The 57,671-nt window shown below is 38.7% G+C and carries 59 protein-coding genes and 1 pseudogene (1 of these 60 only partly in view); 56 read left to right on the top strand and 4 right to left on the bottom strand.

What is annotated here, in order from left to right:
* From gatA to rlmD, 4 genes are all read left to right on the top strand, one after another.
* Positions 1–1,160, top strand: partial view of an Asp-tRNA(Asn)/Glu-tRNA(Gln) amidotransferase subunit GatA gene (gene gatA / locus OMHG_RS14580; RefSeq protein WP_010651632.1) — the 3' portion only. It extends 304 nt beyond the left edge of the window; only the last 1,160 of its 1,464 coding nucleotides appear in the window; its start codon lies off the left edge, out of view; its stop codon occupies positions 1,158–1,160.
* Entirely contained in the window at positions 1,160–2,590 is a 1,431-nt protein-coding gene (gene gatB, locus OMHG_RS14575) for an Asp-tRNA(Asn)/Glu-tRNA(Gln) amidotransferase subunit GatB (RefSeq protein WP_010651631.1), read from the top strand. The genes gatA and gatB overlap by 1 nt, the downstream gene beginning before the upstream one ends.
* A gap of 161 nt (positions 2,591–2,751) precedes the next feature.
* Entirely contained in the window at positions 2,752–3,666 is a 915-nt protein-coding gene (locus tag OMHG_RS14570; RefSeq protein ID WP_010651630.1) for a diacylglycerol kinase, read from the top strand.
* 167 nt (positions 3,667–3,833) lie between these two features.
* Positions 3,834–5,204, top strand: a complete 1,371-nt coding sequence (gene rlmD, locus OMHG_RS14565; RefSeq protein WP_010651629.1) for a 23S rRNA (uracil(1939)-C(5))-methyltransferase RlmD — start codon at positions 3,834–3,836, stop codon at positions 5,202–5,204.
* 354 nt (positions 5,205–5,558) lie between these two features.
* Here the strand turns inward: rlmD and OMHG_RS17570 are convergent, their stop codons facing one another.
* The gene (locus OMHG_RS17570; protein ID WP_010651628.1) at positions 5,559–6,617 is read right to left on the bottom strand and encodes an HNH endonuclease signature motif containing protein; all 1,059 of its coding nucleotides are present in this window, start codon (positions 6,615–6,617) and stop codon (positions 5,559–5,561) included.
* A 202-nt stretch (positions 6,618–6,819) separates the two neighbouring features.
* Here OMHG_RS17570 and OMHG_RS14555 point away from each other — a divergent pair, with 202 nt between their 5' ends.
* The 6 genes from OMHG_RS14555 (at position 6,820) to OMHG_RS14530 (ending at position 13,278) form a co-directional block, all read left to right on the top strand.
* The gene (locus tag OMHG_RS14555; RefSeq protein WP_010651627.1) at positions 6,820–7,011 is read left to right on the top strand and encodes a helix-turn-helix domain-containing protein; all 192 of its coding nucleotides are present in this window, start codon (positions 6,820–6,822) and stop codon (positions 7,009–7,011) included.
* A 62-nt stretch (positions 7,012–7,073) separates the two neighbouring features.
* A complete protein-coding gene (locus OMHG_RS14550) occupies positions 7,074–8,132 on the top strand; it encodes a DNA cytosine methyltransferase (protein ID WP_010651626.1) in 1,059 nt (352 codons plus the stop codon).
* Positions 8,133–9,188, top strand: coding sequence for a DNA cytosine methyltransferase (locus OMHG_RS14545; protein ID WP_010651625.1), 1,056 nt, complete (start codon positions 8,133–8,135; stop codon positions 9,186–9,188). It begins immediately after the preceding gene.
* 13 nt (positions 9,189–9,201) lie between these two features.
* Positions 9,202–11,121 (top strand): 5-methylcytosine-specific restriction endonuclease subunit McrB, encoded by a 1,920-nt coding sequence (locus OMHG_RS17565; protein ID WP_010651624.1) that lies wholly within the window; start codon positions 9,202–9,204, stop codon positions 11,119–11,121.
* Positions 11,118–12,578, top strand: a complete 1,461-nt coding sequence (locus tag OMHG_RS14535; protein WP_010651623.1) for an LlaJI family restriction endonuclease — start codon at positions 11,118–11,120, stop codon at positions 12,576–12,578. Before OMHG_RS17565 ends, OMHG_RS14535 begins: the two co-directional genes overlap by 4 nt.
* A gap of 319 nt (positions 12,579–12,897) precedes the next feature.
* Complete coding sequence (locus OMHG_RS14530) at positions 12,898–13,278, top strand: hypothetical protein (protein WP_010651622.1); 381 nt, start codon at positions 12,898–12,900, stop codon at positions 13,276–13,278.
* 57 nt (positions 13,279–13,335) lie between these two features.
* Here the strand turns inward: OMHG_RS14530 and OMHG_RS14525 are convergent, their stop codons facing one another.
* Entirely contained in the window at positions 13,336–13,533 is a 198-nt protein-coding gene (locus OMHG_RS14525; protein WP_010651621.1) for a hypothetical protein, read from the bottom strand.
* A gap of 187 nt (positions 13,534–13,720) precedes the next feature.
* Here OMHG_RS14525 and OMHG_RS14520 point away from each other — a divergent pair, with 187 nt between their 5' ends.
* From OMHG_RS14520 to OMHG_RS14300, 46 genes are all read left to right on the top strand, one after another.
* Positions 13,721–14,446 carry a DUF5986 family protein gene (locus tag OMHG_RS14520; protein WP_010651620.1) on the top strand — a complete coding sequence of 242 codons (726 nt, stop codon included), beginning with the start codon at positions 13,721–13,723 and terminating at the stop codon, positions 14,444–14,446.
* Positions 14,447–14,473: 27 nt separating this feature from the next.
* Positions 14,474–15,685 carry a helix-turn-helix domain-containing protein gene (locus OMHG_RS14515; RefSeq protein ID WP_010651619.1) on the top strand — a complete coding sequence of 404 codons (1,212 nt, stop codon included), beginning with the start codon at positions 14,474–14,476 and terminating at the stop codon, positions 15,683–15,685.
* Between the two features lie 99 nt (positions 15,686–15,784).
* Complete coding sequence (locus tag OMHG_RS14510; RefSeq protein ID WP_010651618.1) at positions 15,785–17,686, top strand: helix-turn-helix domain-containing protein; 1,902 nt, start codon at positions 15,785–15,787, stop codon at positions 17,684–17,686.
* A gap of 298 nt (positions 17,687–17,984) precedes the next feature.
* Positions 17,985–18,317, top strand: a complete 333-nt coding sequence (locus OMHG_RS14505) for an HTH domain-containing protein (RefSeq protein WP_010651617.1) — start codon at positions 17,985–17,987, stop codon at positions 18,315–18,317.
* 28 nt (positions 18,318–18,345) lie between these two features.
* Positions 18,346–18,741: a DUF7768 domain-containing protein gene (locus tag OMHG_RS14500; RefSeq protein ID WP_010651616.1), complete on the top strand. Its 396-nt coding sequence runs from the start codon at positions 18,346–18,348 to the stop codon at positions 18,739–18,741.
* Between the two features lie 14 nt (positions 18,742–18,755).
* Positions 18,756–19,052, top strand: coding sequence for a hypothetical protein (locus OMHG_RS14495; RefSeq protein ID WP_010651615.1), 297 nt, complete (start codon positions 18,756–18,758; stop codon positions 19,050–19,052).
* Positions 19,052–20,185 carry a DUF2800 domain-containing protein gene (locus OMHG_RS14490; RefSeq protein ID WP_010651614.1) on the top strand — a complete coding sequence of 378 codons (1,134 nt, stop codon included), beginning with the start codon at positions 19,052–19,054 and terminating at the stop codon, positions 20,183–20,185. The genes OMHG_RS14495 and OMHG_RS14490 overlap by 1 nt, the downstream gene beginning before the upstream one ends.
* Positions 20,182–20,724: a DUF2815 family protein gene (locus tag OMHG_RS14485; protein WP_010651613.1), complete on the top strand. Its 543-nt coding sequence runs from the start codon at positions 20,182–20,184 to the stop codon at positions 20,722–20,724. The genes OMHG_RS14490 and OMHG_RS14485 overlap by 4 nt, the downstream gene beginning before the upstream one ends.
* A gap of 54 nt (positions 20,725–20,778) precedes the next feature.
* Positions 20,779–22,716, top strand: coding sequence for a DNA polymerase (locus OMHG_RS14480; RefSeq protein WP_044477002.1), 1,938 nt, complete (start codon positions 20,779–20,781; stop codon positions 22,714–22,716).
* Between the two features lie 12 nt (positions 22,717–22,728).
* Positions 22,729–23,511, top strand: a complete 783-nt coding sequence (locus tag OMHG_RS14475) for a phage antirepressor (protein WP_010651611.1) — start codon at positions 22,729–22,731, stop codon at positions 23,509–23,511.
* Positions 23,512–23,525: 14 nt separating this feature from the next.
* Complete coding sequence (locus OMHG_RS14470; RefSeq protein ID WP_010651610.1) at positions 23,526–23,936, top strand: hypothetical protein; 411 nt, start codon at positions 23,526–23,528, stop codon at positions 23,934–23,936.
* Positions 23,933–26,299: a virulence-associated E family protein gene (locus OMHG_RS14465; protein ID WP_010651609.1), complete on the top strand. Its 2,367-nt coding sequence runs from the start codon at positions 23,933–23,935 to the stop codon at positions 26,297–26,299. The genes OMHG_RS14470 and OMHG_RS14465 overlap by 4 nt, the downstream gene beginning before the upstream one ends.
* A gap of 266 nt (positions 26,300–26,565) precedes the next feature.
* The gene (locus OMHG_RS14460; protein ID WP_010651608.1) at positions 26,566–26,847 is read left to right on the top strand and encodes a VRR-NUC domain-containing protein; all 282 of its coding nucleotides are present in this window, start codon (positions 26,566–26,568) and stop codon (positions 26,845–26,847) included.
* On the top strand, positions 26,828–28,168 hold the full coding sequence (locus OMHG_RS14455; protein ID WP_010651607.1) for a DEAD/DEAH box helicase: 1,341 nt from the start codon (positions 26,828–26,830) through the stop codon (positions 28,166–28,168). Before OMHG_RS14460 ends, OMHG_RS14455 begins: the two co-directional genes overlap by 20 nt.
* Before the next feature lie 3 nt (positions 28,169–28,171).
* On the top strand, positions 28,172–28,663 hold the full coding sequence (locus tag OMHG_RS14450) for a hypothetical protein (protein WP_010651606.1): 492 nt from the start codon (positions 28,172–28,174) through the stop codon (positions 28,661–28,663).
* Positions 28,664–28,673: 10 nt separating this feature from the next.
* Positions 28,674–29,039, top strand: a complete 366-nt coding sequence (locus tag OMHG_RS14445; protein ID WP_044477001.1) for a type II toxin-antitoxin system PemK/MazF family toxin — start codon at positions 28,674–28,676, stop codon at positions 29,037–29,039.
* 232 nt (positions 29,040–29,271) lie between these two features.
* Entirely contained in the window at positions 29,272–29,631 is a 360-nt protein-coding gene (locus tag OMHG_RS14440; RefSeq protein WP_010651604.1) for an HNH endonuclease, read from the top strand.
* A 277-nt stretch (positions 29,632–29,908) separates the two neighbouring features.
* Positions 29,909–30,442, top strand: a complete 534-nt coding sequence (locus OMHG_RS14435; RefSeq protein WP_010651603.1) for a hypothetical protein — start codon at positions 29,909–29,911, stop codon at positions 30,440–30,442.
* A complete protein-coding gene (locus tag OMHG_RS14430; RefSeq protein WP_010651602.1) occupies positions 30,393–31,652 on the top strand; it encodes a site-specific DNA-methyltransferase in 1,260 nt (419 codons plus the stop codon). The genes OMHG_RS14435 and OMHG_RS14430 overlap by 50 nt, the downstream gene beginning before the upstream one ends.
* A 46-nt stretch (positions 31,653–31,698) precedes the next feature.
* Positions 31,699–33,069, top strand: a complete 1,371-nt coding sequence (locus OMHG_RS14425) for a DNA cytosine methyltransferase (RefSeq protein WP_010651601.1) — start codon at positions 31,699–31,701, stop codon at positions 33,067–33,069.
* 73 nt (positions 33,070–33,142) lie between these two features.
* On the top strand, positions 33,143–33,916 hold the full coding sequence (locus OMHG_RS14420) for a hypothetical protein (protein ID WP_010651600.1): 774 nt from the start codon (positions 33,143–33,145) through the stop codon (positions 33,914–33,916).
* A gap of 131 nt (positions 33,917–34,047) precedes the next feature.
* Positions 34,048–34,941 carry an amidoligase family protein gene (locus OMHG_RS14415; protein WP_010651599.1) on the top strand — a complete coding sequence of 298 codons (894 nt, stop codon included), beginning with the start codon at positions 34,048–34,050 and terminating at the stop codon, positions 34,939–34,941.
* 89 nt (positions 34,942–35,030) lie between these two features.
* Positions 35,031–35,486, top strand: coding sequence for a gamma-glutamylcyclotransferase family protein (locus tag OMHG_RS14410; RefSeq protein ID WP_010651598.1), 456 nt, complete (start codon positions 35,031–35,033; stop codon positions 35,484–35,486).
* Positions 35,452–35,700 carry a DUF4314 domain-containing protein gene (locus tag OMHG_RS19120; RefSeq protein ID WP_315969524.1) on the top strand — a complete coding sequence of 83 codons (249 nt, stop codon included), beginning with the start codon at positions 35,452–35,454 and terminating at the stop codon, positions 35,698–35,700. The genes OMHG_RS14410 and OMHG_RS19120 overlap by 35 nt, the downstream gene beginning before the upstream one ends.
* Positions 35,701–35,766: 66 nt before the next feature.
* A complete protein-coding gene (locus OMHG_RS14400; protein ID WP_010651596.1) occupies positions 35,767–36,240 on the top strand; it encodes a phage terminase small subunit P27 family in 474 nt (157 codons plus the stop codon).
* Positions 36,240–37,832: a terminase large subunit gene (locus tag OMHG_RS14395; RefSeq protein ID WP_010651595.1), complete on the top strand. Its 1,593-nt coding sequence runs from the start codon at positions 36,240–36,242 to the stop codon at positions 37,830–37,832. The genes OMHG_RS14400 and OMHG_RS14395 overlap by 1 nt, the downstream gene beginning before the upstream one ends.
* Positions 37,833–37,948: 116 nt before the next feature.
* Positions 37,949–38,308 (top strand): hypothetical protein, encoded by a 360-nt coding sequence (locus tag OMHG_RS14390; protein ID WP_010651594.1) that lies wholly within the window; start codon positions 37,949–37,951, stop codon positions 38,306–38,308.
* A 60-nt stretch (positions 38,309–38,368) separates the two neighbouring features.
* The gene (locus tag OMHG_RS14385) at positions 38,369–39,679 is read left to right on the top strand and encodes a phage portal protein (RefSeq protein ID WP_010651593.1); all 1,311 of its coding nucleotides are present in this window, start codon (positions 38,369–38,371) and stop codon (positions 39,677–39,679) included.
* The gene (locus tag OMHG_RS14380) at positions 39,676–40,365 is read left to right on the top strand and encodes a head maturation protease, ClpP-related (RefSeq protein WP_010651592.1); all 690 of its coding nucleotides are present in this window, start codon (positions 39,676–39,678) and stop codon (positions 40,363–40,365) included. Before OMHG_RS14385 ends, OMHG_RS14380 begins: the two co-directional genes overlap by 4 nt.
* An 18-nt stretch (positions 40,366–40,383) precedes the next feature.
* Positions 40,384–41,580: a phage major capsid protein gene (locus tag OMHG_RS14375; RefSeq protein WP_010651591.1), complete on the top strand. Its 1,197-nt coding sequence runs from the start codon at positions 40,384–40,386 to the stop codon at positions 41,578–41,580.
* A 65-nt stretch (positions 41,581–41,645) separates the two neighbouring features.
* Positions 41,646–41,921, top strand: coding sequence for a head-tail connector protein (locus OMHG_RS14370; RefSeq protein WP_010651590.1), 276 nt, complete (start codon positions 41,646–41,648; stop codon positions 41,919–41,921).
* 1 nt (position 41,922) lies between these two features.
* Positions 41,923–42,255, top strand: coding sequence for a phage head closure protein (locus tag OMHG_RS14365; protein ID WP_010651589.1), 333 nt, complete (start codon positions 41,923–41,925; stop codon positions 42,253–42,255).
* A gap of 47 nt (positions 42,256–42,302) precedes the next feature.
* Complete coding sequence (locus OMHG_RS14360; protein ID WP_237566203.1) at positions 42,303–42,641, top strand: HK97 gp10 family phage protein; 339 nt, start codon at positions 42,303–42,305, stop codon at positions 42,639–42,641.
* Positions 42,638–42,955 carry a hypothetical protein gene (locus OMHG_RS14355; RefSeq protein ID WP_010651587.1) on the top strand — a complete coding sequence of 106 codons (318 nt, stop codon included), beginning with the start codon at positions 42,638–42,640 and terminating at the stop codon, positions 42,953–42,955. The genes OMHG_RS14360 and OMHG_RS14355 overlap by 4 nt, the downstream gene beginning before the upstream one ends.
* 3 nt (positions 42,956–42,958) lie before the next feature.
* Positions 42,959–43,549: a major tail protein gene (locus OMHG_RS14350; RefSeq protein ID WP_010651586.1), complete on the top strand. Its 591-nt coding sequence runs from the start codon at positions 42,959–42,961 to the stop codon at positions 43,547–43,549.
* A 15-nt stretch (positions 43,550–43,564) separates the two neighbouring features.
* The gene (locus OMHG_RS14345; protein ID WP_010651585.1) at positions 43,565–43,942 is read left to right on the top strand and encodes a hypothetical protein; all 378 of its coding nucleotides are present in this window, start codon (positions 43,565–43,567) and stop codon (positions 43,940–43,942) included.
* Positions 43,939–44,103: a hypothetical protein gene (locus OMHG_RS19115; protein WP_187116591.1), complete on the top strand. Its 165-nt coding sequence runs from the start codon at positions 43,939–43,941 to the stop codon at positions 44,101–44,103. Before OMHG_RS14345 ends, OMHG_RS19115 begins: the two co-directional genes overlap by 4 nt.
* Before the next feature lie 56 nt (positions 44,104–44,159).
* On the top strand, positions 44,160–47,006 hold the full coding sequence (locus OMHG_RS14340; RefSeq protein ID WP_010651583.1) for a phage tail tape measure protein: 2,847 nt from the start codon (positions 44,160–44,162) through the stop codon (positions 47,004–47,006).
* 1 nt (position 47,007) lies between these two features.
* Positions 47,008–47,370: a hypothetical protein gene (locus OMHG_RS14335; RefSeq protein ID WP_010651582.1), complete on the top strand. Its 363-nt coding sequence runs from the start codon at positions 47,008–47,010 to the stop codon at positions 47,368–47,370.
* A 12-nt stretch (positions 47,371–47,382) separates the two neighbouring features.
* Positions 47,383–49,410, top strand: a complete 2,028-nt coding sequence (locus tag OMHG_RS14330) for a hypothetical protein (RefSeq protein ID WP_010651581.1) — start codon at positions 47,383–47,385, stop codon at positions 49,408–49,410.
* Positions 49,403–50,521 (top strand): hypothetical protein, encoded by a 1,119-nt coding sequence (locus OMHG_RS14325; protein ID WP_010651580.1) that lies wholly within the window; start codon positions 49,403–49,405, stop codon positions 50,519–50,521. Before OMHG_RS14330 ends, OMHG_RS14325 begins: the two co-directional genes overlap by 8 nt.
* A 12-nt stretch (positions 50,522–50,533) precedes the next feature.
* A complete protein-coding gene (locus OMHG_RS14320; protein WP_010651579.1) occupies positions 50,534–51,931 on the top strand; it encodes a hypothetical protein in 1,398 nt (465 codons plus the stop codon).
* A gap of 70 nt (positions 51,932–52,001) precedes the next feature.
* Positions 52,002–52,412 (top strand): phage holin family protein, encoded by a 411-nt coding sequence (locus tag OMHG_RS14315; protein ID WP_010651578.1) that lies wholly within the window; start codon positions 52,002–52,004, stop codon positions 52,410–52,412.
* A gap of 1 nt (position 52,413) precedes the next feature.
* Complete coding sequence (locus OMHG_RS14310; protein ID WP_010651577.1) at positions 52,414–53,247, top strand: N-acetylmuramoyl-L-alanine amidase; 834 nt, start codon at positions 52,414–52,416, stop codon at positions 53,245–53,247.
* A gap of 159 nt (positions 53,248–53,406) precedes the next feature.
* Positions 53,407–54,690 (top strand): recombinase family protein, encoded by a 1,284-nt coding sequence (locus OMHG_RS19110; protein ID WP_010651576.1) that lies wholly within the window; start codon positions 53,407–53,409, stop codon positions 54,688–54,690.
* Positions 54,635–55,960, top strand: a complete 1,326-nt coding sequence (locus OMHG_RS14300) for a recombinase family protein (protein ID WP_044476999.1) — start codon at positions 54,635–54,637, stop codon at positions 55,958–55,960. Before OMHG_RS19110 ends, OMHG_RS14300 begins: the two co-directional genes overlap by 56 nt.
* Before the next feature lie 232 nt (positions 55,961–56,192).
* On the opposite strand, the gene OMHG_RS14295 is transcribed toward OMHG_RS14300, so the two are convergent.
* Positions 56,193–57,374, bottom strand: a complete 1,182-nt coding sequence (locus OMHG_RS14295) for an ATP-dependent nuclease (protein ID WP_390621687.1) — start codon at positions 57,372–57,374, stop codon at positions 56,193–56,195.
* Positions 57,375–57,391: 17 nt separating this feature from the next.
* Positions 57,392–57,671: pseudogene (locus OMHG_RS18605) on the bottom strand (OLD family endonuclease); the annotation flags it as partial.

Genomic DNA, 57,671 nt, shown 5'->3' with positions numbered 1-57,671 from the left:
CAACGGTTGTACAGAAATTGAATCAGCAACAAATCGTTACTATCGGAAAGCTCAACATGGATGAATTCGCAATGGGTTCTTCTAATGAAAATTCCAGTTACAATCCAACAAGAAATCCTTGGAATACAGATTATGTCCCAGGAGGATCCAGTGGTGGCTCTGCGGCGGCAGTAGCGGCAGGGGAAGTATTATTTTCCTTAGGCTCTGATACAGGTGGTTCGATTCGCCAGCCTGCAGCATTCTGTGGTGTTGTCGGAATGAAGCCTACCTATGGTCGTGTTTCCCGTTTCGGCCTTGTGGCATTCGCCTCATCCCTTGACCAGATTGGACCGATTACCCGTACAGTTGAAGATAATGCCCGCGTGCTGGAAGTAATTGCAGGACATGACGAAATGGATTCAACTAGTGCCAATGTCGATGTTCCAGCATATACAGAAGCTTTAACAGGTGATGTGAAAGGTCTAAAGATTGCCGTTCCAAAAGAATATCTTGCTGAAGGGGTAGCCCCGGAAGTACGGGAATCTGTCCTGGAAGCATTGAAGGTATATGAATCAATGGGTGCAACATGGGAAGAGGTATCGCTTCCGCATTCCAAATATGCTGTAGCAACCTATTATCTGCTTTCCTCATCTGAGGCCTCTGCTAACCTGGCCCGTTTTGACGGTGTCCGTTACGGTGTGCGCAGTGAAAATGCCGATAATATGATTGATATGTTCAAGAAATCCCGCAGTGAAGGATTTGGACAAGAAGTAAAACGCCGAATCATGCTTGGAACGTTTGCGTTAAGCTCCGGCTATTATGATGCTTATTATAAGAAGGCGCAAAAAGTACGTACATTGATTAAAAATGATTTTGATAAAATCTTTGAAGAATATGATGTCATTATTGGACCAACCACTCCGACACCAGCCTTTAAAGTTGGAGAAAAAACGGACGATCCATTAACGATGTATGCCAATGACATCCTGACAATCCCAGTTAACCTTGCAGGTGTTCCGGGAATCTCCATTCCGTGCGGTTTTTCTGCAGAAGGTCTTCCAATCGGATTGCAGATTATCGGAAAATACTTTGATGAAAGTACCGTATTCCGTACAGCACATGCATTTGAACAGGCAACAGAACATCATAAACAACGACCTCAGCTTGGAGGTGCCAACTAATGAATTTTGAAACAATAATTGGACTAGAGGTACACGTAGAATTAAAAACTGACTCAAAAATATTCAGCCCGAGTGTAAATGAATTCGGATCCCATCCGAATACGAATGTAAACCCAATTGACCTTGGATACCCGGGCACATTGCCGGTCTTAAACGAAGAAGCGGTAAACTTTGCAATGAAGGCGGCAATGGCACTTAATTGTGAGATTGCAACCGACACAAAATTTGACCGTAAAAACTATTTCTATCCGGATAACCCAAAAGCCTATCAGATTTCGCAATTTGATCAGCCGATTGGAGAACATGGCTGGATCGAGATTGAAGTCAATGGCAAGAAAAAGCGCATCGGCATAACGCGGCTTCATCTGGAAGAGGATGCCGGTAAACTGACACATGGTGAAGATGGCTATTCGTATGTTGACTTTAACCGACAAGGTACACCATTAATCGAAATCGTGTCAGAACCCGATATGCGCTCCCCGGAAGAGGCATATGCATATTTGGAAAAACTGAAAAATATCATTCAATATACAGGTGTATCCGATGTGAAAATGCAGGAAGGTTCCCTGCGATGTGATGCCAACATCTCTCTAAGACCAATCGGCCAGGAGAAGTTTGGTACAAAAGCAGAGCTGAAGAACCTCAATTCCTTCTCCTATGTACAAAAGGGACTTGAGTTTGAGGAGAAACGTCAGGAAAAGGTATTGCTTACAGGCGGAGAAATCCTTCAGGAAACACGCCGCTATGATGAAAAGACAAAAGAAACCATTCTAATGCGTGTCAAGGAAGGTTCAGATGACTATCGTTACTTCCCTGAACCAGACCTCGTTCCATTATATATTGATGAAGAATGGAAAGAACGCGTCCGCAGCGAAATTCCAGAGCTTCCGGATGCACGCAGATTACGCTATATCTCAGATCTTGGATTATCTGAGTACGATGCAGATGTGCTGACAGCATCCAAGCAAATGTCCGATTTCTTTGAAGCGGCAGTGAATCAGGGAGCAGATATCAAACAGGTATCCAATTGGCTGATGGGTGAAGTATCTGCCTACATGAACAAGCATTACAAAGAGCTTCAGGAATTAGCTCTTACGCCTGAAGCATTGGCGAAAATGATTAAGCTCATAGAAGATGGAACCATCTCTTCCAAGATTGCGAAGAAGGTATTCGCTGAACTAGTTGAAAAAGGCGGGGACCCAGATAAAATTGTTAAGGATCAGGGACTCGTCCAGATATCTGACCCTGAACAACTGAAAGAAATCGTCAATAAGATTCTAGATAATAATGAGCAATCGATTATTGATTTTAAAAATGGAAAAGGGAAGGCCAAAGGTTTCCTTGTTGGACAAATCATGAAGGAAACCAAGGGACAGGCTAACCCGCCGCTCGTTAATAAGATTCTTGCAGAAGAACTGAATAATAGATAAAATCCACCTTGCAGGCTGTCATTTTCAGAAATGGCAGCCTCCATATATGTATATATAAACCTTTTCAAAAACGGCAAAAAGGTCTATGATATTGATTAGGTGTTAATAAAACTTAAAAATTGAGAAACCCTTTATAGTGACGTATTGGGGGAGGAACTGAAATGGAAAAGGCCCGAATAATATATAATCCAACTTCTGGGCGTGAAGCAATAAAGAAAGCACTGCCAGCTATTTTAGAGAAATTTGAAGTGGCAGGTTATGAAGCATCCGCACATGCAACCACCTGTGAGGGTGATGCAACTGAAGCCGCAAAACAGGCTGTGGAGCGCGGGCATGATCTTGTGGTAGCTGCTGGCGGCGACGGCACGATTAATGAAGTGATCAACGGTCTTGCAGGATATGAGCGACGCCCTAAGCTTGGTATAATCCCGGCAGGAACAACCAATGACTTCGCCAGAGCATTGCATATTCCAAGGGATATCCATAAAGCTGTGGATGTCATCTTATCAGGAAAATCCATGATGCTGGATATCGGTAAAGTAAATGATCATTATTTCATGAATATCTCTGGTGGCGGGAAATTGACAGAACTATCCTATGATGTACCAAGTAAGCTAAAAACGGTACTTGGGCAATTGGCTTATTATATGAAGGGGATTGAGATGCTTCCATCCTTGAAGCCATCGCGGGTCAAAATCGAATACGATGGACAAGTACTGGAAGAAGATATCATGCTTTTCCTTGTATCCAATACGAATTCAGTTGGCGGCTTTGAAAAACTTGCACCAGAAGCTAAAATGGATGATGGATTTTTTGACTTGCTTATTCTGAAGAAGACGAATCTTGCAGAATTCATTCAGATTGCAACCTTGGCAGTAAGGGGAGAACATCTGAAAAGCAAGAACATCATGTACACGCAGGCAAGGCATATAAAAGTCCATACCGACGATAAGATGCAATTGAATATTGATGGAGAATATGGTGGACTGCTTCCAGGGGAATTCACTAACCTGCAGCAGCATATCGAGTTTTGCGTACCAGAAGAATTCATCCAAAGACAGGAAGACTTGGACTAAGTCTTCCTTTTTAGGTGCCTGTCACTCCCCGAAATTTGTCGAATTGGCTAAATTACAATTCAACTGCATAAAATACTAACCACATCAAATAGGGGTATGGATATATACCATCCCATAAATATGGTAAGATAGGAACCATAATATTTGTATATAAAAGGAAGATATAAATGGCGAAACATACAGCTCCAGTGAAGAAAAACGATACGATTACGCTGACATTTGAGGATCTGACACATGAAGGAAATGGTGTCGGAAAAATCAATGGCTATCCATTGTTTGTCCCTAATGCATTACCTGGTGAGGAAGCTATAGTCAAGGTGGTGAAAGCCAACAAGAATTTTGGATTCGGTAAAATGCTCGAACTCAAGACTAAGAGCCCTGAACGAGTGGAAGCGTCCTGCCACATCCATTGCGGCGGCTGCCAGCTTCAACACATGAGCTACAAGCTTCAACTGGAAATGAAACAGAATCAAGTGAAAAATGTGATGAAAAAGATTGCGCATTTAGATCATGTTCCGGTACATCCGATTATTGGCATGGATAATCCATTTCATTATCGGAACAAAGTTCAAATCCCAGTCGGAGAAAAGAATGGTGAGCTGATTGCTGGTTTCTATCAAAAACGGAGTCATCGAATCCTTGAAAACACGGAAACTTGCAGCATCCAGGATGAAACCATAAATGAAATGGTGAAGGCAACAAGGGAAATCGCAAACCGGATTGGCATCAAGGCCTATAATGAGGAAAACCATAGCGGCGAATTACGGCATATTATGGTCCGGACCGGCTTTGCCACTAATGAGGCAATGGTTGTACTGGTAACACGCTCGAATAAGCTTCCCGGCAAGGAACTGATCATCCAGGAGTTGACCGAACGATTCCCTCAAATAAAATCGATTGTGCAAAACATCAATACGCAGCGCACGAGCGTTATCTTAGGTGAAAAGACGAAAGTACTTTGGGGCGAGGAATATATATATGACAAAATTGGTGACATCACGTTTGCTATCTCAGCAAAATCTTTCTTTCAAGTAAACCCAGTACAAACAAAAGCACTGTACGACAAGGCTTTGGAGTACGCTAAAATCGGAAAAGACGATACGGTTATCGATGCCTATTGCGGAATCGGAACCATTTCACTATTCCTGGCCCAAAAGGCCAAAAAAGTTTACGGCATAGAAGTTGTCCCAGAAGCAATTAATGATGCCAAGAACAATGCGAAGCTAAATGGCATCACGAATGCTGAATTCTCTGTGGGTGAGGCAGAGAAAGTAATGCCAGACTGGAAGGAAAAAGGAATCAATCCAGACGTTATCGTTGTAGACCCGCCTCGTAAAGGCTGCGATGTGGATTTCCTTCAAGCAATGCTTGATATGCAGCCAAAGCGCATCGTATATGTTTCCTGCAACCCATCCACACTTGCCCGCGATCTGCGTATTCTTGAAGACGGAGGATATGAGACAAAAGAAGTTCAGCCAGTCGATATGTTTCCGCAGACACCACACGTTGAAACGGTCGCACTGCTGGAGTTAAAATAATAATTGAAACCCTTGGAAATGGCTTATTTAGGGCATTTTCGATGGTTATTTTTATGTTGGGACTAGAGATGTGGGAGAAATTTTAGGTGTGTTTATAGAGATTTTTGACTTTGTGAGTAATGGAGAAGTAGATAAAGGAGGTGCAGTTTTGCGAATAGGGTTTAATCGTTTGGCAAAAGGGAGAACGATTTGACGCAAGAATACATTTTTAACTATTCTATAATATATTTTTTTACTATATATCATTGAGTTTCAATTCAAAAATTAGGATAAAAAGCACATATAGACATTTATAGACTCTCTTGATGTATAATAAATACGCAACATATGTTCTATGTTGCGTATTTGCAAAACTTAATTACGTAATTTGGAACGGTGATGAGCTAGGTATGGTTTCATTTCAGGAGTTACTGTTAATACAGGTATATCAGATAAATGAAGTTTGTTCTGCTCAGCTGCATTAAGTGTCGGAGAAACTAATAATGTTCCATCATCATCAAAGGATATTAAATATTTGTCGAATAACGCATCATGATGAGCACATAATAGTAATCCATTATTTTCATCAAGTTTTTCAGTGTCATTGCTGTCAGCCCATGTTTTGATGTGACTACCAATTAGCATACGTTTAGTATCTATATCACATAAGGCACATTTGCAGGAGTATTTCTCTATTAGTAAATCTTTAAACAATCCCTGTCCGATACGTTGCTTGCATACAACTTCCTTTTCAGTAGTAGTAAGGGAGTTTATGGAGGATTGAATTTGAGCAATTGTTCTGATTGCACGTTTCTTTCTACTTGGTCTACTAGCATTCTTAACTCTCGAAAGTAAAGTAGTAGGTGTAGCAGGCGTAGCAATACGTAGTGTGTTTGATGATTTGAGTAAAGAAACGTAATCACCTAATAATTCTTGAGTCATTGTGTATATTGGTGCATTGTTTCTGTCAGTTGTTTTGTATATGCCGTCTGTTAATGCTCTGGCTACATCTTCAATTTGGACATAACAAGACTTTTGACCGTGACCACGGTTTACGGTTGTGTCCCAAGCCACAAATAAGGGAGCACCAGTAGGAGAGTTGTACAAACCAAGGATAATGGTTTTTTCTGTATCTGAGATGGGTCTATCAATTCCAACATTATTTACTGCAGCCTGAATTTGAATCCTTTTTTCTGAAGGGTTTGTTCTATATGCAGGTGACATGTTCCAAGCATATATATATAAGTTGATATCTTTTTCACCATCATTTAGGATTCCTTGATATGGCTGCGAATGTTTTTGAATCCAAGTAAATGTGTAATCGTGTAAGTTTAGCGCTTGGTATATATATTCTCTAATTTCTTTACTACTAATATTCGGAGGGTTAGTAGCACTTATAATTGCACCAGTTGATGAAATTTGATTATATGACATATGGATAATACCTCCTTGGTTATATGTACATTATACCAATTAGGTATATTTTTATATATATTCGTTTTTTTATAGTAAAATATTAAAATACATACTAAATCATAGTTATTCATATTAAATTATGCAAAAACATAGATTTCTTGATTGTTAGCTTCGCATTATTTATACTAGAAACTATCCTACAAAAATGGAGGAGAAATAATTGGTAGATAATTCTGTAAATGAAGCGTGGTCAAGTTTGGAAGAGGTTGCGTCATATTTAGGTGTAAATAAGGATACTATTCGGAATTGGATAAAGAAGACGGATATTCCAGCACATAAAGTGGGGCGAAAATGGAAGTTTAAAATCTCAGAAGTTGACGCGTGGGTAAAGAGCGGAAAAAGTGCAATATAGAGGATTTATGGAAAAAATATACATTATACTAAAATAGAATTTTGGGTTAGGCGGTACTAATAATGAATAAAGATATTGTAGCAGTTAGTTTGTTTTCAGGAGCCGGAGGCTTAGACATAGCTAGTTTTATGGCTGATGTACCAGTTATTTCGAGTACAGATTTCGATGCCGATTGTATTAAAACACTTAAAGCAAATGAAATGTTTGGAAATACAAAGGTTTTTGAAGGTGATTTACATCAAATTAACAGTGATGTTTTTAAAGAGTGTGTGAGAGAGCACAATCCTAAAAAGTTCATAGTGATTGGTGGTGCCCCTTGCCAACCATTTTCGAAGGCAGGGTATTGGGTTGGTAACCAGACAAGAAGAGGTATCAATGATCCAAGAGCAACTTTGGTAGATGAATATCTACGAGTAGTAATAGATATTCAGCCAGATGGTTTTGTATTTGAAAACGTTGAAAGTTTGTTACACCCAACAAATAAGATAATTGTTGAGAAATTTTTAGAGATAGTAGAAGAGAGTGGATATACATGTAAGATAATCAAAGCGAATGCTCTTGATTATGGTGTCCCACAAAAGAGAAAAAGAATATTTATTATAGGAACAAAGGGTAATTTTAAGACTGAAGAGCCTCTTAAGACTCATGGTGCCCTTGATGTATGTGAGACTAAAGGCTTAAAGCCATATGTTAATGTTGGTGAGGTGATTCAGGGATTTGATACTGATGAATATTTCGAAGAGTATGAAGTTGCTAAAGGTGGGACATATTACGAGGATTTGTGTGAAGTTCCACCAGGGAAGAATTATAAGGCTTTAACTGCATGGGCTGGATATCCCAATCCTAAATTCGTTGCAGATAAAAGATTTTGGAGTTTTTTACTTAAATTATCTCCAGATTTGCCATCATGGACAATTACAGCACAACCTGGTCCTTGGGTAGGACCATTCCATTGGGATAATCGGAGACTAAGAGCACCAGAAGCCGCAGCAATTCAATCGTTTCCAAGAGGCTATAAATTCTGTGGTTCTAGAAGGTCTATCCAAAAGCAAATTGGAAATGCTGTCCCACCATTGATGGGTAAGGCAATGATAGAGTTCGTAAAGGAGAGTTTAATGTAAATGCCAAATGTATTAAGTGTTTTTTCAGGTGGTGGAGGTATAGATATTGGGTTTAAGAAGGCGGGGTATGAGATCTGTTTTTCAACAGATTTTTGGAAACCTGCCTGTGATACTCTGGAACACAACAAGGTAGGAAAGATGGTAGTATGCGATGATATAAGGAATATAAATTATGCCGTATCTTTAGAAAAGATTGGCATGAAACTGTCAGATATAGATGTGTTGGTTGGTGGGCCGCCTTGCCCAGCTTATTCAAAATCTAGATTCTATCGGACAGATAAAAAGAGAGCCTTGGAGGATGAAAACTCATTTACATTATACGAGTATTTTAGAGCCTTAGAGGAGATTAGACCTAAAGTTTTCTTTTTTGAGAATGTATTTGGATTTGTGTATAAGCCACACAAAGCTGCATTTGATTTGTTAAAAGAAAAGGCAGATGATCTGGGATATGATATTAGCTATAAGGTTATAAATACAGCAAATTATGGAGTACCACAAACCAGAGAGAGGTTTATTTGCATTGGAATTAAGAGAGGAGAAGGATTACCTTTTAAATTTCCAGAGGAAACACATTTTAATCCAGAGAAAAGTCAAGATTTGTTAAGTATTGGGAAGAAAAAGTGGGTTACTTGTGGTGACGTTTTATCAGATATTGATTTTGATTTACCTGAAGATGAACAAATGCAAGCTGGATCTAAGCACAAGGATTTATTAAAGGAAATTCCACCGGGAGATAATTATTTATATTTTACAGCAGAACGGGGATATCCAGAACCCAAATTCAAGTGGCGTTCTAGATATTGGTCTTTCTTATTAAAACTTTCACCAGAAAGGCCATCATGGACAATTCAAGCTAGTTTTTCTAATAATATGGGACCTTTCCATTGGAAAAATAGGTTTTTGAGAATTTCTGAGATAAAGAGAATTCAAACATTCGATGATGAATATGAATTATGCGGAGATTTTAAAGAGCAGTGGAGACAGGTTGGAAACGCTGTTCCTCCATTATTAGTTTCTCAACTTGCTACAAGCATAAAAGAACAATACTTTTCATAAGAGGTGACGATGAATGCCGGAATATCAATTTGCTGAGAAAAACGGAAATATCATAGTGGCAGATTATAGTAGAAGCTACACATTAAAATCTGACCAAGTAAAAATTGAACTTGAAAATGCTTTTAATGTTTTTGGAAATACTGTAAGTGTTCAGGCGGTTAGCGAAGATATGAATGAAGTGTATCAGGTATCTATTCCAAATGGTGACTCATCACATAATGTGTATGTTTGTGCTAAAGGGACAACACCAGGTGGTAGAAATAATTTGATGGACGAGCAAAGGATTCAGCAAAAGGCAAAGTATATCAATTATGTATATGACAAATTACAGAATGGTGAAAAAGCTATTTTATTAGGAATATATAAAAGAGACGGTGAGGCGATTTTTTGTGCATGGAGAGTGCAGCGGTCAAATGCTGCATCTCCAGATACACCTATTTCTAAACAAATAAAGATTCAAAGTATTTCTAAAGCGATTACTGAGGGCTTTGTACAGCAAGATAAAGGTCATGGGGAATATGCATGTGCTTTTAGGAAAGAATTTTTATATTTTTATTTAAAAAATTCTGAGTGGTTACATACAGGACACGTTTCAGAATTGGCTGATCATTCTGTACCTGAGAGCAATAGTTTTACTGAAGAACAGGCGGGTAATCTTAAATACTTGACAGAATTAGTTTCAAAATTTGAGAGAAATAGAATTTTATTTGGGGCACCAGGAACTGGAAAAAGTTATACTCTAAATCAAGATAAGGATACCTTGCTTAAAAATGGTGGCGAGTATGAGCGTGTGACTTTCCATCCCGACTATTCGTATGCTAACTTTGTAGGAACTTACAAGCCTACCATGTTGGATCCTGTAAATGATCTGATCGCAAGCGAAGATGAGAAGGCGGTTTTATCTGTTCTATTGGGTGATAAGACGGCTCAAGAAAAATATGATTTGCTATATGACAAGTTTAAAGATGGCGATTTAACACGTCTGCCACTTTTACTTGGATTATATAATGATGATAAGTTTAAAACTAAGAAAAAAGATGGATCTGATGCTAATGGTGATAATAGCGTTGAACGAAATCATGGTCGTGCGATTAGGCCATATGTAAATCTAATTTCAAATAAAAAGTCTGCTAGTGAAATTGCATATGAATATGTCCCTGGCCCATTTATGAGGACGTATGTTAAAGCGCTTAAAAATGCTCAGACAGATAATCCTAAGCCATATTTGTTAATTGTTGAAGAAATCAACAGAGCGAATGTTGCAGCCGTATTTGGTGATGTATTCCAGTTATTAGACCGTGATGATGATAATGTTAGTGAATATGCTATTCAAACATCTGAGGATATTAAAAAATATCTTGCTAAAGAATTAGGTGGTAAGCCACGAGATTATACTGAAATCAAAATACCAGATAATATGTTTATATGGGCAACTATGAATAGTGCTGACCAAGGCGTATTCCCTATGGATACTGCGTTCAAACGTAGATGGGACTTCACCTATCTGGGTATTGACGATAGCGAAGAAAAAATTGTAGGTAAAACTGTTGAACTGGGCAAAGGTGTAAATAAGAGAGTAGTTGAGTGGAATGAATTGCGTAAAACTATAAATGATGAACTTCTTTCATATAAGGTGAATGAGGATAAGTTGCTTGGTCCTTATTTTCTGTCAAAGAAAATCATTCCTGAAAATGACCCTATTGACCCAACAAAGTTTATCGCTACATTTAAGAGCAAAGTTATCATGTATCTATTTGATGACGCAGCAAAACAAAAACGCCAATCTCTTTTTGATGGTTGCAATGATAAGACGAAATACTCCTCTATTTGCAAAGAGTTTGAGGACAAGGGGGTATTTATCTTTGGTAAAAATATAAGTGATAAATTCGCTGCTGCTCCTACAACTAACCATGCAGAGGATGGTGCAGAATGATATCGAAGTTTGTCCGAGAACAGAAAAGATACACTCAAACTGAATTACAGGGCATCTTTCAATGCTCGGAAGAAAAAACGGTCGGTATTATTAAGCGTTTGAAAGAGTATGGTGTTTTAAAGGCTGTTAAGGCTACGGATTCTCAAAAAAATATGTCAGACCTTTTGGACGAAGATATCGAAGTTGCAGATGTAGAGATTGGTGAAAACGAATACCTCTATGTGTTTACTTTCGTTGGAGTAATAACTGTTTTGGGTTGTGTTTTGAAAATCTATCCCAAATATATTTTTAAGAACAATGAACCTTTGGAAGAATTAAAAACAATATTAAAAGTCCTTGAAAAGTATAATGGCAAAGAGCAAATCATTCGTATGTATAACGATAACAGTGAAAGCAGCGCTTTTAATCTGCTTGCTGTTATGATTTTCTTGTTGCATGACTACTACGAAAATGGTGCATATACGAATACACAAGAAATAATTGAAACTAATGGTTCTGGCGAAATACTGTGGGATAAGACGATTAATGAGACCTTTACCTATCTCAGTAATAATCGTCCATATTACACAGAATTGTTTACGCAAAAACGTATTAATGATGATTTTGATTACTTTAAAAGGCTCCATGAATCTATTGTAAGTATTTGCTCAAGAGAACTACAAGATGCTGATTTGTTGGATTTGTTTGATATACTGCCGGTTGAAGTGTCTGATGAAGAACTAGATGATTTTGGAGAAACAGACTATATACTTTACCGTATACAGAATGAATTGAATTTGCAGTTTAATACAAGAAAGCAGTTGTTACTGAAAACGATATATGCTTATATTTCACATAGTAGCGGTCTTGCAGATATTGATTGTTTCACTATGTTTGGTACAAATAGTTTTAATCTGGTATGGGAAAAGGTGTGTGCGGAAGTTCTGGACAATCAATTGCAGACTCCACTCGGCTCACTCCCTATTTCTTTAGCTGATGGATACAATCCTCATGACTTGCTCATTTCACTAATAGAAAAACCAAAGTGGAATGGTTATGGGCAAGACGGTTCTGTATTTCAAAAGATCGTCAAGGAAACCCTTGTTCCAGACCTTGTGTCAATCCATAAGATGAATAACTCACATCAATTCATTATTTTTGATGCCAAGTATTACAACGTTCAACTTGAGCAAGGAAAAGAACTACGAGGACAACCGGGAATTGGTGATATTACAAAGCAGTATCTCTATCAGTTAGCATATAAAAAGTTTGTTAATGACCATGGAATTCAAGATGTGAAGAATTGCTTTTTGATGCCAACCGAACAACAAAGCATTATTGTCAAAGGGTATGTCAATATGGAAATGTTAGATGTTCTCGGGTTACAGAGCATACTATTAAGACAATTGCCCGCAGACATAATGTACTCACACTATCTAGCTAGTGAAAAAATGGATATAGGGCTACTTCATTTATAAAGGAGATATGGGGGCCAATGTAACTGAGTATACCAGCAAAAATAAGCAACCAAAACCTATGTCGTTCTCTCTTGTTACTATCATTTTAAGTAAGCGTCATATCACCTCAAACCTTCTAACTTTTCCGATGTTTTGCAATAATCAGCTTAACATCAAATGTTAGGAGTTTTTCTTTTTCATAAGCCTAGAGGAATGAAAATAATTATGGCAACAACGGATTGACGCTTACTAAAGGAAAGTCTGAATTTGGAATAACAAAATGAAGTTCTGGGGTCTAAAATTTTTAAGAAAAAATAAGTGGAAGGGGGGAAATTAATAAATGAATGTCTACACCATTGATTTTAACACTAACTCCTTTAAAATTGAGGCGGATTATGTTGAGGTTCTATTTAATACATTGGATGAACAGTATGTAAAACTTTGCCAACTCGCTCGTGCAGAAGGGTTAGATGAAGTGGAATACAACGATGAAATGGTCATCCTTGTTGATGACAGAGGCTATGAGAAGCACCATAATCCTGTTTTTGAGGTTATTGCCGAAGATGGGACTGTTTTTCATCTTGCGGGGAAACTGTTGTTTGTGCGTCATGAGGACGAGGAAGAACAAAGTAATTACGGAAGCGTGACAATTGATGAAGTCTATTTTCTTAGAAATAATCTGCAAATTATTTTTAAAGGGATTTTAAAAGAAACTTTATGAAAATTTAGAAGTTCAAAAATACATATTCAAAACACTAGATGGATATTTGTTAGAGGCTTAAATAGGTTTCGTGTTTTTTACTTCATTTATATTTGAACCATCATCATACGGCTGAGAATAGAAAACCCTGCCGCATTTTTGACATTTAACATCACAAATTCGGTTATAAACTAATTTCTCTTTTTCTGACAAGTGTTCAGGTGGTTCTTCAATAGCAACTACAAGCAAAACTCCTCCACAAACGCATATAAACATACTTTTTCTCCTTTTTAAAACGTAACTTATTTTTATTCTTAGCGCAATCTTAGAAAAATTTCAATGGAATATAAAAAATGAACTAAGAAAAAGAATTGAACAAAAATATCAAATTACGGCCCTTCGCTTGACAATTTATATGTATTTTGTAAAAATGAATTACATATAATAGATTGGAGGGAATATTTTGGACAAAATCAAGATGAATAAAAGTCTTATGCGAAGAATAGTTCGGTCAGTAGAAAAAGCAATTGCTGAAGACGTACCACAGTATCTTCGAGAACATCATAAAGAAACTAATAATGCTATTATACAACTTCGTGGCGATTATATTAATGATAATCTTCGGAACATGGTAGTAGGAGAGAATATAGAGTTGGTTCCTTTTAAAAGATATTCATGGCATGGCAGAATCCTTGTTGATCGAATTGAAAAAATTTCATATACGATTACTACTCAGCAAACACTAAAAGCTGTACCAAAAAAGCATCGCAATAAACCACATTTTCTCCAATCTATTTTATATATGGAAAATGGCGGTTATGAAGCACCTGTAAAGCAGTTGACACTGATGGATATTTATCCTTTTGAAGAAGATGTTTTGCAGAACGACTTTTCTTCTATTGTTGAAGGACTTATTGATCCGAATGAAGGTTATCGTCATTATGTCATCGTATACGATGCAGTAGGTAGTGAACTCATTGATATTCAATTAGAGTTCTTAGATAAGGATTTTGATATTATCGAAGCGGCATCACTGAATGAATACATAAAGCCGGATTTTTCACGGCTTACAGATGTCGAGCCTGTTGATGAGGACCTTAATGATGAAGTTGTTGAAAATGCAAAAGGTCTGTTGAAAGTTAAATCTGGACTACGACCTAAATTAAAAGATATTTCAAAGCAGGCCTGACAAAATTAAGTCAGGAGATGAGGAATTATGGATAAACGAATATTTAACGGTAAGCGCCTAAAAAATGCAAGACTCTTTAGAGGGCTTACTCTAACTGAATTAGCTAATCGCACTGATATTAGCAAACAATCTCTTTCGCTATACGAGAATGAAAAAAATATACCAGAGCATGAACGAGTGTTTACTTTAGCGTCATCCCTAAATTTTCCTTATGAATTTTTCTTTCAGAAGGATGCTCGTGAAACTGTCACAGAGGTTACCTATTTTCGTTCGCTTGCAAGTGCGACAAAAATGGATCGTATTTCACAAAGTGTTAAATTAGAGTATGTGGCAAAAGTATACGAAGTTTTACTAGAGTTCATTGATTACCCACCCCTAAATTTACCTGAAGTATCTTTTGATTGTAGTGATGATGAATTTGATGAAAAGAGTTTAGAAGATGCTCAAGAAAAAATAGAGTCCATCGCAAAACAAGTACGAGAATATTGGGGTGTAGGTGATGCTCCAATTAATAACTTACAGTTACTACTTGAGAAAAACGGAATTATTATAACGGGTTTTAATACATTCGAAGATAAAATCGATGCATTTAGCCAACGAACTAGCATTGACAATGAGGATAGATTTTTTATAGCGGTTGCTTTAGGAAAAAGACCTGAAGGTAGAATTCGGTTTGACATGGCACATGAACTGGGTCATATTCTGCTCCACCCTTGGAGTGAAAGCTTGGATCTTATTACTAAAGAAGAATTTAAGGCTCGTGAAAAACAGGCAAATATGTTTGCGAGTGCGTTGCTATTACCTAAAGAAAGCTTCAGTAATGATGTACAGGCCTATCCAACTGATTTGAATTATTACCAATACTTGAAGAAAAAATGGCACGTCTCAATTCAAGCAATGATTTACCGCAGTAATCAGCTTGGAATTATAACCGATAATCAATTCCAGTACTTGATGCGTCAGGTATCGAAAAAAGGATGGCGAAAAAAAGAACCTGGTGATACCCCATATAGTTTGAATGAAAACATTTTCCAAGGTGCAATCGACCTTTTAGTAGAAGAAAATATACTTTCTCCAACGAAAATATTACAAGTTTTTAAAAAGAATGGCATTACCTTGCATTACAAGGATATTGAAGAACTGCTCCATCTTCGTGAAGGGACACTATTTGTTGAAGAAAGAAGACCACAGATTTTACAACTTAGACATTCAACTGATTTGGATAGCGGAAGTAATTAATGCAATTTAACCGTCTCCTAGGGATAAATCTCAAGAAATTTTGTACATGGGAGGGAGGCAGTCCTCTTTAATTGATTTATTCACAGGAGGCTGTTTACGTTGAAACTAAATTCTTTCAGAGACGTGATTGAAGATAGGTTTTATAATGAAATCTTCAATGAATTATCAATATTTGTTCAAAGTAATCCTGATAAGTTAGAAAGTAAATCTAACTATGTAGAAAGTCCTGATGAAGCAGAACTGTCCGATTTTGAAATCAAATGGGTAAGTATTACAAGTTCTGGAGGAAATGAAATTCAATTTGATGTAATTTTATCTGCAGAAATTGAAATTGCTGAAACGATAAAAAGAAATCGTGAAACAGATGGATTACAACAGTGGTTTAGGATTTCTTGTGGGGCAATTTTGGAAGATGGACTTCAAGATTTTGGTGTTATAGATGTGTCCGTCTATATGAAACAAAAAGAAAAAAAGGAAAATCGTCTTTCAGAATACCTCGTTCCTGTCATTAGTAAAGAAGGATTGGACAAAGTTGCAGAAACTTTTCTTAAAAAGTATTATCCGGTGGCTCTTGAAAAACCAATGAAAGTTCCAGCTCGTAAAATAGCAAAAAGGATGGGGTTAAAAGTTCACAAAGTTCATATAACCCAACTAGGAACTATTTTTGGCCAAATATATTTTTCTGACTCACGCATAAAATACTATGATATTACTACCGGAACTTACAAGAAGGCAAGGGTAAAAAGGGGAACCATTCTAATTGATCCAGATGTATTCTTTATGCGTAACATAGGATCTATGAATAATACCATTATTCACGAATGTGTTCATTGGGATTTACATAAAAATTTTTTTGAACTTGAAAAGCTCTATAACCCAGAGGCTCGTGCAATAAGTTGTCAAGTACGTGAAGGTGCCGAAGATGAAAGAAACAGAACGCCTTTGGATTGGATGGAATGGCAAGCAAATGCCCTAGCACCTAGAATACTGATGCCAGAAAAACAAACAAGAGTGAAAATTGAAGAGTTGATTGCTAAATACCAAAAGTGTAATGAGAAAGGCTATACATACACCATTTTTGAGGCAGTCGTCGATGAATTATCTAATTTTTTCGAGGTTTCTAAGGTGGCTGCAAAAATTCGAATGATTGATCTTGGATATAAACAGGCAATTGGTGTTTATAACTATATTGATGAACAATATGTGCCGAGTCATTCATTCGATGAAATCGCTCTTACAAACAATCAAACATTTTCGATAAGTGCTCAAGATATTCTTTATGAATATGCTACGAAACCAGCATTAAAGCAGTTATTAGATTCCGGTGAATTCCTTTATGTTAATGCACATGTTTGCATTAATGATCCGAAGTATATACAGAAAAATGATGCTGGTTATGCAACCCTTACGGATTATGCGAGAAATCATATTGATGAATGTTGTTTAATTTTTGACGTGAAAGCTAAAGCAAACTCTCGGTATGGGATTGAGTACTATAAGGAAGCTGTACTTTTTCGAAGTGTTGCAACTGATAGATTCATAGAGGTTTCATTTTCAGAGTCCCAACACAACCTCTCCGCTGAAGAGGTAGCTAAAAAGCGCTTAGCATTAAGTAGTAAAGCTAGTGAAATTGCGGCAATCCAACGACAATTACCGCAGACATTTGGAGATAGTGTTGTAGTCCACATGGATAGAATCGGGGTTAGCGTAGAAGAATTAGCCGAAAGAGCGGACATAAGTTCAAAAACTATCCAGCGCATAAGAAATGATTTAGATTATAAACCAAAATTCGGTACAGTTGTTTCTATATGTGTTGGATTGCAATTGCCGCTACCTTTAAGCTTAGATTTAGTGCAAAAATCAGGAAATGTTTTTATGCCAGGTAGTCAAAAGCATATTCTTTATCAAATGATATTGACGGGAATGTATTTGAATCCAATTGAGGAATGTAATGAACTTATGAAAGCAAGCAAGTTTAAAGTGTTATCAAAAGAAAATTAATTTTTATATAATTCTACCGGACTCTCAATGTCCGGTTATTTTTTTGTTGAAAATCAAGAGCACCTTCCAATGTGGTCATCAAATATCACATTGGGGGTGCTCTTTTTGCGTTAAAAACGGACGTTCCATGTCCGAGGCAAACACCTTTAAACCCCTTAGTATTAAGGCATGAGTTAGATAACTTATGAGATTTCCTATTTTCAAGTTTTGCGAAAAAGTTTTTCTTAATAGGAAATAAACCTGCCTATTTAACTTTTATTCTATAACCACAGAGCAAGGGAAGGAGGTGAAGAAAGCGATGGGGCCAAATGAAAGACGAATGGAAATCATGGAAACTCTTTGTCATAGAAGACATGAAACAATGGAAAATCTAGCATTTGAATTTGGCGTCAGTGTCAGAACGATAAGAAATGACATTGATCACCTATCGCTTTCTTACCCTCTTGAAACAGTGCGTGGTCGATATGGCGGTGGAGTTAGGGTCATGGATGGATTCTACATGAACCGCAAGTATCTAAACCCTGAACAGAAAGATTTACTGGAACGACTTAGGACAAGCCTTTCTGGAAGTGACCGTGCCATAATGAACAGCATTTTTAAGGACTTTGCTCTGCATCAAAACACGGGGTAACCCGAATGGAGAAAGGATGGTAAGTGCAATGAAAAAGGTATTTGTATGTTCTCCCTATCGTGGAGACACCAAGAAAAACACTGAGAAGGCCGCTTTTGCTGCCAAAATTTTATCTGAATGTGGTCATATGCCAGTAGTCCCACATCTCTACTTTCCAAACTTCTTAGATGATAACGATCAATATGAGAGAATCCGTGGAATCGAACTTGGGATTGAACTGATGAAAGAATGTAACTTGTTATGGCTTCTTGGTCCAAGTATCACTCTTGGGATGGAGTATGAACTTGAAGTAGCAAAGGAAATCCAAATTCCAGTAAGGATGTATGATGACAAGTTTAAACAGATAAATCCCAAAACGTTAATCCTTGACGAACGTGTGGATGATCATTTCCGCAGTGTGGTCAAAGGTTTGAAATTTGAATGAAAGGATGAGTTGGTATGAGTGACATCTATTTAACTCTTGCGGATGGGTTTGAAAAACTCGCAGCTGGCTACAGAGCATTGGCAACAGAATCTGCTAGTGTTGGACAAGTCCCAGAACTGAAGGTTGCAACCGAAGAAAAACAAGAACCACAAATTACGATTGAAGAAGTTCGAGCAGTTCTTGCAGCGAAAAGCCAAGAAGGGAAAACCCGTGAGGTCAAGGCACTACTTATGAAATACGATGCAGGAAAGCTTTCAAGTATAAAACCAGAAGATTATGCTTCCCTTCTTAAGGAAGCTGAGGTGCTTTAATGAGTGGGCATGCAAGGTTCTCTCCATCATCGGCACATCGACGCTTAAACTGTCCACCTTCTTTGGTGCTTGAAGAGCAGTTTGAAGATGAAGAGTCCCATTATGCGGCAGAGGGTTCTGCTGGCCATGCGTTGGCAGAGCACCTCATCAAAAAGCACCTAAAACAAAGAAGTAGAAGACCTGTTTCTAATTATTACTCGGACGAACTACTTGAAGCCGTTGATGAGTACGTGTCCTATGTGATAGGAGAGATTGAAGAGGCCAAAAGAATCTGCAACAATCCCATATTTTTCGTGGAACAGCGAGTCGATGCATCCGAATATGTAGATGAATGCTTCGGTACGGCAGATATGGTTATTATCACCGAAAAAGTCGCACACATCATTGACCTCAAACTTGGTAAAGGTGTACCAGTGTCTGTAGAGAAAAATCCGCAATTGATGATTTATGGACTCGGAATTTTGAGTATAGCTGAACTGCTCTATGACATTGAAACAGTTCGTCTAACCATTGTTCAACCACGGTTAAATAGTTTAAACACATGGGACATTTCAATTGAAGAGTTAAAGGTGTGGGGCGAAACCGTACTAAAACAAGCAGGGGAAAAGGCTCTAGCTGGAAATGGGGATTTCAAGGCTGGTAGTTGGTGCAGATTTTGTAAAGCACGAAATAAATGTCGCGCTCGATCTGATGAATTTTTACAGCTAGCTAAAATGGAATTTCGTGAACCTGCTTTACTTTCAGATGAAGAAATTGCTGAAGTTTTAAAGGTTTCAGATGAACTGGCAAAATGGTCATCCGATGTTTATACCTTTGCGCAGGATCAAGCCATTGTTCACGGAAAACAGTGGAATGGATTCAAACTGGTGGAAGGGCGTAGTAATCGTAAGTACACCAGTGAAAAAGAATTGGCACAAGCAGCCATTGCAGCAGGATTTACTGACATTTATAAACGCTCTCTTGTCACCATAACAGAGTTGGAACGACTTATGGGCAAAAAGGAATTTGCTAAAGTACTTGGACATCTAGTGTACAAGCCACAAGGCAAAATCACCTTAGTACCAAATAACGATAAGAGAGAAGCCATTACTAAAACTACCGCGGAGGCGGAATTTCAGGAGGATTCATTATGAGTAAAAATACAGTTGAAACAAAAGTTATCGTACCATGCCGTTTGTCTTATCTACATTGCTGGGAGCCTAACTCCATTAACGGTGGTGACCCAAAATATAGTGTTTCCGCTATTATTCCAAAAAGCGATACCAAAACAGTGGAAGCAATCAAAGCAGCAGTTGAAGGAGCGAAGAAGGAGTCCATTTCCAAATGGGGTGGGAAGATTCCTGCAAATTTAAAAACTCCGCTTCGTGATGGTGATATCGAGCGACCAGAAGATGAAGCTTACAAAAATAGCTACTTCTTTAATGCAAACAGTCGTCAAGCCCCACAAGTTGTGGACGGAAAAGTACAACCTATTCTTGACCAAAATGAAGTGTACTCCGGTTGCTACGGGCGCATTAGTGTTACCTTCTATGGTTACAACAGCAACGGTAATCGTGGAATTGCAGCAGGACTTGGCAACATCCAAAAATTAAAGGATGGAGAACCGTTGGGTGGTCGTTCTAAAGCATCTGATGATTTTGAAACGGTGGAAGATGATGACTTTCTAGCTTAATGATAGGACTAGGGCGGTGGGTAGCTGCCGCCCTGGTATATATAAGGAGCAGATATGATGTATTTATCAATCGATATTGAAACTTATTCCGATGTTGATTTAACAAAATCTGGAGTCTATGCCTATACAGATAGTCCAAACTTTGAAATTTTACTATTCGCCTATGCCTTTGATGATGAAGAAACGAAAATCGTGGACTTGGCCTGTGGTGAAAGCTTACCACAAGAAGTCATTCATGCTCTTACGGATGAAAATATAATAAAGGCAGCATTTAATGCGGCATTTGAAAGAACCTGTCTTTCAAAGTATCTTGGGGTCTACCTTCCACCAATATCATGGCAATGTACAGCAGTGCAATCAGCAATGCTTGCCTTACCTTTGTCTCTTGATGGTGTAGGTGAAGTTTTAAATATACAGCGTAAGAAATTAAAAGAAGGTACGGACCTAGTTCGATATTTTTCGCTCCCTTGTAAGCCTACGAAAACGAACGGTGGCAGAACAAAAAATCTTCCAGAACACGCACCGGAGAAGTGGGAGCAGTTTAAAACTTATTGCATACGAGACGTGGATGCAGAACGGGAAATTAGATGGAAACTGAGAAAGTTCCCAATTCCAGAAAATGAAATGGTGCTTTATCAATTAGATCAAGAAATTAATGATTGCGGTATTTTAGTTGACCGAGAACTCGTATCCCGCGCGGTGGAATGCGACCTCATATACAAAGACAAAGCAACGACTAGAGCCTATGAATTAACGGGCCTTATCAATCCCAATTCTGTTGCACAAGTCAAAGGGTGGCTTTCTGAACGTGGAGTGGAAGTGGACAGCCTTGATAAAAAGATAGTAAAAGGGCTACTAGAAGAAACGGATGGTGAAGTTTTAGAAGTACTAAAACTTAGGCTTCTAATGGCAAAAACCTCTGTAAAAAAATATGAAGCAATTGAACGTTCTGTCTGTTCTAATGGCAGGGTTCATGGACTTCTTCAATTTTACGGTGCTAATCGAACCGGTCGCTGGGCGGGTAGGCTCGTTCAAGTGCAGAACCTCCCCCAGAACCATTTGCCGGATTTGACTTTGGCCCGTGAACTTGTCAAACAAGGGCGATTTGAAGATGTGGATCTTCTTTTTGACTCAACTCCTGGTGTCTTATCAGAACTGATTCGTACAGCTTTTGTACCAAAAACGGAAACACGTTTTATCGTAGCGGATTTCTCTGCTATTGAGGCGAGGGTACTTGCGTGGTTATCGGATGAAAAATGGAGGCTTGATGTTTTTGCAAGCCACGGCAAGATTTACGAGGCATCCGCTTCTGCGATGTTTGGAGTACCAATTGAAGAAATAGATAAAGGAAGTCCTCTTAGGCAGAAAGGGAAAATTGCAGAACTTGCTCTTGGTTATGGCGGTTCTGTCGGTGCATTAGCTTCAATGGGTGCTCTAGATATGGGACTTACGGAAGAAGAACTTCAACCATTAGTCAGCCAGTGGAGAAATGCTAATCCTCATATCACAAAATTTTGGTGGGATATAGATGCAGCGGCTATCACTGCTGTACGTGAGAAACGAGAGATGGTAGTGGGGAGAGTGCGCTTTTCCTATAAATCTGGAATTCTCTTTGCGACCCTTCCATCTGGTAGAAAGCTTTCGTATATCAAACCAAGGTTAGAAATGAACAAGTTTGGGAGAGAGGGGCTGACTTTTGAAGGAGTCGGTGACAGCAAGAAATGGATGCGTATAGAAACATACGGTCCAAAATTGGTAGAAAACATTGTCCAAGCAACGAGCCGGGACCTTTTGGCACTAGCTATGCTAAGACTTCGCAACAATGGTTTTGACATTGTGATGCATGTACATGACGAAGTGGTGCTAGAAGTTCCAAACGATCAATCGTCCGTTGAAGAAATTTGTGAGATCATGGCGATTGCACCGGAATGGGCAGACAGTCTTCCCCTTCGTGCAGATGGCTATGAATGTAATTACTATAAAAAAGATTAGGAGGATTTGATGATGAGCAATCTTACTATTTTCAATAATATCGAATTTGGAGAAATCCGAACGCTTGAAATAAATGATAAACCATTCTTTTGTGGAAGTGATGTGGCAAAAGCGCTCGGTTATGCAAAGCCACAAAATGCGATTGTTGCACATTGTAGGTATGCCCTAAAACAAGGTATACCTCATCCACAGTCACAATCAAAAACGATTGAAATGCTATTTATTCCTGAAGGGGATCTGTATCGATTAATCGTGAACAGTAAATTGCCTTCTGCAGAAAAATTTGAACAGTGGGTTTTTGATGAAGTCCTTCCTTCCATAAGAAAACATGGACTGTATGCAAAAGAAGAACTCCTAAATAATCCAGACTTGTTCATTTCAGCATTGCAGGAATTAAAAGCCGAAAAAGAAAGAACCAAGTTACTAGAATTGGAGAATGCACAGAAAAAACAAATCATCAGCGAGTTGCAACCAAAAGCGAGCTACTATGATTTAATTCTTCAAAATAAGAGTCTATTGCCAATTTCCAAAATCGCAAAAGATTATGGTATGTCCGGCAAGGCTTTAAATAAGATGCTTCATGAATTAGGAATCCAATTCAAACAAGGAAATACATGGCTTTTATATCAGCAGTATGCAAATCAGGGTTATACCCAATCAAAAACGTATGCTATTGATGCAGATAGAAGTGCCATGCATACTTACTGGACTCAAAAAGGCCGATTGTTCCTCTATGACTTACTCAAAAACGAAAAGAATCTTCTTCCTGTTATTGAACGAAAACAAAGTGCATAAGGAGGTGCTTTTCGTTGGAGATCAGTAAATACAATGCGGAGGGTTATTATGACCCTACCGCATATGAAGGGATTCGAAAGGCAGATGCTGATGCAAGAAAATTTAAGATTTTATATCCAACAGGGTATATGGAATTGAATCTCACAAATTTTTTCCCTTGCACCTTAGATAAAGCGAGAAAGATATTCTCACTAATACACAAATATTCATCGAAAGAAGATAAGCGAAGACTCATTCATTTCCTTCAAGCATTAGAAAATGAATATGCGATAGAAATGATGGAAGCTGCTGCAAAAGCAATCTCTTATCCTGAGAAATCCGCTGAATATCGAAAGTCCAATTCAAGGTTTAAAGAAGTAAGGCGACTTCGTCAAAGAACTGCAAGAAATATTGAACTCTTCAATGCAGGGAGGGTAAACAAATGAAGATAAAGATATCTACCGGCAACTCACGTATGGATAAGCGATGGAATCTACAGGAATTGGAACTGGACGAGTTTAGAGATCGTATTGCCGTAACACACAGAACCTCTGAAACCGTGGAACAGTATAGAAAAATGTCTAAAGCAAAACAGGATGAAATCAAGGATGTTGGTGGATTCGTCTTAGGAACTTTAAAAGATGGCAGAAGGAAAAAGGATTGTGTGCTTTCTCGTTCAGCTCTTTCCTTGGATATGGACTATGCCTTTCCCGACACCATTGATCAGATTGAAATGTTCTATTCCTATAAGTGTTATTTTTACTCTACTCATAAGCACACAGCAGAAAAACCTCGTCTTCGACTGATTATCCCACTCACCCGTGAAGTGTCATCAGATGAATATTCCGCTGTCGCAAGAAAGATAGCGGAAGAAATTGGGATCGAACTTTTTGATGATACAACTTATGAACCTAGTAGGTTAATGTATTGGCCATCCACTTCATCAGATGGAGAATTCCTTTTTAGAGAAATTGAAGGAGACCTACTTGACCCAGATGCAGTACTTGCTAAATATAAGGACTGGCGTAATACAGCTGAATGGCCTGTTTCCAAAAGAAAGCAAACCATTGTGCAACGGGTTGTGAAGAAACAAGCAGACCCACTCACAAAGCCAGGAACAGTGGGAGCCTTTTGCCGTACTTATTCCGTGACGGATGCTATTGATGCATTTCTAAACGATGTGTACCGCAAAAGTGCAATGCAAGGTCGCTATGATTATATTCCTGCTGATTCTCAGGCGGGTGTTGTTATTTATGAGGATACATTCTCATACAGCCATCATGCCACAGACCCCGCTTGTGGAAAGCTAATGAACGCATTTGATATCGTTCGAATCCATAAATTTGGTTCACTTGACGATAAGGCAAAGGAAGATACGGATTCTACTAAATTACCATCTTTCAAGGCGATGCAGGAGTTTGCAATTTCTGATGAACAGGTCAAAATCCGTCTTGCCAAAGATCGTGAAAGCCACGCTTTGGAGGAATTTGATGGCGTTGATGATAAGAACTGGCAGACTATTTTAGAACTAGATAAACAAGGAAAGGTAAAAGATACACTGACAAACATCGCAAACATCATCCGCTTCGACCCAAATCTTAAGCCAATCGTTTACAACGAATTTAAGAGTACGTTGGATGTGATTGGCCCATTGCCGTGGAAACAAGTGCGTGCAGGATGGGGAGATGCAGACCTAGCCTGTGCAAAAGTGTACTTTGAAAGAGTGTATGGCATCTGGTCCCCAACGAAATTCAAGGATGCATTACTGGCTGTCGTTTCTGCGGAACGAACATACCATCCGATTAAAGAGTATTTCGATACCTTGAACTGGGATGGCACAGAGAGAATTGACTCACTGATTATTGATTATCTTGGTGCTGATGATACCGATTTTGTCAGGGCTGTCACTCGGAAAACCTTATGTGCTGCGGTTGCTCGTGTCTATGAACCTGGCATTAAGTTTGACTCAATATTGGTTTTGAATGGTCCACAAGGTGTTGGTAAGTCTACTTTTTTTGCCCTGCTTGGACAAGAGTGGTATTCAGATAGTCTATCAATATCAGATATGAAGGATAAAACCGCAGCAGAGAAATTGCAAGGTTACTGGATATTGGAACTAGGCGAGCTGGCAGGTATGAAAAAGGTAGATGTGGAAACGGTCAAATCTTTTATTAGTCGCACAGATGATAAGTTCAGACAATCCTATGGAGTAAATGTCGAGAGCCATCCAAGAACGAATATCATTGTGGGTTCAACCAACTCAGAAAATGGCTTTCTGCGTGACATTACAGGAAATCGCCGCTTTTGGCCAGTTCGTGTAACAGGAAATGGGAAGTATCATGCTTGGAATCTAAAGGATGTAGACCAAGTGTGGGCAGAAGCAATTGTTAAATTCCGTGATGGAGAAGATCTATTTCTTAAAGGCGAAGTGGCGGCTCAAGCTTATGTTCAGCAGCAACAAGCGATGGAATCCGATGATCGTGAAGGAATTATTATTGATTATCTTGAACGTCTTTTACCGACAAATTGGGATGAGATGGATTTGTATCAAAGAAGAAGTTTCCTTGGCGGTAGCGAGTTTGATGGTGGGATTCAAACAGGTACGGTTCTTAAGGAAAAGGTGTGTGTGATGGAAATTTGGTGTGAATGTTTCGGCAAGGAGCGCCAAAATCTGAAACGTACCGACTCTTATGAAATTGAGGGGATTTTAAGCAAAATTGGAGGGTGGAAGAAATTGTCCACGAACAAGACAGGGAAGGCCCGATACCCCCTTTATGGTCCACAGAAAACATTCATTCGTGATGAGTAAGGCACAGTGATAAAAGATAGGCACAGAAAAATATCCGTGCCTAAGTTTCCTATAAAAGCAAAGGCACAGATGAAGGCACAGCCGTTAACGGTAGTGAAATAAGGAGGTTTGCAACTTGTGTGCCTACTGTGCCTATAAAAACCATAATGATAGATGAAATAGATAGATAATAGTAGAAATAGGCACAAGTATGTATGTGTACGCGCGTATAGGATTTTTACCCATAGGCACGACACAAGGCACAGTTAGAAAAAGGGGCTGGTCTTTTGCGAGAAAATTTAATAGAAAGAAAATTTGTAACCGAGGTAAAAAAGCGTGGAGGGATGGCTGTTAAATTCGTGTCCCCCGGTCTTGATGGGGTGCCGGACCGCCTAGTACTTTTTCAAGGTGGAAGACTAGCTTTTGTGGAACTAAAGGCTCCCGGCAAAACCATGCGACCTTTACAGTTAAGAAGAGCCAATCAACTTACCGCATTAGGCTTTCGTGTTTACTGCATTGATAACAAAGAAATGATTGGAGGTGTGCTTGATGAAATACAATCCACATAATTATCAAGAATATGCGAAAGATTTCATACTAGCACATCCTGTCTGTTGCCTGATGCTAGATATGGGACTTGGCAAAACGATCATTACCTTAACGGCATTATGGTTGTTGGCACTGGACTACTTTGATATTGGAAAAGTCCTTGTGATTGCACCAAAACGAGTAGCCGAAGATACTTGGCCAAAAGAATTATCCAAGTGGGAGCATCTTACAGGACTTTCCTATTCATTGGTTCTAGGTAATCAGAAACAGCGAGAGGATGCGCTCATTAAAAAAGCCTTTATCTACATCATTAATAGAGAAAATGTAGCATGGTTAGTTGAGAACCACTCTTGGGATTTTGATACGGTTGTGATTGATGAACTATCCAGCTTTAAGTCCAATAAGGCACAGCGGTTTAAGGCTTTAAAGAAAGTGCGACCTAAAATTCAGAGAGTCATAGGACTTACTGGAACTCCGACACCGAATTCTCTGCTAGATTTATGGCCGCAAATGTATCTGTTGGATGTGGGGGAGAGGCTCGGTCGATTTATTGGCGGTTACCGTGACCGATTTTTCAAGCCAGATAAACGTAATCGAGAAATTATCTATTCCTATAAACCTCGTGATGGAGCGGAAGAGAAAATCTATGAATTAATTTCAGACATTTGTATTTCTATGAAAGCCGCGGATTTTCTCAAGATGCCAGAGAAAATAAACAATCGTATCGAGGTATCCATGGATCAGAAGGAAAGAAAGCTTTATGAAAGTTTTCAAAGAGATATGTGTTTAAAACTCGGAGACGAAGAACTAGATGCCATCAATGCAGCTGGCCTTTCCAATAAACTTTTGCAAATGGCAAACGGAGCTGTGTATGGAGAAGAGAAAAAAGCACTTCCTATCCATGATAGAAAGTTGGATGCACTAGAGGATTTAATTGAAGCGGCTAATGGCAAACCCCTTCTAGTAGCCTATTGGTATAAACATGATCTTGCCCGTATTCGTGAACGTTTTGATATCAGAACGATTGATACGGCAAAAGACATCGATGATTGGAATGCTGGAAAAATCCCAGTTGCCTTAATCCATCCAGCTTCAGCGGGACACGGCTTAAATTTGCAGGCAGGCGGTTCCACCATAGTATGGTTTGGATTGACTTGGTCTTTAGAATTGTATCTGCAATTGAATGCAAGACTTTGGCGCCAAGGACAAAAGAATACGGTCGTAATTCAGCATATCATTACCAAAGGAACACACGATGAAGATGTAATGAAAGCCTTAGAAACTAAAGATTATCGACAATCAGCCTTGATAGACGCAGTGAAAGCCAGATTGGAGTTGTAAAGCATGAGCGAAAGGATTGAAAAAATAATGCAGAATTACTCACAGATGGTCATGGAACGTAACTGCCTTGAGAATCAAATCATACACTTTCAAGGAATTTCGGAAACGGAAGTGATTGAGTCGATGTATTTTGCGCAATCGGATAATGAACGTGTGCAAACAAGTGGTGTTTCGGACAAGACCGGTCGAATTGCTCTTGGCTATAAAGACAGAATGAAACGGATTAACAACGAGTGGCAGGATCATTTGGTAAAGAAACATGCCATTCTAGCAGATGAATTGATATTTTTAGAGTCTGCTATTCTTTCGTTAAGTGGTATATTACCGGAATTTATTTCGGACATGGTGATAGAAGGACTGACTTGGGATGAACTAGCAGCTAAGTATCATGTCAGTCGAACAATGGTTGCGAAGTACAGAAAAAAAGCGATACGTGAATTGGAAATCTTATACACCATTCACGACAAAGAAATGGAAGAATACATTTTGAATTGAGGTGAAGTCGATGTGTAGAAGAGGAGATATTTATCTTGTGGATTTCGGTCAGAACATAGATACTTGCAAACAAAATGGAATCCGCCCAGTTATTGTGGTCAGCAACAATAAAGCGAATTCCCACTCATCCGTCATAACGGTGGTTCCGCTAACGACAAAAATAAATAAGAAACGGTACTTACCAACTCATGTATATATTCCCGTTTCAAAAGGAAGCGGTCTAAATAGTAGAAGTATTGCTCTTGCAGAACAAGTGGAAGCGATTGATAAGGAACGACTAATAAAAAAGAAAGGAAGGGTAACAAGCAAAGTTATCATGGCCAAAATCACCATGGCTTTACAAATACAGATTGGTGTTTATGAAGAATTTAATTGAGAAGAACAGTCGGCTAAATTGGTCGGCTGTTCTTTTCCTTTTCATGGAATATTTCGACAAATGGTTTACCAAAGGTGTACTAAAGGTGTACTGCTTTTTCATTTTCACAAGCCTATACTTAAAATTGCCAAGATAGTATATAGAGTCTGAGTTTCCCCTCAGGCTTTTTTTTCTTTGGTCGGATGCGGCTTTCATCCTTTCACGCATCCGTACATAGAAAGGAGAGAGTATTGTGCCTAAAAGACCAGATACTCCATGCAAGCATCCAAGATGTGCAAAGCTTGTTCCTTATGGCGCATCGTACTGTGAAGAACACGCACCACTACACATTCACGATGTGAAAAGTACAAAGGAAAAAGGATACGACAGCCGATGGAGAAAAGCACGTAAAAGGTTCTTGAAATCACACCCTCTATGTGAGAAGTGCTTTGACAAGGGAAAGCTTGAGAAGGCAAAAGTTGTTGACCATATCATTCCACATCGAGGTGACCAAGAATTATTTTGGAATGAAACCAATTGGCAGCCATTGTGCAAGCCGTGCCATGATAGAAAGACAATGACCGTGGACAGATACCAAGAGTTCAAATACTGACGGCTGAGTAGGGGCGGTCTGTATCTCTACAGACCAAAATCCTAAAGACCGGCGCCCCCTTTCGTGCGAAAAACCGCAGAATTAATAAGGGGGGATACCCAAAAAACTCAAAATTAGAATGAAAAAGTAAAGAAAGTGCTGTTTGAATGGGAAGTTTACCTTTCACTTCTAACGGTACTTTTGCCGAATAATTGCAGAAAAGATTGTAAAACTCTCGCTCAAATGCAGGGGTTTGCAGTCTTTTTTCTTTTCCATTTTGGCGAAAGGATGTGAAGCAATGAAAGATTCACAAGCGAAACAAATACGAGAATTGCGAATGCGCGGTGTTGGTTACCGTGCGATAGCTTCCGTTGTAGGTCTTTCACGAGATATTGTTCGTAATTACTGTAAAAGTCACGGTCTAGATGGATATGCCAGTGCTTTGTCTGTAAACATGAGAGAACAAATGCAACAAGGCAAGGTTTGTCTGTGTTGTGGTAAAGAAATCAAGCAACCGAAAACAGGAAGAAAACGGAAGTTTTGCTCAGATAAATGTAGACGTGGATGGTGGTCAGAACACCCAGAGGTCACAAATAAAAAGGAAACAGCTTTTTATAAAAAGACTTGTATCTACTGCAATAAACCGTTCACGGTCTATGGAAATAAGAATCGAAAATATTGTTCGCATGAATGTTATGTTCACGACAGATTTTGGCGGGAAGAAGAGGGCAGAGAACCTTATGTAAGTCCTGCCAATAGTGAGGAGGAAGATGATGAGCGAGATGAAATGGCAGTCTCTATCTGTAGATGTTCTAAAGCCAGCAGCTTATAACCCCCGTAAGAAATTGAAAGTGGGTGACAAAGAATATGAAAAAATTAAAAACTCAATTTTAGAGTTCGGCTATGTAGAACCTATCATTGTGAATTACGATATGACAGTTATTGGCGGTCACCAACGATTAACGGTTTTAAAGGATCTCGGCTATACAGAAGTACATTGTGTCGTAGTTGAAATCAAAGATGAAAACAAGGTTAAAGCACTGAACATCGCGCTAAATAAAATAACTGGTGCATGGAACGAACAGTTACTTGCCGACCTTTTAGTAGATTTGCAGACGGCCAATTTTAATACTGATTTTACAGGTTTTGAAGCTCCAGAAATTGAACAGCTGTTTTCCAAAGTTCATAACAAAGACATCGATGAAGACGATTTTGATGTGGAGGAAGCCTTGAAAAAACCAACCATGTCAAAACAAGGAGACATTTGGTTGCTTGGTAAACACAGACTTATTTGTGGGGATTCGACTCTTCCAGAAACTTATACGGCTTTGATGGATGGCAGAAAAGCGAATCTAGTGGTGACTGATCCACCATATAACGTGGATGTGGAGGAAACAGCTGGCAAGATTAAGAACGACAATATGCCTGATGCTGATTTTTATAAATTTTTGTTTGCGGCATTCGTAAATATGGAGCAGAACATGGAGAGTGATGCTTCCATTTATGTGTTTCATGCAGATACACAAGGGTTTAACTTCCGTAAGGCATTCACTGATGCAGGGTTCTATCTTTCAGGGTGCTGTATTTGGAAGAAAAATTCATTAGTTCTTGGCCGCTCACCCTATCAGTGGCAGCATGAACCTTGTTTGTTTGGTTGGAAGAAAAGTGGTAAGCATCAATGGTACTCGGACCGAAAACAGACAACCATTTGGGAATATGATCGACCGAAATCTTCAAAGGAACATCCGACAATGAAGCCTGTTGCATTAATGGCCTACCCAATCCAAAATTCATGTATGAGCAATTGCATTGTACTTGATCCGTTTCTTGGTAGTGGTTCCACGCTATTGGCTTGTGAGCAGACTGGACGAATTTGCTATGGCATTGAGTTGGACGAGAAATTTGTAGATGTAATTGTGAACCGTTTTGTAGAATCAACTGGCACTTCCTCGAATGTGTTTTTACTTCGAGATGGAGTACGTGTTCCATATGATGATGTGAAAAAAGAAGTTACCAATAAATCTGAACAACAAGTTATTTGAAGCATGGAGAAATCCATGTCTTTTATTTTTGAAGGGAGCGGAACTGATGTCAGATATAAAACAATATACTTTCATTGATTTCTTTTCAGGCATTGGTGGTTTCCGCCTCGGATTAGAAATGGCAGGTATGAAGTGTATCGGATTTTGTGAAAAGGATAAATTTGCAGTGCGGTCTTACCGTGCTATGTACGATACGGAAGGTGAATGGTATGGAGAAGACATCACAAAGCTTCGAACAAATGAAATTCCTCGAGCAGATATATGGACTGCGGGAAGTCCTTGTCAAAACCTCTCTATTGCAGGGAGAAGAAGCGGACTTCACGGTGACAGAAGCGGACTCTTTTTTGACTTCGTTGACCTCCTCAAAGGCAAAAAAGAAGAGGATAAACCCGAATGGGTTATCCTTGAAAATGTTAAAGGTCTTTTATCAAGCAATGGTGGATGGGACTTCCTTGAATATATTAATCAGCTGGCCAAAGCAGGGTACGATGTGGAATGGCAGATTTTCAATTCCAAAGATTATGGAGTCCCGCAAAATCGAGAACGAGTGTATACTATCGGGCATCTTAGAAGCCGAGGTGGACGAGAAATACTACCTATCGGCTCAGAAAGCCACGGAAATCTTAAGCAAGTTATAGCAGGTTCGCAAGGAAATCGAGTCTATGATCCAACAGGGGTTTCCGTTTCATTGACGAGTGGATCGGGAGGACTAGGTGCAAAAACAGGTTTATATCTGATTGACCAATCAACATCTGCTCCAAAGATTACAGAGGAAGCAAGATGTATTACGGCAAGATATACTGCAGGAGCAACAAAGCGGACCGCTATGAATAGTGCTGTTTTGGAAATCGCTGAGGAATGCAATGCACAAGTCAACAAGGTATATCCTGTGTTGACACCCGAACGTTTGGAAAAGCGACAGAATGGACGAAGAATTAAGAATTCTGAAGAGCCAATGTTTACTCTCACAAGTCAGGATAGACACGGTGTCATGATTGAATTCGGGGAAGAAGAGCGAATGAATTCTGACCAAGATACTGATGAAATAGTCACTTCCACCGGAATAAAGTTGCGAAATGGAACAAAGCTAGGCTATCAAATTGCCTATCCTGGTGATTCGGTGGATCTTGCATATCCAGCTTCAACTACTAGAAGAGCAAGAGTTGGACAAGGCTTTGCCCATGCACTTTCATGTTCGGGTGCTGTTGGAGTAGTTGTTTGGAACAACAAGTTAGTACGGATAAGAAGACTTACACCAAGAGAATGCTTCAGACTTCAAGGATTTCCAGATGATTTGTTTGATAAAGCTGCTGAGGTGAATTCTGATACCCAACTTTATAAACAGGCAGGAAACGGTGTGACCGTAAATGTCGTATATGCGATTGGTAGAAAAATAGTTGCAAATCTAGATTCATAATCGATAGATAATCTTGACTTATGTGCCTTTCAGAGTGATGTATGTAGTACCAAAAATAAAGGAGGCACATCACATGATTATTAAGACAAATGCAGACAATCGAAAATTATTAGTTAAGGCAATTTGCGAATTTACAGGAGTGGAGCAAAAGTATTTAGGTCCACCGACTTTCGCATACAGGGTTGGAGATTTCACCATCGACCGTGATAGCAACATCATTTGCGAAACAGAAAAAGAAGGGCAACAATTGAAAGAACATTTAATAGGATTAGGATATGTAGAACCAGAGATTAATAGATTAGAAATTAGTATCCCAATAGAAGGAATGGATGGATCATCCCTGCGAAACTTGGTGTTTATGCTGCATAGCAAACAGTATCTTTTGAATCGAGTTGTCGGAGCAACAAATTTCACTGTCAGCGAAAGCCTAATCGAGTCCTTGGAAACGAATCCAACCGAAACAAAAGAGGATTTGTTGAGCATTTGCGAAGCGGAAGGTGGTATTGAAGGACTGACGGTTGACGATGAAAAGGTGACATTCACCTTCTCTCTTTCGGAAAATAGTGACAAGAACAAAGCATACGCTGAAGTTGCCGCCTTGATGGTAAAACAAGCTAAAGTTGCAAAAAGAATTAGTCCGACAGAACAAACACCAGAAAATGAGAAGTATTACCTTCGCACGTGGCTTGTACGGTTGGGTCTTGGTGGAGAAGGGGGAAAGGTTTCAAGGAAGTCCCTTCTTGCCGGATTAAAGGGGCACACGGCTTTCAGAACGCCAGCTGACGAAGAGAAGCACAAGGCACGACTGAAAGCAAAAAAGGATTCTCAACATTCATCTGAAGAATAAAATTTGAATTAGTAATCTTCCTCGAAATAGTGGTTTTTCCTAAAAAAAGTGCTGGATAATATGTGCTTTTAGAGTGATATATGGTACTAGCAAAAGGAAAGAACACACTATTTTGAGAGGATGAAAACAAAATGAAAACACAAACATTCGGTATCGAAATCGAACTAACTGGCATTAAGAGGGACACAGCGGCCAAGGTGATTGCAGATTACTTTGGAACAGGGCAACCTAAATACATTGGCGGCTCCTACAGCCTTTTCGAAGCAAAGGATGCCAAAGGAAGAACGTGGAAGGTTATGTACGACTCCAGCATTTTGGCAGAGAAAAAGGAAAATCGCACAAGAACTTCAGCGGGAAAAGAATACAAGACGGAAGTGGTCAGCCCCATTCTTACCTACGATGATATGAAGGATTTACAAGAACTTGTCAGACAGCTTAGACACAGCGGAGCCTTTACAAACTCCTCCTGCGGGATTCACATTCATGTCGGAGCGGAACGCTTTGCACCACAGACACTTCGCAACATTGTGAACATCATCGCAAGCAAGGAGGACATCCTTTACAAAGCACTTCGAATTGACCAAAAAAGACTACGTTATTGTAAAAAGACAAACGAGAAGCTGCTAGAAACCATTAACCGAAATAAGCCAAAGACCATGTCGGAACTAGCCGACTTATGGTACGTAGAAGATCCGAATAGCAGAGGGCACCATTACAATAGCACACGCTATCACGGTTTGAACCTCCACGCAACCTTTACAAAAGGCACTGTAGAGTTTAGGCTTTTCAACTCGACAACACACGCTGGTGAAATAAAATCCTACATACAATTTTGCCTTGCGGTTTGCCACCAAGCCTTGAACCAGAAAAAGGCTTCAGCGAGAAAAACGGTGACCAACAATGAAAAATATGCCTTCAGATGTTGGATGCTTCGATTAGGACTTATAGGTGACGAGTTTAAGACCTGCAGACATCACTTTCTCAAACACTTGGAAGGAAACTCAGCATGGAGACAGGTTGTTTAAAAAGAGAAGAAATACACCACGGGCGGTTCAGCCGCCCTTTAGGTGGTAGGAGGCAACCCTCACTATAAGTTGAAAGGAAGTAGAGAGAGATGAAAAGGAAGTTGTACATCGCCTATGGCAGTAATATGGACATAGAACAAATGGCTTTACGATGTCCTTCTGCAAGATTCATTGGGATTTCAGAAATAAACGGTTATGAATTGTTATTCAAAGGTTCAAAGACAGGTTCCTATGCAACCATTGAAACGAAAGAAGATGGAAAGGTTCCTGTTGTGGTTTGGGAGATTACGGAGCGTGATGAAAAAAGTTTGGATCGTTATGAAGGGTTCCCAACTTTTTATTACAAGGAAGATATCTCCGTTTCAATTGAAGGTGAAACAAACGTAGCGATGGTTTACATTATGGATGAAAAGCGAACTTTCGGTCGACCAACATATCGATATTACAAAGTTATAGAGGAAGCTTATCAAAAGTTCGGATTTGACCTTACATTTCTTGAAACAGCACTGGATGTCAGCATTGAAAGGGGAAAAACCAATGATTAGGATTGATATGGCAACCTTAGAAAAATTGCGGTTAGAGTTCCCTGTTGGCTCGAGGGTGGCATTAGTCAAAATGGATGACCAACAGGCCCCACCGATTGGAACTAGGGGAACTGTGCGCGGTGTGGACGACATAGGGAGCATCCTCGTTCAATGGGACAATGGTGGAAGCCTTAGTGTAGTTTTCGGTGAAGATGAATGTCGGAAAATTGATTGATTATGAAAAGGACTTCTTCGGAGGTCTTTTTTTCATGCCATAAATCGGTGAGAGGAGGTGGAACTTATGGCACAGCGAGGAAGAAAGCCAAAACCAACTTCTTTAAAAGAATTGGAAGGTAATCCAGGTGGTAGACCACTTAATCAAAAAGAACCACGACCGACAAAGAAAGCTCCTCGTTGTCCTTCGTGGCTTGAGGATGAAGCGAAAAAAGAGTGGAAGCGTATGGGCAAAGTATTAGAGCAAATGGGACTGCTCACTGAAATGGATATGGCTGCTTTTGCAGGATATTGTCAAGCGTACGCACGTTGGAAAGAAGCGGAGGAATTTATTACACAGCATGGCACTATCATTCGAACACCGAATGGCTATTTACAACAGGTGCCACAAGTATCCATTGCCCAAACCAATCTGAAAATTATGTTGAAGTTTTGTGAACAGTTCGGTTTAACACCATCAGCAAGAAGCCGCATTGTTGCGGGGGAAGGACCTGTTGACCAAGCAGATGAAATGGAACAATTACTTGGAGGTGGCGCGTGATGACATACAAATACACACCTACTCCGTTTATGCTTGATACATCCCATTACGATAAGTCGAAAGCAGACCGAGCAGTGGCATTCATTCAGAACCTCTGTCACACAAAGGGGAAATGGGCGGGAAAGAAATTTCTACTTCTTCCCTGGCAGGAGCAAATCGTAAGAGACCTTTTTGGGGTTGTTAAAGAGGATGGGAAGCGACAGTTTCTGACCGCTTATGTGGAGATTCCTAAAAAACAAGGAAAGTCAGAACTTGCAGCAGCTATTGCACTTTACTTGCTATATGCCGATAACGAGCCAAGTGCTGAGGTCTACGGGGCTGCCTGTGACAGATCGCAAGCCTCTATTGTGTATGATGTCGCGAAACAAATGGTTCAGATGTCACCAGCATTAATGAAACGATCAAAAATAACAGCGGCTTCGAAGCGGATAGTCAATTATTCAAATGCAGGTTTTTATCAGGTTCTTTCAGCTGAAACAGGAACGAAACACGGATTGAACGTTTCAGGGTTGGTATTCGATGAAATTCACGCACAACCAAATCGAAAATTGTATGATGTGCTAACAAAAGGATCTGGTGATGCAAGGGAGCAGCCACTATTTTTCATTATTACTACAGCTGGAAATGATAAAAATAGTATCTGTTATGAACTGCATACAAAAGCCTTGGATATTCAAGCTGGTCGAAAAAAGGATGTCTCCTTCTATCCAGTCGTTTATGGACTCACTGAACAAGATGATTGGAATGATGAGGCGAACTGGTACAAAGCAAATCCATCTCTCGGACAAACGATTTCGATTGATCGAGTTCGTGAAGCATATAAGAATGCATTGGAGAATCCTGCGGAAGAGAATGTGTTTAAACAGCTACGACTGAATATGTGGACGTCAGCAACTGTGTGTTGGATACCTGATCATATTTATGATAGAGGGAGCCTTTCGATTGATTTGGAATCGCTGAATGGTAGGGAATGCTATGGGGGTCTAGACCTTTCAAGTACATCTGATATTACTGCTTTGGTTTTGGTGTTTCCCCCAAGAACTGAAGATGAAAAATACATCGTACTCCCATTCTTTTGGTTGCCAAAGGATACGCTTGATTTAAGATGTCGAAGAGATCATGTACTCTATGATGTTTGGGAACTTCAAGGATATATCCAAACAACAGAAGGTAATGTCATTCATTATGGATTTATTGAGAAATTTATTGAAGAACTCGGTGAAAAATACCACATCAAAGAAATTGCATTTGACCGTTGGAATGCGACACAAATGGTTCAGAATCTTGAGGATATGGGATTCAAGGTAGTTCCATTTGGACAAGGCTACAAGGATATGTCTCCACCTTCCAAGGAATTGTACAAGCTACTAATGGAAGGAAAGATTAATCATGGTGGTCAACCAGTTCTGAAGTGGATGGCACAAAATGTTGTGATGCGGCAAGACCCAGCTGGAAACATCAAACCAGACAAAGAGAAATCAGTGGAGAAAATTGATGGAATAGTTGCTACCATCATGGCCCTAGATCGTTGCATTAGAAATAAAGGCGATGATCACAGCGTGTATGATGAACGTGGAATATTAAGTTTTTAGATTGCAACATCGATTGACTGAAGTGGGTTGTTCACTGTGTTTAGCCCTTGAAAATCAAGTCCCGACTGCATTTATTTATGCTATGCTTTTGGTATATAGCATTTGGAGGTGCAAGTATGATAGATTTTGAAAGTTTTAATAATAAGAAATTCGCATACAGTTGTCTCGCTCTTCTCAGAGAAAAAAGTTGTTTGAATGAAGCTGAAATTCGCATTTTAACGAGTGAAGATACATGTAAAAGGCTATTTAACTGTAGTAAATATCCGATATTATCAGAAGTCCCACTTGATAGTGGACTAGTAGATGCCGATTGTTATGATGAACTCGGTAGACAAAGATTTTATAAAGATAAAATATTTGCTGACGGACGAGCTTTTGTGGTGTCGAATCATTGGTACGGACCGAATAAATCCATGCCTGACAACAGAACACCTTTTCTACAATGGGTTTTAGAAAAAATAAAATATCAAATTTAATTTTTAGAACATCTACTTTGGTAGGTGTTTTTTTCATGCCTTTTTAAAGGAGGAATGCTCATGAATATCCCTTTTTTCTCGAGATTTATGAAAGCAAGAGATAAACCAACAAACTACTACAAAGGGTCTGACTACTCGTTTTTATTTGGGCCAACTACAAGTGGTAAACATGTCAATGAATTTACTGCTATGCAAACGACAGCTGTGTACGCTTGTGTGAGGATTTTATCAGAGGCAGTCGCTTCTCTTCCACTTCATGTTTACCGCTATAAAGGTAATGGAAAGGAAAAGGTTTATAAACATCCTTTATATCATTTGCTTCACGATGAACCGAACACCGAAATGACATCCTTTGTCTTTCGTGAAACTTTGATGAGTCATTTACTACTTTGGGGAAATGCTTATGCCCAAGTTATCCGTGATGGGGCAGGTCGTGTAGTGGCGCTGTATCCTTTATTGCCAAATAAAATGGCGGTAGAAAGAGATAAAAACGGAGAACTGTATTATATTTATACGCGATTTACTGATGAGAATCCAAACTTTAAGGATCATGGAACGGTGATTCTTCGAAGGCAAGATGTCCTTCATATACCCGGCTTAGGCTTTGATGGTTTAATGGGATATTCACCGATTGCGATGACAAAAAATGCAGTGGGTATGACAATTGCAACTGAAGAATATGGTGCAAGTTTCTTTGCGAATGGTGCGAATCCAGGTGGGGTACTAGAGCATCCTGGTGTGTTAAAGGATCCAAAGAAAGTACGTGATTCATGGAATGATGTGTATCGTGGCACAGCGAATGCCCATAAAGTTGCTGTTTTGGAAGAAGGAATGAAGTATCAACAGATTGGAATACCACCAGAGGAGGCACAATTTCTTGAAACACGAAAATTTCAAATTAATGAGATAGCTAGATTATATCGTGTTCCTCCGCATATGGTAGGGGATCTCGAGAAATCTAGCTTTTCTAATATCGAGCAACAGTCCCTTGAATTTGTGAAATACACACTCGATCCTTGGGTTATTCGATGGGAGCAAGCTATGCAACGATCTTTACTTCTTCCAAATGAAAAGAAAGAGTATTTCATTAAATTAAATGTGGATGGTCTGCTCCGTGGGGACTACCAAAGTCGTATGAATGGGTACTCGGTGGGCAGACAAAATGGATGGCTTTCTGCAAATGATATTCGTGAACTAGAAGATATGAATCTTATACCAGAAGAGGAAGGTGGCAATCTGTATTTGATAAATGGCAACATGACAAAGTTGAAAGATGCAGGAATCTTTGCTGCAACTGAGCCAAGTAAGGAAGACAACAGTGATAACAATGAAAAGAACACACAAAAAGAAAATAGGAGGAATCAGGGATGAAACGAAAGTTTTGGAACTGGGTGAAAAATGAGGGTGAAAGAACCCTCTTTTTAAATGGAGAAATTTCAGATGAAACTTGGTACGGGGATGAAGTAACTCCTAAACTTTTTAAGTCAGAATTGGAATCAATTCAGGGAGATATTACGATTTGGATTAACTCTCCTGGTGGTGATGTATTCGCTGCGGCACAAATCTACAATATGCTGATGGATTACCAAGGAAATGTAAAGGTCAAGATTGATGGTCTTGCGGCTTCCGCTGCTTCCGTTATTGCAATGGCTGGTACAGAGGTTCTAATGTCCCCTGTTGCCATGATGATGATTCACAATCCTATGACAGTTGCCATTGGTGATTCTAAAGAAATGCAAAAGGCAAGTGAGATGCTTTCAGAAGTCAAGGAAAGTATTATCAATGCTTATGAAATCAAAACCGGACTTGCAAGGTCAAAAATCTCACATCTCATGGATGCAGAGTCATGGTTTAATGCAAAAAAAGCTGTAGAACTTGGATTTGCCGATAGAATTCTCTTTGAAGCGGATGAAAAAGAAGAGGAGGAATTGGAGGCTGTCATGTTCTCAAGAACAGCGGTAACAAATTCACTACTTTCCAAACTTATCCCATCAAAACCAGAGAACAAAACACCAATTGAGCAGTTAGAAAAACGATTGAGTCTGTTGGCTCACTAACTAAAGGAGGAAAACAATATGAATACAATTCTTGAACTGAGAGAAAAACGTGCAAAATCTTGGGAAGCGGCAAAGGCATTCTTAGACAGTAAACGAGGTTCGGATGGTCTTTTATCTGCTGAAGATACCGCCACTTATGACAAGATGGAAGCGGATGTAGTAAATTTGGGGAAAGAAATTGACCGTTTAGAACGACAAACAGCTATTGATGCAGAACTTTCTCGCCCAACAGCTTCTCCTATTACAAATCAGCCTGGCGAAAAACCAGGAAGTGAGTCAAAGACAGGTAGGGCCTCTGATGTGTATAACCAAGTATTCTGGGATAACATCAGACAAAGAAACTTCTATGATGTAAAGAATGCCCTTCAGATTGGTACAGATTCTGAAGGTGGATATCTTGTGCCAGATGAATATGAAAGAACCTTGGTTCAAGAACTTGAGGATGAGAACATCTTCCGTAAGTTAGCTACTGTTATTAGAACATCCAATGGTGATCGAAAGATTCCTATTGTTACCTCCAAAGGTACTGCATCCTGGATGGATGAGGAAGGTGCATTTTTAGAAAGTGATGATGCATTCGGTCAGACTTCTATTGCAGCATACAAATTAGGGACGATGATTAAGGTTTCCGATGAACTTCTAAACGATAGTGTGTTTGACCTTCAGGCATATATTGCTGGAGAGTTTGGCCGCAGAATCGGTGCGAAGGAAGAGGAAGCCTTTTTCATTGGTGACGGAATTGGAAAACCTACAGGTATTTTTGCGGTTACTGGAGGTGCCGAAGAAGGTGTAACTTCAGCAGGAGCCAATATTGCCTTTGACGATGTAATGGACCTATTTTATTCATTAAAATCTCCTTATCGAAAGAAAGCGGTATGGGTTTTGAACGATTCTACTGTTAAAGCTCTAAGAAAGCTGAAGGATGGGAACGGTAATTATATTTGGCAGCCTTCTGTTCAAGTTGGGGTTCCAGATATGATTTTAAATCGCCCTTACCACACATCTAGTTATATTCCAGACCTTACTGCTGGAAACAAAGTGATGGCTTTTGGTGATTTTAGCTACTACTGGATTGCTGATCGACAAGGTCGTTCTTTCAAACGATTGAATGAATTGTATGCTGCAACTGGACAAGTAGGTTTTCTAGCCAGTCAAAGAGTGGATGGAAAGTTGATTTTACCAGAAGCAGTGAAGACCCTAACATTAAAAGTTTAATAGTGAAAAGGCGGTCTGTCTGATTGTTCGTGACAGTCCGCTTATTTCTCTAGGAGGTGATTCGTGTGTTAATCACACTTGAAGAAGCCAAATTATATTTGCGTGTCGATTCTTCCGATGAAGATGAATTGATTAACAGTTTAATTGAAACCTCTGAGAAATTATGTATGGATGTTGCAAGGGTAAACAGTGAGGTTTTAGTGGAAGAAGCCGCTACTACCCGTATCGCAGTTTTATATGCGATGGCATTTCTATATGAACACAGAGAGGAAGCGGACTATAAAGAACTATTGACTATGCTCCGTGTCTTGCTTTTTGGTGTAAGGCAGGAGGTATTTTGAAATGGATATTGCAGCTCTTAATGTCAGAATTACTCTACAGAAGAATACACCCAAGACTGATAGTATAGGCAATCATACATTGGATTGGGAGGATTATTTTTCCTGTTATGCTACGGTAAGTAATGGTACAGGTGGCGAAAAAGAAAACGCGGGAACTATCAATGAAACAGAAACGCTCCACTTTACTGTCCGTTGGTGTAGTGAACTGGCTGAGGTTGGATCAACTCGTTATCGTATCCTTTTCAATAACAAAATTTATGACATTGAATATGTTGACCCAATGGGTTTTAAAAAAAATAGCTTGAAGTTTAAGGCTGTTCTAATAAAGAGGTGATGTATATGGCTGAGCGAGTAACCATTGATGAAATGGCACAAGAAATCATGGATGGTCTTTTAGAATATGCTAACCTTGCATCCGATGAAATGAAAAAGTGTGTAAGAGCAGCTGGAACAACAGTAAGAAAGGAAATTAAAAAAAATGCACCAGTTGACACAGGAAAATATCGAGATAGTTGGACTGTAACCAAACAGAAGGAAAGTTCATCTTCATTAGAACTTGTGGTTCATTCCAAAACTCGGTATCAGCTTGCACACCTTTTGGAACACGGTCATGCAAAACGTGGTGGAGGAAGGGTTGCAGGAAAAGTCCATATCGCTCCTGCTGAGGAGTTAGGTGAAAGGGAACTTGTTCAAAATATTGAAAGGAGACTTAGGGAATGACCCATGATGAAGTAAGGACTTTAATAGAAGAAATGGGTCTGCCTTTTGCATATGATCATTTTGCTGAAGGGGAATCACCTAATCCTCCGTTTTTGGTATTTCTCTATCCGCGTTCCGCCAATTTTGCTGCGGATGGAACAGCGTATCACAAAATTAATCGATTAAATATTGAATTCTATTCCGATATTAAAAGTCCAGAACTTGAGATAAACATTGAATCTGTGCTAGAAAGGCACAGTATTTTTTATGCCAAAAGCGAAGTATGGATTGAATCCGAAAATCTGTATGAAGTGCTATATGAAATGGAGGTTTAAATTATGGGCAACAAAGTAAAATTCAATATCTGCAATGTTCACTATGCTCCCATAACCATCGGCACAAATGGTGAGTTGACATTTTCAACACCAGTAGTAATGCCTGGAGCAGTTTCTCTCTCATTAGATCCAAATGGTGAACCAGAATCGTTTTATGCGGACGGGGTTGAGTATTATATTATTTCCAACAACATGGGCTATGACGGTGATTTGGAACTAGCGATGATTCCTGAAAATTTCCGTACAGACATCCTTAAAGAAGAAGCGGATGACAATAAAGTTCTTGTGGAAAATGCCAATGTAGAAACAGGAAGTTTTGCATTGCTCTTTGAGTTTGACGGTGATGTTAAGAAAATCCGTCATGTACTTTACAACTGTTCGGCTAGCAGACCAAAGATTGAGTCAAAAACTAATGAAGAATCCCGTGAAGTTCAAACAGAAACACTTACCGTCAAAGCGAGACCACTTTCGAGCGGATATGTAAAAGCCAAAACAGGAGATAGCACAACTGAAACGGTCTATTCGGATTGGTACAAGTCTGTGTATATGCCGTCAATAACAGAGGAAACGGTGCCGGATCAAGGCGGAGCATAAGGAGGATGAAAGGATATGAGTATAATTCGTCATATTAATATTGACGAGAAGGAAGTTGCTTTCAAGGCTTCGGCAGCTATCCCACGTATTTATCGTCTAAAGTTTCAACGTGATATCTATAAAGATTTACGTTCATTGGAAAATAATGTAAAAGACAATAATGAAGAAGAGTCTGGATTGGATATGTTTAGCCTAGAGATGTTTGAGAATATTGCCTACATCATGGCGAAACATGCAGACTCGTCCATCCCCGATACACCTGAGGAATGGCTTGACAGGTTTAACACTTTTTCTATTTACCAGGTGCTACCTCAACTCATAGAACTTTGGGGACTTAACGTACAGACTGATGTTGAAGCTAAAAAAAAGTTCGCCCAACAGATCGTGAAATGACCACTCCATTGTTTTTACTAAGATGTATACAACTTGGCCTCTCCATGCGAGATTTGGAGTTGCTTTCCATCGGTCTAATCAATGATATGTATGTGGAAAGCAGCAATGATGATTTTAAATATGCAACAATAGCTACCCAAGAAGATATGGATAAATTCTAATATTAGCACTCTGCTGTTTGAAGCAGGGTGTTTTTTTACATAGGAGGTGAGAACTGATGGCAGGTCGCATTAAAGGGATAACGGTTGAAATAGGCGGAGATACTACCAAACTTTCTACGGCCTTAAAAGGAGTCAATTCTGAAATAAAGGGTACGCAGTCCCAGCTGAGGGATGTTGAAAAGTTACTGAAATTAGATCCTACGAATACGGAACTGTTGGCCCAAAAGCAACGACTTCTTTCAGATGCAATTAGTGGAACTAGGACTAAGTTGGAAACCTTAAGAACTGCAGCTAGTCAAGCAAATGAACAACTTGCAAGGGGAGATATTTCTAGAGAACAGTACGATGCCCTTCAACGAGAGATTATCGAAACTGAGCAGAGTTTAAGTGCCTTAGAATCACAGGCGAGAAATACCAATGTAGTAATGGCAAATATAAGTGAAGCTTCAAATAAGATTGGTGCTTTTGGAGAAGCAGCTACCAATGCTGGGACCAAAATGCTCCCATTAACGGCTGCTATTACAGCGGTAGGAGGGGCATCTGCCAAGTTAGCCATGGATTTTGAAGATGCCATGGCACAAGTATCTACCATTGCTGATACTGCCCAGGTTCCACTGGATGATTTGGAAAAATCCATTTTAGAATTATCCAATCAGACGGGAATTAGTGCCACAGAAATTGCAGCAAATGTTTATGATGCCATTTCATCAGGGCAACAGACAGGTGATGCGGTCAACTTTGTAACCAATTCTACTAAACTTGCAAAGGCAGGATTTGCAGACGCAGGAAGTGCCCTTGACGTTCTTACCACAATTATGAACTCCTATGGACTAGAGGCAAGTGAGGTAACCAATGTCAGTGATACGTTAATAAAAACACAAGACTTAGGTAAAACAACGGTAGGGGAATTATCCGCATCTATGGGTAAAATTATCCCGACTGCAAAAGCAAACAGTGTGGCTTTAGATCAAGTAGCAACAGGTTATGCCATTATGACATCGAACGGTGTTGCAACGGCAGAGTCGACAACTTATATGAACTCAATGTTAAACGAACTAGGAAAATCAGGAACAAAGGTATCGGACACACTCAAAGAAAAAACAGGTAAATCCTTTTCTGAACTGATGGCAGAGGGAAAAAGCCTTGGAGATGTGCTAGAGATAATAAATGGTGCTGCTAAGGAACAGGGGCTTGCGTTTACTGACCTTTGGGGTAGCTCTGAAGCTAGTAACGCCGGACTTATTCTTCTTGGAGATAGTGCTGAAGAATTTAATAGTACCCTCTCAGAAATGAGGGACGCTACAGGTTCTACTGATGCAGCATTTGAAAAGTTACAGACCAATTCTAATACAATCAACATCGCAATGAATCAGTTGAAAAATACAGCTATTGAATTAGGTAATACAATCATGAGTGTACTTGCTCCAATTATTCAGTCTTTGGCAGAAAAAATCAGTAGTTTTTCAACCTGGTTCTCAGGATTGAGTGAGGGAACAAAAACAATGATTTTACTGATTGCTGGTATTGTAGCCGCAATTGGGCCTGTGTTAATCATTATTGGACAAGTAGCTACAGGCATAAGTGCCATCATGAGTTTAGTAACAGTAGTTGGTCCCGCTCTTTCAGGACTTATTCCCATTATTGCAAGTGTTGGTTGGCCAATCCTTGCCATCGTTGCGGCAATTGTTGCAGTTATTGCTATAGGAAAGCTTCTAATTACTCATTGGGATGAAATTAAAGTAGCATGTGAAACGATATGGAATGCAATCAAAGATTTTTTTGTAGCAGTATGGGATGGAATAAAGGCAGTATTCCAAACAGTTGTAGAAGTCATTAAAACGATTGTTGAGACTTATTTTAATATCTATAAAACTATTATAGAAACAGTATTAAATGTGATTAAAGTAGTCTTTACTACAATATGGGAAGCAATCAAGGTGGTATTTACAACAGTGGTGGAAGTCATTAAAACCATTGTGACGACTTACTTCAATATTTATAAAACCATTATAGAAACAGTACTAAATGTGATTAAGACAGTTTTTGAAACGGTATGGAATGCCATTTCAACAGTAGTGACAACAGTTGTAAATACGATGAAGACTTTTCTTACTACAGCTTGGAATGCAATCAAGATGGCCATTACCACCGTACTGAATGCCGTAAAAACAGTGGTTACGACAGTTTGGAATGGAATTAGTTCTGCGGTTTCTACTGTCGTAAACGGTATAAAAAATACTATTTCTACGGTATGGAACACTATTAAAAATACAGTGACCATAGTTGTGAATTCAATCAAATCAACTGTTTCTAATATATTTAGTTCCATTTGGACTGGAATCAAAAACAGCATGAGCAATATCTATAACTCTATCAAGAGCGGCTTTGATAAGGCGGTTGGTTTTATTAAAGGGTTGGCTTCCTCAGCATATTCATGGGGGACGGATATCATCGATGGATTGGTGAAAGGAATTAGAAACAGTATTGGAAAAGTCGGAGATGCAGTAAAAAGTGTGGCAGATAAAATTTGGTCATTTCTTCACTTTTCTGTTCCAGAAGAAGGACCACTTACAGATTATGAATCTTGGATGCCAGACTTTATGAGCGGACTGGCTAAGGGAATTGAAAGAAGCCGTGGTCTGGTGGCATCCGCAGTGAAGGGTGTAGCACAAGAGATGGTCATTAGCCCCAACTTGCCGACCACAAAAGCTCAAACTTCGCAAACGGCATCTCTTGAAAACTTGAATAGCATCATGGGGAATATCAGAGAGAGTATTGGCACAATCCAAAATACAGGAGCAAACGGAGACATTGTTATACCTGTTTATCTTGGAGGAACATTGATCGATGAGGTCGTAGTAAACGCACAGACAAGACAGAATTTAAGGTCAGGAGGAAGATAATATGGCATTTGTTCAATATCTGAATTTTAACGGAACAGATCTACCTCTCCCTGATTCTTATGAAGTGGATATGAAAGATGTGGAGTCTGATGCCAGTGGGGAAACCGAAGCAGGAACAACTCAAAGGGACATTGTCAGAACAGGGATGTATATCATCTCTGTTTCTTTTTCTGTTAGCTCAAAATGGCTGAAAAGATTAACCGAATTTAAACAATTAAATAGCATTACTGTTAAATTCTTCGATCCGAATACGTTGGATGTGAAAGAAACAGAAATGTTTATAGATGGATACAAGGTAAGTCTTGTAAAGGATACTTCCAATTTAGGTCTTTGGAAAGTGAACTTTACGATCAATGAATTCTAGGGGGTGATATCCATGTATGCGGTTAGCGAACAATTCAAAAATGCCATACAGGATAACACTCGAAGCTATTATTGGGACGGGAAGATTACGACAAAAGATGGAAGAGAATTTTCTTTTACTAATGAAGAGATTGTTAAAGGGAGCGGCTACATTAGTAATCAATGCAGCGGCAGTACAGAAATTGAAATTGGTTCTGTTTATGCCGCTGAACTAGGTATTACACTATTTTCAAATATCGACCGATATAGTTTGGAAAATGGAACCATAGAATTGTTCTTCCATTTAGAAATAGCTTTAGATGTTTATGAAACGGTACCGATGGGGGTTTATGAAATTACGGAAGCGAACAGGACCGTCAAATGTCTAGAGATTAAAGCGTATGATTATATGTTACGATTTGACAAATCTTTTTCATTTGAGGTTTCAAATGGTACTCCCCATGATTTTATAGCGTTGGCCTGTGAAAAATGTGGAGTCGAAATGGCTCAAACAAAAGAAGAAATAGACAGTATGCCAAATGGTGCATTTGTTTTTGGTATTTACACTGAAAATGATATCGAAACATGGCGCGATTTAATCTATTACATTGCACAAGTATTAGGATGTTTTGCAACCATCAATCGAGTAGGAAAACTAGAATTCAGAAAGTATGGAAATGTTTCAGTAATGGATGTTCCTAATACGCAGAGATTTTCCAGCAGTTTCTCGGATTTCGTTACGAGATATACAGCGATTAATTCAACCAACATTCGAACTAAGCAAAGTGAATATTATGCGTTGCAAACTGATGATGCATTAACCATGAACCTTGGTGTGAATCCTCTTTTGCAGTTTGGTCTGATAGAAACAAGGACGACCATTCTTGAAAATATTTTAAACGATCTTTCGTTGATTAATTATTTGCCCTTTGATAGCACAACGATTGGAAATCCTGCATTGGATTTAGGAGATATCATCACTTTTTCAGGCGGACAGGCCGATGAAACACAAATTACAACGATCACAAAAATAACGTATCGAATAAACGGAAAGCACACTTTGAAATGTGTTGGAAAAAATCCACGGCTTTCAAGAGCAAAAAGTAAAAACGATAAGAATATTACAGGTCTTCTCAATCAAATAGAAGCGGGAAAAATTGTTGTGCATTCTTATTTAAATGCATCACCCTTCACGATTTCTACAATAAACACAGATATTATCAGCATTGAGTTTGCATCGAATGAAGATACGGATGCACAATTCAATGCTTCTATTTTGTTAAATGTGAAAGCAGACGTAGTTGAAAAAATAGGACAAGCAGTAGGAACGATAACGATTCCACCTCTTACTGAGGGTGGTGCAGAAATTAAACAAGATGAGAATTTCACGCTTTCTTGGAGTGAGGATGGTAAGGCAGTAATTGAAGTTACTTATAGTATCAATGATTTTACAATTACAACTTATCACCCAAAGGAAACTCTTGGATCTGGGGACCATATTTTGAATTTGTATTATCCGCTTACTGGATTGAAAGCAGGTACTTATAACACTTTTCGGGTAAGGCTTAAGATAACTGGTGGCACAGCCAAAATTGAGAGGTCCCAAGCAATTGCTGCCATAAGTGGACAAGGGTTGGCGGCTAGTAAAACTTGGGATGGTCGCTTGGAGTTATCTGATGAATTACCAACAGTTCGTGCTGGAGGTGGAATAAATCCAATATCGTTTGAAGATCAAGTTAATTACAAATTCCTCACTCCAACATTGTCGAACATTACTGAAGGATATCAGCTACTTTCTCTTGGTGGTATGCCAGTAGCTACTTTCGAAGAGGGACTACAAGTGAATCCGGTCATTATTAAGGAAACGATCACTGTGTCAGATAAAAATAAGATGGAGTATTCATCTGAATATGTGAATACTGTGGATCGATTTGAATTACAAACAAATTACAGTTTTATCAGTTCGGAGTTGTTGATTGATAGAGGTAGGTTATGTAAAGTGACTGCCAATACAGAGCAGTTTAGCAGAGTAGATGGTTTGGAGGTGGTTGTAAATGGCTAATTATAATAGTTTGGAACAGCTTCTTGCATCTACAGTCAACCTAGTGCAGTTGGTTAAAAACACGGCTTATGATGATTCTACGTTAACAATTGATGGAGTTGATTGGTTTAAATTTAATAATGTGGTTGCCACAAAAATCTATATCAATGGTAACAGTTGGTTCGGCTTTGGTGGTTCCAGTGAGCAACTGAAGGTTTGCAGACGAGATGCAAAGATGTATAACTTTTGGCGAGAAGAAGGAACGCTCTTTAACCACTTTCGTTTTCTTCGAATGAAATGGGATGGTTTTTCACGGTACAATAGCACCTCATCAGATGTAGCTCTCTGTTATGAGGTGTTTCTTTTTGATACAGGAGATATTTTTCTTAATGTGATTCAAGCACCTACCAATACTAGCTATCTTGGTACAAGCCAGTTAGTGTGTTCAGGTGGTACAAAATCCTTTGCTATTACTGCTGGTGCAACGGTACAAGTAACTTTCACTAGTTTAAATGAAGCGGGTAGCGACTATGAAATGACGTATGGACTAATTCCAATAGAACCGCCTTATAATAGGAAGTTTCTAGTTTCAGATATAGATGGAAGAATCTATACCATTGATATTAATAATGAAGAGCAAACCCTAGTTGAAATTGAGAATGTTACCGACCTCACAGCAGAATTATTTCAAACCTATGGAATAGATGATTTGCCAGTGGAATCATTGCTTATGAATCTCATAAGTCCAGGTATTTTGTTTTGGCAAGACTCAGAAAATGAACTACCTACTATTCAAATGGGTGTGACTGCTTTACCTCCAAACCAGACGGTATATACAGAAAATGTATCAATGGCAGATAGTACTATAAAAGGAATTGAAAATGTAACGATTGATTCAGATGATTTAACTCTTTTTGCGGTTTCTGTGGATGGAGGAATTAGTTGGTATGCCTATGTTGACAGTATATGGTCGCAATTGTCCGAAACTCAAAGTGGTATGACGAGATTAACCGTAGAAGGCATTGGGACAGATGCGTGGGCCCTCTTTGCAACTACAGGTCAGATGAAGTTTCGATTCAATTTGGCTGAAGGTAGTTACGTAAATAATATAACCATTCACTATCTAAATTAAGGAGGCGATAAAGTGAAGATTGTTGGAATGACAGAAATTGTCCTTACGGATATAAATACTGGGGAGATTGAAAGTATTAAAGATGAAAATATGGTAACCAACGCAGTAACCCAAGTATTTGATAGTAATATTGAAGGAATGTTTTTTAACATTGGTAATGAAGGTGGTACCACATGGACTGAAAATATTCTGCCGATAGCTGGATATGCGATGGGAGGGATCCTTCTTTTTAATGACCCTTTAGTGGAGAATGTAAATAATATCTATGCACCGACTGATAACCCTTGTATCGGTTATGCAAATATGGAGGTCAATCCGAATGCAAACACTATGCGTGGAAGTTTGAATATAGCGGAATCAGGAAAAATTGAAAATGGTTATAAATATGTATGGGATTTTGCGACAAGTCAGGCAAACGGCACAATTTCAGCGATTTCCTTGACCCATCGCAATGCTGGAATCGGTTACTGGGGTGATGCCTTTAGAACAAGTTCTAAACTCCTAGAGATGAAAAATGCGGAATATGAAAAAACCGGAGAGATTGCCAGTCGATATATTGATGTAGTCGAGGTGAACTTTGAAGGAAATTATTTTTATAGTATTTCAATGGACAACACAAATCAGATTTTGATAAAGAAAATCAGAAAGTGTTTTAGACAGATAGGACTGAACTTTACTTTGCTTCAAGATGGAGATGAGATACTTGAGACAATAAGCATAACACCTTCTGAATTTATCAATCCGAATGCTTCTAGTAATTATGGATATTTTGATTTCTTTGATGGAGAAGATGGATTCTGGTATGGCTTTTTAGGAACATCAAATTCAAGTGGAAGTGCAAAAATCAAATGGATTAAGATAAAAAAATCTGATTATTCCTTTACAGAGGGAAGTTGGACATTGACTAACGCTCAGATTTATCAAATCGGATATCATGTAAGTTATGCGTCAAATCCATACCGTTATGTGCAAAGTGCAATGAGAAATGGTTATTTGTATGTAATGAAGTATGACAAAACAGGTATGTATAAAATTAATGCCAATAACAGTGCTGATATTACGGAGATTTCCTTTGGATTTACATCTAGTATGTACGCACCAAATTATAGTTACACCTATATTTTTAGGCTATCGGATATCATTTGTGGTTCTGATTTTATCATTTATGCCGATGATCGTGTTCAGAAAACGGCTAATGGGAATCCGTTGGAATACTGCTGCACACCAGTATTCCAATACGGTCCTTATGGAATTACTTTTGGAAGGAAAGATTATGGTGGCTATAAGCTTTATAAAGGGTTATGGCTAATTACACCGTATCTTGCTACTATCAATAATTTATCAACTGCAGTTACTAAAACGGCAGATAAAACAATGAAAATCACTTATTTGTTACACGAAATACAATAATTTGACTGAGCAGTTGTCCTTTTGGGGATGGCTGCTTTTTTCATACAAAAAGGAATGGAAGGTGATGTGAGTGAAACAAGTCACGGAGTGGATTCAAATCGGATTTGCAGCGATTGGTGGATTTCTGGGTTATTTCCTGGGCGGATTTGATGGGTTTCTTTATGCTTTAGTGACCTTCGTGGTGATTGATTACATTACTGGATTTATGGTTGCTGTGATTGAGAAGAAGTTGTCATCAGAAATCGGCTTTAGGGGTATTTTCAAGAAGGTTCTTATTTTCTGTCTTGTAGGCATCGGTCATATGATCGACATGCACCTTATCCAAAGTGGAAGTGTGATCCGTACGGCAGTTATTTTCTTCTATATCTCAAATGAAGGAATCAGTATTATCGAAAATGCAGCATTAATTGGACTACCAGTACCAAAGAAATTAAAGGATATATTAGCGCAACTAAAAGATAAAGATGAGGAGGAAAAATAGTATGGCGATTAAAGTTTGTCTTGATGCGGGGCACTATGGGAAGTACAATCGTTCCCCAGGTAACCGGAATTATTACGAATCTGATATGGTGTGGAAGCTTCATTTATATTTAAAAGAACAACTTGAAAGCTATGGAATTTCAGTCGTAACTACTAGAGATAATCAAGAAACGGATAGAGGTCTTTATGAACGAGGGGCTGCATCAAAAGGATGCAGTCTCTTTATTTCTCTGCATTCAAATGCTACGGGGAATGACATGAATGAGAAGGTGGATTATCCCGTTGCCTATGTACTATTAAATGGTCGTTCAGATGATGTCGGTCTGAAACTTGCAAAAGTCGTGGAGGAGGTTATTGGAACCAAGCAGTCCGGCAGAACTGCCACGCGCCGTGGGAATAATGGTGAGTATTACGGAGTGTTGCGCGGTGCTAATGCTGTTGGAACTCCTGCGTTAATACTGGAGCATTCTTTCCACACCAATTCTGTAGTTACAAATTGGCTATTGAAAGATGATAATCTTAAGAAACTAGCAGAGGAAGAAGCAGCGTGTATTGCCGAGCATTATGGCATTAAAAAATTGAAGTCAACAGTAACAGATGAAAATAAAACAGCAACAGCATTCAAACCATATCTTGTACGTGTTTCCATTAGCGATTTAAATATTCGAAAAGGTCCTGGTACCAACCACAGCACAATGGGAAAATACACAGGTAAAGGTGTATTTACCATTGTCGAAGAAGCTGAAGGAAAAGGTGCTAAGAAATGGGGACTATTAAAATCTTACTCAGATAAAAGAAATGGTTGGATTTCCTTAGACTTTGCAAAGAAAATTTAAAAGTAGGTCGGGCAGATTGTATATTTGTCCGACCTTATTTTTTTCATTATATCTGTTTAGTCAGACGGATTTTTATTTAGGTAGAAACGGTTGTAATGCTTGATAAATAAAGGTTTTAGAGTGATGTATAGTACTACCAAAACGAAAGGAGGATGCAAAATGCGAGTGAAGATTATCAAACCGAAGGAAGAACTCTTGAAACCCAAGAGGTTAAAAGTTTGTGCCTATGCACGTGTTTCTACAGACAGTTTGAAACAGGAAGATTCGCTAGTAAATCAATCTGAAACCTATGAAAAACTGATTAAGACTAACCCAGATTATGAGTTTGTTGGTGTGTTTGCGGATCAAGGTATCTCTGGATACAGTGAAAAAAGGCCAGCGTTCCAATCTATGATTGAACGAGCAAAACAAGGGGAAATTGATTTAATAATTACAAAATCTGTTTCAAGATTCGCCCGTAATACTGTAACAGTTCTAAAGGTTGCAAGAGAATTAAAAGGACTAGGAATTGGGATTTTCTTTGAAGAACAAAATATCAATACTTTATCTGGGGACGGTGAGATGATGCTTGCCGTCCTCTCTTCTTTTGCTCAAGAAGAATCGAGGAGCATGAGTGAGAACAACAAATGGACTATTAAAAAGAAATTTGAACGTGGCGAGGTGCTTATCAACACAACACGATTCATGGGATATGGCAAAGATGAATATGGCGATTTAATCATTGACCAAGAACAGGCGAAAATAGTACGCAGAATTTTTGATATGTACCTTGGAGGCTTTGGTGTATTTAAAATAGCTGCTCAACTGAACAAAGAGAATATCCCTTCGCTAACAGGAGGAAAATGGCATGAAAGTACAGTAAGAGGGATGCTTGTAAATGAAAAATATAAAGGTGACTGTATTTTACAAAAGACATTCACCCCTGAAAATCGAAGGAATTCTACTGTCAGAAACAACGGTGAGTTGCAGAGCTATTATATAGAAGAAAACCATCCTGCCATCGTAAGTAAGGAAGATTGGGATAGGGTACAGCAAATCCTGCAAAAGCGTAAGGAACAAAGACGTATTGGGGCGGATGGACCTGATAAGTACAAAAATAGATATCCTCTTTCGGGTATGCTCATTTGCCCACACTGCGGTAAAAACTTAAGGCGAAGGCAGGTCCATAATAAGAAAATCGAGTGGTGGTGCTCCACTTATATGCAAGAGGGAAAATCCACCTGCAAAGGTGTAAAAATATCAGACGAAGAAGCAGCAAAACAAAATATCACAGAGCCAACTGTTATTGAGGAGGTAAAAATAGATGGCAAGAAGTATTACGGTTATACCCGCAAGACAGACTACGACAAGGGCATCAGAAACCAACCAAACACCCCAGAAAATAAGAATGGCAGCCTATTGCCGCGTGTCAACAGACCAAGAAGAACAGCTATCAAGCTATGAAAACCAAGTGAATTATTACAAGAATTATATTCAACAAAACCCCATCTATGAATTCGCAGGAATCTATGCAGACGAAGGGATTTCAGGTACTAACACAAAAAAACGTGACGAGTTCAACCGAATGATTGCTGATTGCAGAGCACATAAGATTGACCGTATCATAACAAAATCCATTAGCCGTTTTGCAAGAAACACCTTGGATTGTTTAAATTATGTTCGTGAATTAAAGGAACTTGGCATAGGGGTCACTTTTGAAAAAGAGAATATCGATACATTGGATGCTAAGGGAGAGGTGCTACTTACCATTCTTTCTTCCCTTGCACAAGATGAGAGCAGATCAATTTCGGAAAACTCAACATGGGGGATTCGAAGAAGGTATGAAAACGGTAAATTCGGAATGAGTACAAAGAGATTTATAGGATACGACAAGGATGGAAATGGCAATCTGATTGTGAACGCTGAACAAGCAAAGATTGTGGTGAGACTCTACGAAGAGTATCTTTCGGGAAAAACGGTCGATCACATCAAACGAATTTTTGAAGCAGATGGAATTAAAAGTTGGAACGGAAAAGCAAAATGGCAAGCAACAACCCTCCAAAGCATGCTTCTCAACGAAAAATACAAAGGCGATGCCATTTTGCAAAAAAGCTACACGGTGGACTTCCTAACAAAGAAACGAGTCAAGAATGAAGGGCAAATTCAACAGTACCATATTGAGGATAACCATGAAGCCATTATTGACCCTCTAATTTGGGAAGCGGTGCAGCATGAACATCAACGTAGAAGTAATTATTGCGAAGAACACGGTTTGAATGCATATTCACGCACTCCAGAATCAAATCCTTTTGCAGGAAAAATAATTTGCGGAACATGTAATCAAGCCTTCACAAGAAGAGGTTGGAAAACAGGTGATTGTTACCGAAAAGTATGGCAATGCCAAGAACGCTACCGAGCGAAAGGAGTCCAGGGCTGTACTAATCGGCATGTTGATGAGACCATTCTTGAGCAAGCGTTTATGATGGCTTGGAATGCCTTGATTGATAATAGAGATGAGATAAAGGCACGATGGGAGACACATGCTGAATTTGGTAACCCACTGGAGCAATATCGAGCAGTTCAATTCGCGGATATTACAGAAAACGCAAAACACATTACGGAATTTGGAATAGATTTTATGTTAAAGACGCTGGATCACATCACTATTTTTGAAAGTGGAAAACTGGTGGTCACTTTTATGGATGGGACGGAAATAGAATGCAATGGGGAATAGTACTATATAAAATTATGGCTGATTTGAAGTGTTTTTCAAGTCAGCCAATTTTTTTATTGTAACACATTTGTTTTGCCGGTGCTTGCTGCAAAATTTATTGCTTGTTTTTATTTTCGTGTGGCAGATTTTTAAAAATGCATTATGAAGTTCAACAATTTCACGTCCAATTTGTTGATTATGAATCGAAAAGAGTAATGGAGTTGTAAAAATATACGATATCTTTTCTACCATATTATTTAATGGGTTTTATTTTATCTATCTCTAAAAATTCAATTAGTTTTTGTGGAATTAACTCTTCACCAAAAGTTTCATTTTTATTTATTGCATCCCAAATCCCAAAACTATCTTTATCATTTTTATTGTAACCAATTACATTCTCTAATTTCGGTATATTAAAATGTATTTGGTCAGGTTTAGATTCCTTTATTAATCTCCAATTAGTTGTTATCATTGCTCTTTTTGTTGTAACACTCAACTCTTCACCTTTAAGGTTATATGCTTGGATTTTTTGGATTTCATTTTTATAAAAATTACTACTCTTATATTCATTTTCAGTATTAAAATCTAGTTTATAGATGAAATCGTCCTTAAAATCAAAATCGTTAATCACAAAAAAGTCTAGACCTAAGTGCTTGCAAAGCCTGATGAGTACCAGTGCTGTTATTTTACCGTGATGCGGAATTATGGCTATATTATTAAAATTTAGATAAGCATCTGCAAACTTTGCATCATTTGTTATTTCCAATATTTTTTTTCTTATAACTTCTTTATATACCAGCATATCATTTGGACCTTCAACAAGAAGTACTTTTCTGCTAAATATTATTTTATTTAAATTAGGCTCGATAATCTTAATGTAATTGTTATAGTCTCTAACTTGTTCTACTAATTCATCGTCCTCAATCTGTGAAACTGTAACTTCAGATGAAAAATCCGACTTAGCCTTATTATATTTTATTTCAGTTTGCTTACTATTTTCATCGAATTCTAACCTTATCAAACCTTTTGTATCGAAAATATCAATCATTTTATGTGAATGTGTAGTATAAATGACTTGATGATTATTTTCTGCTAATCCACATAATACAACTTTATAAAAATACTCTTGGTGATTTTCATGTAAAAAACTTTCGGGTTCTTCAAATAAAAATAGGCATTTATCATCAGAATTAGTTTCTGCTATGGCTTGTATTACAGCCATTACAAACATTGAAATATAACCGTCACCAAAATGTTCAATTGGTATCAAATTTTCAGAATCGCCATTCAATCCGATTTTGAACATCATTTCCAAAAAAATTTCTTCATAGTCTGGCAAACCAAATTCAATATTACAATTGTTATTTCTAAGATTCTTTGAATAATTAATTTGAATCTGTTTAATAAAAGCATCTAGTTTGGAATCTGTAAGAATATTTTTAGTAGAATCTTTTATTTCAGCTTTAAAAGTATTTTTTTCTTTAGCATATCTTTATCTGAATCTACAGTATTTTTAATATGTTTCGCAAGAAATGATGTTAGATTTCCCCAACTGGTTTTTTTAGTAGAAATCTCCTTTTTTATCTCATGGAAATTTATATAGAATATCTTATAGTATTTTGAAGCCCCAAATGCATTCCAATTTTTATCCTGTTGCTCCCAATCTTTGTAAGATTCGATTTTTGCACTTTCTATCTCTGTTCCATCTAAATCAATTTTAAGAAAATGATAT

It is taken from the genome of Oceanobacillus massiliensis str. N'diop, assembly GCF_000285495.1.
GTDB classification, from domain to species: Bacteria; Bacillota; Bacilli; order Bacillales; family Amphibacillaceae; genus Oceanobacillus; species Oceanobacillus massiliensis.
Note: the sequence above shows the minus strand (reverse complement) of the source record. Positions and strands in the feature narration are given on the sequence as shown.

Coding starts and splice junctions, on each gene's coding strand:
- OMHG_RS14380 (WP_010651592.1), top strand. CDS start 39,676: ATGAAACGAAAGTTTTGGAACTGGGTGAAAAATGAGGGTGAAAGAACC.
- OMHG_RS14365 (WP_010651589.1), top strand. CDS start 41,923: ATGGATATTGCAGCTCTTAATGTCAGAATTACTCTACAGAAGAATACA.
- OMHG_RS14435 (WP_010651603.1), top strand. CDS start 29,909: ATGAAAGATTCACAAGCGAAACAAATACGAGAATTGCGAATGCGCGGT.
- OMHG_RS14550 (WP_010651626.1), top strand. CDS start 7,074: ATGAATAAAGATATTGTAGCAGTTAGTTTGTTTTCAGGAGCCGGAGGC.
- OMHG_RS14425 (WP_010651601.1), top strand. CDS start 31,699: ATGTCAGATATAAAACAATATACTTTCATTGATTTCTTTTCAGGCATT.
- OMHG_RS14570 (WP_010651630.1), top strand. CDS start 2,752: ATGGAAAAGGCCCGAATAATATATAATCCAACTTCTGGGCGTGAAGCA.
- OMHG_RS14390 (WP_010651594.1), top strand. CDS start 37,949: ATGATAGATTTTGAAAGTTTTAATAATAAGAAATTCGCATACAGTTGT.
- rlmD (WP_010651629.1), top strand. CDS start 3,834: ATGGCGAAACATACAGCTCCAGTGAAGAAAAACGATACGATTACGCTG.
- OMHG_RS14450 (WP_010651606.1), top strand. CDS start 28,172: ATGAGCGAAAGGATTGAAAAAATAATGCAGAATTACTCACAGATGGTC.
- OMHG_RS14495 (WP_010651615.1), top strand. CDS start 18,756: ATGAGTGACATCTATTTAACTCTTGCGGATGGGTTTGAAAAACTCGCA.
- OMHG_RS14400 (WP_010651596.1), top strand. CDS start 35,767: ATGGCACAGCGAGGAAGAAAGCCAAAACCAACTTCTTTAAAAGAATTG.
- OMHG_RS14525 (WP_010651621.1), bottom strand. CDS start 13,533: ATGTTTATATGCGTTTGTGGAGGAGTTTTGCTTGTAGTTGCTATTGAA.
- OMHG_RS14490 (WP_010651614.1), top strand. CDS start 19,052: ATGAGTGGGCATGCAAGGTTCTCTCCATCATCGGCACATCGACGCTTA.
- OMHG_RS14330 (WP_010651581.1), top strand. CDS start 47,383: ATGTATGCGGTTAGCGAACAATTCAAAAATGCCATACAGGATAACACT.
- OMHG_RS14445 (WP_044477001.1), top strand. CDS start 28,674: ATGTGTAGAAGAGGAGATATTTATCTTGTGGATTTCGGTCAGAACATA.
- OMHG_RS14515 (WP_010651619.1), top strand. CDS start 14,474: ATGGATAAACGAATATTTAACGGTAAGCGCCTAAAAAATGCAAGACTC.
- OMHG_RS14340 (WP_010651583.1), top strand. CDS start 44,160: ATGGCAGGTCGCATTAAAGGGATAACGGTTGAAATAGGCGGAGATACT.
- OMHG_RS14535 (WP_010651623.1), top strand. CDS start 11,118: ATGATATCGAAGTTTGTCCGAGAACAGAAAAGATACACTCAAACTGAA.
- OMHG_RS17565 (WP_010651624.1), top strand. CDS start 9,202: ATGCCGGAATATCAATTTGCTGAGAAAAACGGAAATATCATAGTGGCA.
- OMHG_RS14345 (WP_010651585.1), top strand. CDS start 43,565: ATGAGTATAATTCGTCATATTAATATTGACGAGAAGGAAGTTGCTTTC.
- OMHG_RS14430 (WP_010651602.1), top strand. CDS start 30,393: ATGAAATGGCAGTCTCTATCTGTAGATGTTCTAAAGCCAGCAGCTTAT.
- OMHG_RS14300 (WP_044476999.1), top strand. CDS start 54,635: ATGGCAGCCTATTGCCGCGTGTCAACAGACCAAGAAGAACAGCTATCA.
- OMHG_RS14530 (WP_010651622.1), top strand. CDS start 12,898: ATGAATGTCTACACCATTGATTTTAACACTAACTCCTTTAAAATTGAG.
- OMHG_RS14395 (WP_010651595.1), top strand. CDS start 36,240: ATGACATACAAATACACACCTACTCCGTTTATGCTTGATACATCCCAT.
- OMHG_RS14455 (WP_010651607.1), top strand. CDS start 26,828: ATGAAATACAATCCACATAATTATCAAGAATATGCGAAAGATTTCATA.
- OMHG_RS14480 (WP_044477002.1), top strand. CDS start 20,779: ATGATGTATTTATCAATCGATATTGAAACTTATTCCGATGTTGATTTA.
- OMHG_RS14310 (WP_010651577.1), top strand. CDS start 52,414: ATGGCGATTAAAGTTTGTCTTGATGCGGGGCACTATGGGAAGTACAAT.
- OMHG_RS14475 (WP_010651611.1), top strand. CDS start 22,729: ATGAGCAATCTTACTATTTTCAATAATATCGAATTTGGAGAAATCCGA.
- OMHG_RS14350 (WP_010651586.1), top strand. CDS start 42,959: ATGGGCAACAAAGTAAAATTCAATATCTGCAATGTTCACTATGCTCCC.
- OMHG_RS17570 (WP_010651628.1), bottom strand. CDS start 6,617: ATGTCATATAATCAAATTTCATCAACTGGTGCAATTATAAGTGCTACT.
- OMHG_RS14385 (WP_010651593.1), top strand. CDS start 38,369: ATGAATATCCCTTTTTTCTCGAGATTTATGAAAGCAAGAGATAAACCA.
- OMHG_RS14500 (WP_010651616.1), top strand. CDS start 18,346: ATGAAAAAGGTATTTGTATGTTCTCCCTATCGTGGAGACACCAAGAAA.
- OMHG_RS14325 (WP_010651580.1), top strand. CDS start 49,403: ATGGCTAATTATAATAGTTTGGAACAGCTTCTTGCATCTACAGTCAAC.
- OMHG_RS19120 (WP_315969524.1), top strand. CDS start 35,452: ATGTCAGCATTGAAAGGGGAAAAACCAATGATTAGGATTGATATGGCA.
- OMHG_RS19110 (WP_010651576.1), top strand. CDS start 53,407: ATGCGAGTGAAGATTATCAAACCGAAGGAAGAACTCTTGAAACCCAAG.
- OMHG_RS14420 (WP_010651600.1), top strand. CDS start 33,143: ATGATTATTAAGACAAATGCAGACAATCGAAAATTATTAGTTAAGGCA.
- OMHG_RS14415 (WP_010651599.1), top strand. CDS start 34,048: ATGAAAACACAAACATTCGGTATCGAAATCGAACTAACTGGCATTAAG.
- OMHG_RS14485 (WP_010651613.1), top strand. CDS start 20,182: ATGAGTAAAAATACAGTTGAAACAAAAGTTATCGTACCATGCCGTTTG.
- OMHG_RS14355 (WP_010651587.1), top strand. CDS start 42,638: ATGACCCATGATGAAGTAAGGACTTTAATAGAAGAAATGGGTCTGCCT.
- OMHG_RS19115 (WP_187116591.1), top strand. CDS start 43,939: ATGACCACTCCATTGTTTTTACTAAGATGTATACAACTTGGCCTCTCC.
- OMHG_RS14410 (WP_010651598.1), top strand. CDS start 35,031: ATGAAAAGGAAGTTGTACATCGCCTATGGCAGTAATATGGACATAGAA.
- OMHG_RS14375 (WP_010651591.1), top strand. CDS start 40,384: ATGAATACAATTCTTGAACTGAGAGAAAAACGTGCAAAATCTTGGGAA.
- gatB (WP_010651631.1), top strand. CDS start 1,160: ATGAATTTTGAAACAATAATTGGACTAGAGGTACACGTAGAATTAAAA.
- OMHG_RS14465 (WP_010651609.1), top strand. CDS start 23,933: ATGAAGATAAAGATATCTACCGGCAACTCACGTATGGATAAGCGATGG.
- OMHG_RS14505 (WP_010651617.1), top strand. CDS start 17,985: ATGGGGCCAAATGAAAGACGAATGGAAATCATGGAAACTCTTTGTCAT.
- OMHG_RS14335 (WP_010651582.1), top strand. CDS start 47,008: ATGGCATTTGTTCAATATCTGAATTTTAACGGAACAGATCTACCTCTC.
- OMHG_RS14545 (WP_010651625.1), top strand. CDS start 8,133: ATGCCAAATGTATTAAGTGTTTTTTCAGGTGGTGGAGGTATAGATATT.
- OMHG_RS14360 (WP_237566203.1), top strand. CDS start 42,303: ATGGATGGTCTTTTAGAATATGCTAACCTTGCATCCGATGAAATGAAA.